Source organism: Corynebacterium sp. H128, assembly GCF_037482625.1.
Classification (GTDB): Bacteria; Actinomycetota; Actinomycetes; order Mycobacteriales; family Mycobacteriaceae; genus Corynebacterium.
In genome coordinates, this window is record NZ_JBBHKW010000001.1 from 171,866 (window position 1) to 229,051 (window position 57,186).

56 protein-coding genes (2 of these 56 only partly in view) are annotated in these 57,186 nt (G+C 59.7%); 45 read left to right on the top strand and 11 right to left on the bottom strand.

Annotated features, from left to right (window positions below; translation table 11 throughout):
* From WG915_RS00795 to WG915_RS00805, 3 genes are all read left to right on the top strand, one after another.
* Positions 1 to 100, top strand: partial view of an ABC transporter substrate-binding protein gene (locus WG915_RS00795; RefSeq protein ID WP_339563455.1) — the 3' end only. Its footprint begins 1,553 nt before the window's first position; the window shows 100 of its 1,653 coding nt (coding positions 1,554-1,653); the start codon falls outside the window, past its left edge; it ends in the stop codon at positions 98 to 100.
* Positions 97 to 639 (top strand): adenine phosphoribosyltransferase, encoded by a 543-nt coding sequence (locus WG915_RS00800; protein WP_339563456.1) that lies wholly within the window; start codon positions 97 to 99, stop codon positions 637 to 639. The genes WG915_RS00795 and WG915_RS00800 overlap by 4 nt, the downstream gene beginning before the upstream one ends.
* A gap of 65 nt (positions 640 to 704) precedes the next feature.
* The gene (locus WG915_RS00805; protein WP_339563457.1) at positions 705 to 2,996 is read left to right on the top strand and encodes a RelA/SpoT family protein; all 2,292 of its coding nucleotides are present in this window, start codon (positions 705 to 707) and stop codon (positions 2,994 to 2,996) included.
* Positions 2,997 to 3,073: 77 nt separating this feature from the next.
* Here the strand turns inward: WG915_RS00805 and WG915_RS00810 are convergent, their stop codons facing one another.
* Positions 3,074 to 3,412, bottom strand: coding sequence for a hypothetical protein (locus WG915_RS00810; RefSeq protein WP_339563458.1), 339 nt, complete (start codon positions 3,410 to 3,412; stop codon positions 3,074 to 3,076).
* 262 nt (positions 3,413 to 3,674) lie between these two features.
* Positions 3,675 to 4,511, bottom strand: coding sequence for a peptidylprolyl isomerase (locus WG915_RS00815; RefSeq protein WP_339563459.1), 837 nt, complete (start codon positions 4,509 to 4,511; stop codon positions 3,675 to 3,677).
* 140 nt (positions 4,512 to 4,651) lie between these two features.
* On the opposite strand from WG915_RS00815, the gene WG915_RS00820 reads away from it, so the two are divergent.
* Positions 4,652 to 5,296 (top strand): MBL fold metallo-hydrolase, encoded by a 645-nt coding sequence (locus WG915_RS00820; RefSeq protein WP_339563460.1) that lies wholly within the window; start codon positions 4,652 to 4,654, stop codon positions 5,294 to 5,296.
* 21 nt (positions 5,297 to 5,317) lie between these two features.
* The gene (gene hisS / locus WG915_RS00825; protein WP_339563461.1) at positions 5,318 to 6,595 is read left to right on the top strand and encodes a histidine--tRNA ligase; all 1,278 of its coding nucleotides are present in this window, start codon (positions 5,318 to 5,320) and stop codon (positions 6,593 to 6,595) included.
* On the opposite strand, the gene WG915_RS00830 is transcribed toward hisS, so the two are convergent.
* From WG915_RS00830 to WG915_RS00850, 5 genes are read right to left on the bottom strand one after another with little or no spacing between them, the layout of a single operon-like run.
* A complete protein-coding gene (locus WG915_RS00830) occupies positions 6,596 to 7,972 on the bottom strand; it encodes an L-serine ammonia-lyase (protein ID WP_339563462.1) in 1,377 nt (458 codons plus the stop codon).
* 10 nt (positions 7,973 to 7,982) lie between these two features.
* Complete coding sequence (locus WG915_RS00835; RefSeq protein WP_339563463.1) at positions 7,983 to 8,618, bottom strand: CE1759 family FMN reductase; 636 nt, start codon at positions 8,616 to 8,618, stop codon at positions 7,983 to 7,985.
* Positions 8,618 to 9,730, bottom strand: a complete 1,113-nt coding sequence (locus WG915_RS00840) for an LLM class flavin-dependent oxidoreductase (RefSeq protein ID WP_339563464.1) — start codon at positions 9,728 to 9,730, stop codon at positions 8,618 to 8,620. Before WG915_RS00840 ends, WG915_RS00835 begins: the two co-directional genes overlap by 1 nt.
* 42 nt (positions 9,731 to 9,772) lie before the next feature.
* Entirely contained in the window at positions 9,773 to 10,504 is a 732-nt protein-coding gene (locus tag WG915_RS00845) for a CBS domain-containing protein (RefSeq protein WP_339563465.1), read from the bottom strand.
* Positions 10,501 to 11,079, bottom strand: a complete 579-nt coding sequence (locus WG915_RS00850; protein ID WP_339563466.1) for a TetR/AcrR family transcriptional regulator — start codon at positions 11,077 to 11,079, stop codon at positions 10,501 to 10,503. Before WG915_RS00850 ends, WG915_RS00845 begins: the two co-directional genes overlap by 4 nt.
* Positions 11,080 to 11,180: 101 nt before the next feature.
* Here WG915_RS00850 and WG915_RS00855 point away from each other — a divergent pair, with 101 nt between their 5' ends.
* Both WG915_RS00855 and WG915_RS00860 read left to right on the top strand, forming a co-directional pair.
* Positions 11,181 to 11,849, top strand: a complete 669-nt coding sequence (locus WG915_RS00855) for a hypothetical protein (protein ID WP_339563467.1) — start codon at positions 11,181 to 11,183, stop codon at positions 11,847 to 11,849.
* 3 nt (positions 11,850 to 11,852) lie between these two features.
* Positions 11,853 to 13,874: a YhgE/Pip domain-containing protein gene (locus tag WG915_RS00860; protein WP_339563468.1), complete on the top strand. Its 2,022-nt coding sequence runs from the start codon at positions 11,853 to 11,855 to the stop codon at positions 13,872 to 13,874.
* An 86-nt stretch (positions 13,875 to 13,960) separates the two neighbouring features.
* Here the strand turns inward: WG915_RS00860 and ypfJ are convergent, their stop codons facing one another.
* A complete protein-coding gene (gene ypfJ, locus WG915_RS00865) occupies positions 13,961 to 14,845 on the bottom strand; it encodes a KPN_02809 family neutral zinc metallopeptidase (RefSeq protein WP_339563469.1) in 885 nt (294 codons plus the stop codon).
* A 146-nt stretch (positions 14,846 to 14,991) separates the two neighbouring features.
* On the opposite strand from ypfJ, the gene aspS reads away from it, so the two are divergent.
* The 16 genes from aspS (at position 14,992) to WG915_RS00945 (ending at position 31,472) form a co-directional block, all read left to right on the top strand.
* The gene (gene aspS, locus WG915_RS00870; RefSeq protein ID WP_339563470.1) at positions 14,992 to 16,791 is read left to right on the top strand and encodes an aspartate--tRNA ligase; all 1,800 of its coding nucleotides are present in this window, start codon (positions 14,992 to 14,994) and stop codon (positions 16,789 to 16,791) included.
* Between the two features lie 180 nt (positions 16,792 to 16,971).
* Positions 16,972 to 18,222 carry a phosphotransferase gene (locus WG915_RS00875; RefSeq protein WP_339563471.1) on the top strand — a complete coding sequence of 417 codons (1,251 nt, stop codon included), beginning with the start codon at positions 16,972 to 16,974 and terminating at the stop codon, positions 18,220 to 18,222.
* Positions 18,223 to 18,241: 19 nt separating this feature from the next.
* Positions 18,242 to 19,567: a replication-associated recombination protein A gene (locus WG915_RS00880; RefSeq protein WP_339563661.1), complete on the top strand. Its 1,326-nt coding sequence runs from the start codon at positions 18,242 to 18,244 to the stop codon at positions 19,565 to 19,567.
* 81 nt (positions 19,568 to 19,648) lie between these two features.
* A complete protein-coding gene (gene alaS, locus WG915_RS00885) occupies positions 19,649 to 22,312 on the top strand; it encodes an alanine--tRNA ligase (protein WP_339563472.1) in 2,664 nt (887 codons plus the stop codon).
* Positions 22,313 to 22,350: 38 nt separating this feature from the next.
* Entirely contained in the window at positions 22,351 to 22,842 is a 492-nt protein-coding gene (gene ruvX, locus WG915_RS00890; protein WP_339563473.1) for a Holliday junction resolvase RuvX, read from the top strand.
* Entirely contained in the window at positions 22,839 to 23,987 is a 1,149-nt protein-coding gene (gene mltG, locus WG915_RS00895; protein ID WP_339563474.1) for an endolytic transglycosylase MltG, read from the top strand. The genes ruvX and mltG overlap by 4 nt, the downstream gene beginning before the upstream one ends.
* Positions 23,987 to 24,730, top strand: coding sequence for a shikimate dehydrogenase (locus tag WG915_RS00900; RefSeq protein ID WP_339563475.1), 744 nt, complete (start codon positions 23,987 to 23,989; stop codon positions 24,728 to 24,730). The genes mltG and WG915_RS00900 overlap by 1 nt, the downstream gene beginning before the upstream one ends.
* Before the next feature lie 4 nt (positions 24,731 to 24,734).
* A complete protein-coding gene (locus WG915_RS00905; protein ID WP_339563476.1) occupies positions 24,735 to 25,094 on the top strand; it encodes a prepilin peptidase in 360 nt (119 codons plus the stop codon).
* Between the two features lie 32 nt (positions 25,095 to 25,126).
* Positions 25,127 to 26,347, top strand: a complete 1,221-nt coding sequence (aroC, locus tag WG915_RS00910) for a chorismate synthase (protein WP_339563477.1) — start codon at positions 25,127 to 25,129, stop codon at positions 26,345 to 26,347.
* Positions 26,340 to 26,843, top strand: a complete 504-nt coding sequence (locus WG915_RS00915; protein WP_339563478.1) for a shikimate kinase — start codon at positions 26,340 to 26,342, stop codon at positions 26,841 to 26,843. Before aroC ends, WG915_RS00915 begins: the two co-directional genes overlap by 8 nt.
* Positions 26,840 to 27,868 (top strand): 3-dehydroquinate synthase, encoded by a 1,029-nt coding sequence (gene aroB, locus WG915_RS00920; protein WP_339563479.1) that lies wholly within the window; start codon positions 26,840 to 26,842, stop codon positions 27,866 to 27,868. Before WG915_RS00915 ends, aroB begins: the two co-directional genes overlap by 4 nt.
* Positions 27,865 to 28,287: a type II 3-dehydroquinate dehydratase gene (aroQ, locus tag WG915_RS00925; RefSeq protein ID WP_339563480.1), complete on the top strand. Its 423-nt coding sequence runs from the start codon at positions 27,865 to 27,867 to the stop codon at positions 28,285 to 28,287. The genes aroB and aroQ overlap by 4 nt, the downstream gene beginning before the upstream one ends.
* A gap of 8 nt (positions 28,288 to 28,295) precedes the next feature.
* Complete coding sequence (locus tag WG915_RS00930) at positions 28,296 to 29,381, top strand: aminopeptidase P family protein (protein ID WP_339563662.1); 1,086 nt, start codon at positions 28,296 to 28,298, stop codon at positions 29,379 to 29,381.
* A gap of 35 nt (positions 29,382 to 29,416) precedes the next feature.
* Positions 29,417 to 29,980 (top strand): elongation factor P, encoded by a 564-nt coding sequence (gene efp / locus WG915_RS00935; RefSeq protein WP_339563481.1) that lies wholly within the window; start codon positions 29,417 to 29,419, stop codon positions 29,978 to 29,980.
* Positions 29,980 to 30,471 carry a transcription antitermination factor NusB gene (gene nusB, locus WG915_RS00940; protein ID WP_339563482.1) on the top strand — a complete coding sequence of 164 codons (492 nt, stop codon included), beginning with the start codon at positions 29,980 to 29,982 and terminating at the stop codon, positions 30,469 to 30,471. Before efp ends, nusB begins: the two co-directional genes overlap by 1 nt.
* Positions 30,472 to 30,635: 164 nt before the next feature.
* Positions 30,636 to 31,472: a PPK2 family polyphosphate kinase gene (locus tag WG915_RS00945; protein WP_339563483.1), complete on the top strand. Its 837-nt coding sequence runs from the start codon at positions 30,636 to 30,638 to the stop codon at positions 31,470 to 31,472.
* Here WG915_RS00945 and WG915_RS00950 read toward each other — a convergent pair.
* From WG915_RS00950 to WG915_RS00960, 3 genes are read right to left on the bottom strand one after another with little or no spacing between them, the layout of a single operon-like run.
* Positions 31,453 to 31,809: a YbjN domain-containing protein gene (locus WG915_RS00950; protein ID WP_339563484.1), complete on the bottom strand. Its 357-nt coding sequence runs from the start codon at positions 31,807 to 31,809 to the stop codon at positions 31,453 to 31,455. The genes WG915_RS00945 and WG915_RS00950 overlap by 20 nt on opposite strands.
* Positions 31,802 to 32,221: a YbjN domain-containing protein gene (locus WG915_RS00955; protein ID WP_339563485.1), complete on the bottom strand. Its 420-nt coding sequence runs from the start codon at positions 32,219 to 32,221 to the stop codon at positions 31,802 to 31,804. The genes WG915_RS00950 and WG915_RS00955 overlap by 8 nt, the downstream gene beginning before the upstream one ends.
* Entirely contained in the window at positions 32,211 to 33,536 is a 1,326-nt protein-coding gene (locus tag WG915_RS00960; RefSeq protein ID WP_339563486.1) for a TIGR01777 family oxidoreductase, read from the bottom strand. Before WG915_RS00960 ends, WG915_RS00955 begins: the two co-directional genes overlap by 11 nt.
* Before the next feature lie 122 nt (positions 33,537 to 33,658).
* Between WG915_RS00960 and pyrR the strand changes: the two genes are divergently transcribed.
* The 22 genes from pyrR to uvrC form a co-directional block, all read left to right on the top strand.
* Complete coding sequence (gene pyrR, locus WG915_RS00965; protein WP_339563487.1) at positions 33,659 to 34,216, top strand: bifunctional pyr operon transcriptional regulator/uracil phosphoribosyltransferase PyrR; 558 nt, start codon at positions 33,659 to 33,661, stop codon at positions 34,214 to 34,216.
* A gap of 3 nt (positions 34,217 to 34,219) precedes the next feature.
* Positions 34,220 to 35,155, top strand: a complete 936-nt coding sequence (locus WG915_RS00970; protein ID WP_339563488.1) for an aspartate carbamoyltransferase catalytic subunit — start codon at positions 34,220 to 34,222, stop codon at positions 35,153 to 35,155.
* Positions 35,156 to 35,161: 6 nt separating this feature from the next.
* The gene (locus tag WG915_RS00975; RefSeq protein WP_339563489.1) at positions 35,162 to 36,517 is read left to right on the top strand and encodes a dihydroorotase; all 1,356 of its coding nucleotides are present in this window, start codon (positions 35,162 to 35,164) and stop codon (positions 36,515 to 36,517) included.
* Between the two features lie 65 nt (positions 36,518 to 36,582).
* Complete coding sequence (gene carA, locus WG915_RS00980) at positions 36,583 to 37,722, top strand: glutamine-hydrolyzing carbamoyl-phosphate synthase small subunit (RefSeq protein WP_339563490.1); 1,140 nt, start codon at positions 36,583 to 36,585, stop codon at positions 37,720 to 37,722.
* 25 nt (positions 37,723 to 37,747) lie between these two features.
* Positions 37,748 to 41,092, top strand: coding sequence for a carbamoyl-phosphate synthase large subunit (carB, locus tag WG915_RS00985; protein WP_339563491.1), 3,345 nt, complete (start codon positions 37,748 to 37,750; stop codon positions 41,090 to 41,092).
* Between the two features lies 1 nt (position 41,093).
* Positions 41,094 to 41,933, top strand: coding sequence for an orotidine-5'-phosphate decarboxylase (gene pyrF, locus WG915_RS00990; protein ID WP_339563492.1), 840 nt, complete (start codon positions 41,094 to 41,096; stop codon positions 41,931 to 41,933).
* A gap of 229 nt (positions 41,934 to 42,162) precedes the next feature.
* Complete coding sequence (gene mihF, locus WG915_RS00995; RefSeq protein WP_339563493.1) at positions 42,163 to 42,489, top strand: integration host factor, actinobacterial type; 327 nt, start codon at positions 42,163 to 42,165, stop codon at positions 42,487 to 42,489.
* A gap of 5 nt (positions 42,490 to 42,494) precedes the next feature.
* Entirely contained in the window at positions 42,495 to 43,073 is a 579-nt protein-coding gene (gene gmk, locus WG915_RS01000; RefSeq protein ID WP_339563494.1) for a guanylate kinase, read from the top strand.
* A 90-nt stretch (positions 43,074 to 43,163) separates the two neighbouring features.
* On the top strand, positions 43,164 to 43,451 hold the full coding sequence (rpoZ, locus tag WG915_RS01005; protein ID WP_339563495.1) for a DNA-directed RNA polymerase subunit omega: 288 nt from the start codon (positions 43,164 to 43,166) through the stop codon (positions 43,449 to 43,451).
* A gap of 60 nt (positions 43,452 to 43,511) precedes the next feature.
* Positions 43,512 to 44,747 carry a bifunctional phosphopantothenoylcysteine decarboxylase/phosphopantothenate--cysteine ligase CoaBC gene (gene coaBC / locus WG915_RS01010; protein WP_445227751.1) on the top strand — a complete coding sequence of 412 codons (1,236 nt, stop codon included), beginning with the start codon at positions 43,512 to 43,514 and terminating at the stop codon, positions 44,745 to 44,747.
* A gap of 55 nt (positions 44,748 to 44,802) precedes the next feature.
* Positions 44,803 to 46,029: a methionine adenosyltransferase gene (metK, locus tag WG915_RS01015; RefSeq protein WP_339563497.1), complete on the top strand. Its 1,227-nt coding sequence runs from the start codon at positions 44,803 to 44,805 to the stop codon at positions 46,027 to 46,029.
* Positions 46,030 to 46,045: 16 nt separating this feature from the next.
* Positions 46,046 to 48,067 carry a primosomal protein N' gene (locus tag WG915_RS01020; protein WP_339563498.1) on the top strand — a complete coding sequence of 674 codons (2,022 nt, stop codon included), beginning with the start codon at positions 46,046 to 46,048 and terminating at the stop codon, positions 48,065 to 48,067.
* Between the two features lie 74 nt (positions 48,068 to 48,141).
* Positions 48,142 to 48,648 (top strand): peptide deformylase, encoded by a 507-nt coding sequence (gene def / locus WG915_RS01025; RefSeq protein ID WP_339563499.1) that lies wholly within the window; start codon positions 48,142 to 48,144, stop codon positions 48,646 to 48,648.
* A 6-nt stretch (positions 48,649 to 48,654) separates the two neighbouring features.
* Positions 48,655 to 49,599, top strand: coding sequence for a methionyl-tRNA formyltransferase (gene fmt / locus WG915_RS01030; protein ID WP_339563500.1), 945 nt, complete (start codon positions 48,655 to 48,657; stop codon positions 49,597 to 49,599).
* Positions 49,589 to 51,097, top strand: coding sequence for an RsmB/NOP family class I SAM-dependent RNA methyltransferase (locus WG915_RS01035; protein WP_339563501.1), 1,509 nt, complete (start codon positions 49,589 to 49,591; stop codon positions 51,095 to 51,097). The genes fmt and WG915_RS01035 overlap by 11 nt, the downstream gene beginning before the upstream one ends.
* A gap of 14 nt (positions 51,098 to 51,111) precedes the next feature.
* Complete coding sequence (rpe, locus tag WG915_RS01040) at positions 51,112 to 51,780, top strand: ribulose-phosphate 3-epimerase (RefSeq protein WP_339563502.1); 669 nt, start codon at positions 51,112 to 51,114, stop codon at positions 51,778 to 51,780.
* A 1-nt stretch (position 51,781) separates the two neighbouring features.
* Positions 51,782 to 52,795, top strand: coding sequence for a bifunctional diaminohydroxyphosphoribosylaminopyrimidine deaminase/5-amino-6-(5-phosphoribosylamino)uracil reductase RibD (ribD, locus tag WG915_RS01045; RefSeq protein ID WP_339563503.1), 1,014 nt, complete (start codon positions 51,782 to 51,784; stop codon positions 52,793 to 52,795).
* 12 nt (positions 52,796 to 52,807) lie between these two features.
* Positions 52,808 to 53,404, top strand: coding sequence for a riboflavin synthase (locus WG915_RS01050; RefSeq protein ID WP_339563504.1), 597 nt, complete (start codon positions 52,808 to 52,810; stop codon positions 53,402 to 53,404).
* Between the two features lie 50 nt (positions 53,405 to 53,454).
* Positions 53,455 to 54,729, top strand: coding sequence for a bifunctional 3,4-dihydroxy-2-butanone-4-phosphate synthase/GTP cyclohydrolase II (locus WG915_RS01055; protein ID WP_339563505.1), 1,275 nt, complete (start codon positions 53,455 to 53,457; stop codon positions 54,727 to 54,729).
* Positions 54,726 to 55,205 (top strand): 6,7-dimethyl-8-ribityllumazine synthase, encoded by a 480-nt coding sequence (gene ribH / locus WG915_RS01060; RefSeq protein ID WP_339563506.1) that lies wholly within the window; start codon positions 54,726 to 54,728, stop codon positions 55,203 to 55,205. The genes WG915_RS01055 and ribH overlap by 4 nt, the downstream gene beginning before the upstream one ends.
* Before the next feature lie 30 nt (positions 55,206 to 55,235).
* Entirely contained in the window at positions 55,236 to 55,748 is a 513-nt protein-coding gene (locus WG915_RS01065; protein WP_339563507.1) for a PH domain-containing protein, read from the top strand.
* A gap of 4 nt (positions 55,749 to 55,752) precedes the next feature.
* Positions 55,753 to 57,186, top strand: partial view of an excinuclease ABC subunit UvrC gene (uvrC, locus tag WG915_RS01070; protein ID WP_339563508.1) — the 5' portion only. 558 nt of this gene lie beyond the right edge of the window; the window shows 1,434 of its 1,992 coding nt (coding positions 1-1,434); the start codon lies at positions 55,753 to 55,755; its stop codon lies beyond the right edge, outside the window.

A 57,186-nucleotide genomic window follows, 5' to 3' on the forward strand; every position in this document is an offset into this window, starting at 1 on the left:
TATTGTTTATGACAATCGCATCGCGAATGTGGTGCCGAATACCTCTTCCTCCGGCATCGGCTGGAATATGGAGCGTTGGGTAGAAGGGAAATCGAAATGACCACCAAATATAACTCCGCCCGCGAGGCCTTAGCAGACCTAGTGCGGTTGGTACCGGATTTCCCTGCCGAAGGGGTGCTCTTTGAGGACCTGACGCCCGTATTGGCTAGTGCAGCGGGCTTCAGCGTGATTGTCGACGAGCTAGCTGCGGCAGCGGAAGACATGGGCGCTGAGTTGATTGGTGGTTTGGATGCTCGCGGTTTTCTGCTCGGCTCGGCTGTTGCCTATAAGCTCAAGCAGGGCATTCTTGCGATCCGCAAACAAGGCAAGCTGCCGCCACCGGTACACCGCCGTGAGTACAGCTTGGAATATGGCACCGCAGCGCTGGAGATCCCTGCCAGCGGCATCGAAATTGCAGGCAAGAAGGTGGTGCTTGTCGACGACGTCCTCGCCACCGGCGGTACCTTGGTGGCCGCGCGCGATCTGCTGGAAGAATGTGGCGCGGAAGTCATCGGATACGTTGTCGTGCTGGAAGTACCTGGTTTGGGCGGAAGGGAACGCCTTGGTGATACCCCCGTCGTGGTGCTGGGTGAAGAATAGCCCTTTTGGCAAAGCCCACCGGTTGTGATGGGTAGCATAGAAGGACAAGCACGAAGGGGCAGGACATGGCTGAGCGTAAGCAACAAAAGCAGCAAGTGAACATGCGGAGCATGTCAGCCCGATTGGCGCGCAGTCTCACGGGTGGTCGCGCAAAAGTGGATCCGATTTTGGAGCCGCTGCTGAGCATTCACCGGCAGTTCCATCCCAAAGCTGATGCGGCGCTATTGCAGCGGGCCTATAACACCGCTGAGCTTCTCCACGAGGGGGTGTTCCGTAAATCTGGCGACCCTTATGTGACGCACCCGCTGGCTGTGGCGACAATCGCCGCTGAGATCGGCATGGACACCACGACGCTGGTGGCGGCATTGTTGCACGATACTGTCGAGGACACCGACTACTCCATTGCAGACCTCACCGCTGAGTACGGCGAAGAGGTCGCGCGGCTTGTCGACGGCGTGACCAAACTCGACCGGGTCGCCCTCGGGGCCTCCGCGGAAGCGGAGACGATCCGGAAGATGATCGTGGCCATGAGCCAGGATCCCCGTGTCTTGGTGATCAAGGTTGCTGACCGGCTACACAATATGCGCACAATGCGCTTTCTGCCTCCGGAGAAGCAGGCGAAGAAGGCCCGACAAACGCTGGAGGTAATTGCGCCGCTAGCACACCGTTTGGGTATGGCCTCAGTGAAGTGGGAGCTAGAAGACCTCTCCTTTGCGATCCTCTATCCGAAGAAGTACGACGAGATTGTCCGCTTGGTCGCAGATCGAGCGCCCTCACGTGACCGCTACCTCTCCGAGATTATCGATTCTGTCTCCGGCACTTTGAAAGACAACCACATCGACTCGGAGGTGGCCGGACGGCCGAAGCACTACTGGTCGATCTACCAGAAGATGATCGTGCGGGGTCGTGATTTTGATGAAATCTTCGATCTCGTGGGCATTCGTATCCTGGTGGACAATATCCATGATTGTTACGCTGCTATCGGCGCCGTTCATGCGCTTTACTCGGCAATGCCGGGCCGTTTTAAGGACTATATTTCTGCACCGCGTTTCGGGGTCTACCAGTCCTTGCACACCACCGTGATCGGCCCCGGGGGTAAACCGCTCGAGGTGCAGGTGCGCACCCATGAGATGCACTACAACGCCGAGTTCGGTATTGCGGCCCACTGGCGCTACAAGGAAACTAAGGGCAGCCACAGCGGGGAACAAAACGAGGTCGAACAGATCGCCTGGATGCGCCAGTTACTGGATTGGCAGAAGGAAGCCGCCGACCCTAACGAGTTCCTCGATTCTCTGCGTTATGACCTGAGTACCAAGCAGATTTTTGCCTTTACCCCTAAGGGCGACGTGGTGAACCTGCCGGTCAATTCCACCCCCGTGGATTTCGCCTACGCCGTACACACCGAGGTCGGGCACCGCTGTATCGGTGCCAAGGTAAACGGGAAGCTGGTGGCGCTGGAATCCACCCTCAAATCTGGGGACAGGGTGGAAATTTTCACTTCCAAAGATCCTGCGGCCGGTCCGAGCCTGGATTGGCAGAAGTTCGTGGTGTCACCGCGCGCCAAGGCTAAGATCCGGCAGTGGTTTGCCAAAGAGCGTCGTGAAGTCTCTCTGGAGGCTGGTAGGGATGCTCTGGCGGTGGAAATCCAGCGGGGCGGAATGCCACGGCATCGCTTGTTTAATGCGCACTCTATGAAGGAAGTCGCCGCTGTCCTGAATTATCAGGATGTAGACGAGCTTTACACAGCGATTGGCGATGGTCGCGTTTCGGCCAAGAGCGTCATTGACCAGCTCACCGCTTACTTCGGTGATGATGAAGACGCTGAGGATGTCCTTGTTTCTCGGACTCCCTTTAATGAGTTGGTGGGCGCAAAGAACGCGGCGCGTGATAACGCCGGTGCAGTTGGTTCCGGCATCCTCGTTGAAGGTAGCCCGGACGTGGCCGCCAAGCTCGCAAAGTGTTGTATGCCGGTGCCGGGTGATGAGATCTTCGGCTTCATCACCCGCGGCGGCGGAGTGTCGGTGCACCGTACTGATTGCACCAACGCCACCAACCTATTCGAGGAAAAGGAGCGCGTAGTCAGCGTTTCCTGGAGCACGGAAAACAAGAGCGTATTCTCCGCAAACTTGCAGCTAGAAGCCCTCGATAGGAGCGGACTGCTCGTAGATATTACCCGTGTGATTAACGAAGAACGCCTCACCACCACGGCAATGAATATTCACACTTCCGATGACCGCGTCGCCGTCGCACGCTTCACTTTTGAGGTCTCCGACACCAAACAGCTCGGCTCGGTGATGGGAAGAATGCGCAACCTGGAGGGCGTGTTCGATGTCTACCGCCTTACCTCCGGCGGCTAGCTGCGCAAGATACAGCAGGCACACAGCACAACGGCCCGCGGAGAATGTTCTTCTCTGCGGGCCGAATAGCGGAAAACTTACATCTGGAAGCTCTTCATCAGGCGACCGATGTTGTTGTTGATGGTAACGAGGGCACCGAAGAGGGCGCCAACACCGGTGACGATGGTGATGATTTCCTTGAACTTCTCAGCGCCGGTCATCTCCTGTGGCTTGCCATCTTCGTCCTTCTTGATGAAGAAATCAGAAGAAAGGCCTGCAAAGTCGGTGTCGGAAGAACCGGAGTTGGTGCTGGAATCCGCGGTAGGAGCGGCTGGAGCTGGGGTCTCTTCTGCCATTGCTGGGGCAGTGAGGGAAGCGGTGGAGATTGCAGCTGCGGCGATCGTCGCAGTGATGGCCTTGCGGGAGATAAGCTTCATGAGTTTTCCTTTACGTCTAAAGAAGCGGTGAACCTTTAAACAGCGTAATCTGGCCTGCGGTTTCGCGCAACAGGTTGCCTGTAGTTTTTCAGCCCCATCAGCTCTCAAGTTGAGCGCGGCTAGGGGAGTGCTGTAACAGGCGGAGACCAGCTCACCTGTGAGAATATTGCTGAGCCTAGCCGGGTGGCCGGAAAGATGGATCCTCCCAGCCAGGCTATCGTTACCAAGTCGTTAATAGGCCTTGGTAAGCATGTGACTAATGTTATCCGAGTGCTGCCTTGGTGATGCGTACTTCCGCTGCCGGAGCGCCATCCGTAGCACCATCTGCAGTGCCCTTGGCCCCAATCTGATCCAGGGTGCTCAGGCCCGCATCCGAGATCTGTCCAAAGTAGGTGTAGTTGGCAGGCAACGGGGAATCTTGGTAGTTGAGGAAGAACTGGGAGCCATTGGTGTCAACGCCAGAGTTTGCCATCGCAATGGAGCCGCGTGGGTAGAGCACCTGTGGTGCCTCGGGCATTTCGTCAGTCGGGTATTCATTGGCGAATTGGAAGCCAGGACCACCGGCACCAGTTCCGGAAGGATCACCACACTGCAGAACGAACAAGCCGCTAGTAGTGATGCGGTGGCAAATGGTGTCATCGTAGAAGCCATTATATGCAAGATGTTCGATAGCGTTCACGGTACAAGGAGAAGCAGCGCGATCGAGTTCCATGCCGATCGGGCCGGCGGAGGTCTCCAGGGTGAGGTTCACCTTGCCGGTGGTTTTGACCCCAGTGGTATTCGTCGGCAGGGCAACTTCTTTAGCAGGCGTGCCCTGTGGCGTGTAAGTGCAATCAACCGTCTCTGGCAGCGCAGTGGCACGCTGCATCGCCAGTGGCTTAACCTCCGGTGTCTGCGAGGTGGACTCCTGCGCACTGGTTTCTTTCTGCTCCGTGCCACGCGTAGCGGCAAACCAAATACCGCCGACCAGTGCCAGGATCACTGCCGCAGCCATCACAATCACTCCCAGTGGTTTGGTCTTTTCGGCGCGCTCTCGGCGCTTCAGCTCGCGGTCGAGGTTCTGCATCGCTTCGACGCGACGCTCCTTGTTAGAAGTCACTTGTGCCTTTGCTTTCCGTTGGTTACTCGGTCAAATGCGTATTGATTCTACTGCACTGGATACCCGTGCTTGCGGGTAGGCGCGCTGCCAATTGACGTCGAAAAGCATGCGGAGCGGTGAAGTTGGTTAGGGTAGGGGGCATGGAAATCATGGGATTTGCCGCTGGTCCGTTCCAGACGAACTGTTATATCTGGTCGAACGAAGGTCGATGCGTGATCGTTGATCCAGGTATGCACGCGCATGAGCGCGTAGTAGAAACGATCGACGAAGGCGGGTGGGATGTCGAAGCCATCCTCCTCACACATGGCCATATCGATCACACTCGTGATGCCGGATCACTGGCTGCTAGGTACAACGTGCCCGTCTATATTCATCCGGACGATGAATTCATGTTGGACAAGGGGGCCGGAGTCAGCGCGGAAACACGCCAGCTTTTCGACGCCGAGAACATGACCCCTATCGCCGACCTGCGGTCGCTCAATCACGCAGACACCGTTTCGATGGCAGGGGTGGACTTTGAGGTCCGCCATGCACCAGGGCATTCCCCAGGCTGCGTGTTGCTGGTGAACACTCATTCGCATGTGTGTTTTGCCGGAGATGTGCTATTTAAGGGCTCAATCGGAAGAACTGATCTGGAATTTTCAAAGCATAGTGACATGCTCACCAGCCTGCGGGAGCAAGTGCTCACCCTCGATGACCAGTTGCATGTACTGCCTGGCCATGGCCCAGCCACCACAATTCGTGCTGAGCGCACTAACAACCCCTTCCTGCTACAACTGCGGTAGCACAGGGTAAAGTTTTCACTCGTGAGTGATGCAAAGAAATTCCAGCCATTTTCTGCGCCGAAGGGCGTGCCGGACTACGTGCCACCGGTATCCCCGGAGTTCCTAGCCGTTCGGAATGGTTTCGCCCATCAGGCGCAGTTGGCTGGTTACGAGCACATTGAACTCCCGATCTTTGAGGAGACGGGTCTGTTTGCGCGCGGCGTCGGTGAATCTACCGACGTAGTGTCCAAAGAGATGTACACCTTTGCCGATCGTGGCGACCGCTCGGTAACGCTGCGTCCCGAGGGCACCGCGGGCGTGATGCGCGCAGTGATCGAACACGGCCTGGATCGTGGCGCGCTGCCGGTCAAGTTGACTTATGCCGGGCCGTTCTTCCGCTATGAGCGCCCGCAGGCCGGACGCTATCGCCAGCTGCAGCAGGTTGGTGTGGAAGCCATTGGCGTGGATGATCCCGCCCTGGACGCCGAAGTAATCGCCTTGGCTGATCGCTGTTTCCGTTCCATCGGTCTCAGTGGCTTCCGCCTGGAGCTCACCAGTCTGGGCGACGATACCTGCCGTCCCGCATATCGTGAGAAGCTCCAGGAATTCCTGTTCCGGCTCCCGCTGGATGAGGAAACTCGTCGTCGCGCTGACATTAATCCTTTGCGCGTGCTGGATGATAAACGCCCAGAGATGAAGGAAATGCTGGCCGAGGCACCGCTGATGCTGGATCACCTCTCGGCCGATGCGCGGGCACACTTCGAAACCGTGCTGGGCATGCTGGATGACATGGCGGTGCCGTATCAGATCAATCCACGCATGGTGCGCGGTTTGGACTACTACAACAAGACCACCTTCGAGTTCGTCCACGATGGCCTCGGCGCCCAGTCCGGCATCGGCGGCGGCGGGCGTTACGACGGCCTGATGGCCCAGCTTGGTGGCCAAGAACTCTCTGGCGTCGGTTTCGGACTCGGCGTCGACCGGGCGCTGCTTGCTCTAAAGGCAGAGGAAAAGCAGGCTGCTTCGGGTTCCCGGGTATCGGTTTATGGTGTCGCCATGGGTGCCGATGCCAAGCGACGCATGGTGCAGCTCATCAATGAACTCCGCGTCGCGGGTATTTCTGCGGACATGTCCTACGGCGATCGTGGACTGAAGGGCGCTATGAAGGGCGCGGATCGGGCTGGCGCAGCTTATGCGCTCGTGCTCGGTGACCGCGAACTGGCGGCCGGCACTATCGCCCTGAAGGATTTGGCCGAGCACAGCCAAGAGGATATCGCTGTGGACGGTGTCGTCGATAAGCTGCGCGCCCTGCTTGGCTAGTTAGCAGGATGTCAGGTTCACCGGCATCCCGATCTGGATTGCGAGGCCTCCCAGGGAGGTCTCCTTGTACTTGCTCATCATGTCTCGACCTGTGTCTGCCATGACTCGGATGCAGTCGTCCAAGGAGACGTGATGCACGCCGGTGCCCAAGTTGGCCAGTCGTGCTGCGTTAATCGCTTGGACCGCGGCGATGGCGTTGCGTTCAATGCATGGAATTTGCACCAGTCCACCGACGGGATCGCATGTCAGTCCTAGGTTGTGTTCGAGGGCGATTTCAGCAGCGTTGATGGCTTGTTCCGGGGTGCCACCCAAGAGCTCTGTGAGGGCCGCTGCGGCCATTGCCGCGGCGGAGCCGACCTCGCCTTGGCAGCCAACCTCCGCGCCGGAAATAGAGGCGTTTTCTTTAATAATGACGCCGATAGCGCCGGCGGTGAGCAGGAATTCTCGGGCCCGGGACCTGGTAAATTCTGGCAGGAAATCCCGCGCATAATGCATCACTGCCGGGATGATGCCGGCTGCGCCGTTGGTAGGCGCGGTGACGACGCGTCCCCCGGCAGCATTTTCCTCATTAACGGCAAGCGCATAGAGATTGACCCACTCCATTGCCCCGAATGCATCCGGGGTGGTATTGGAGTTGGTGCGCAACAAATGCTGGTAGATGCCAGGTGCACGGCGCTCTACTTCAAGGCCACCCGGCAAAATACCGGTGGTAGAGATGCCAGCGCTGACACAGGCGCGCATGGTGTCCCACACGCGGTCGAGGTGCTCCGCGACTTTCTCGGCGCCGTGGAGTTCTGCCTCGTTAGCGGCCATGATCTCGGCGATGCTTTTGCCGGAGCGATGACACAGTTGGAGCAAGCGCGCCCCAGAAGTGAAGTAGTAGGGAATCGTGGAGGCGCGATTGGTAGTAGCAACACCGGCTCCGAGACCGGCCGGTCCGTGTTGGGCGCGGTACTCCTTACTGGACAGGATAAAACCACCCCCAACGGAGAAGTAGGTCTCGCTGCTGTTGCCGCAGTGGAAGACAAGCGCATTGGGGTGTTCTGCCAGTGGTTCGATCTCAAAGCTGATTTCGTAGCTGGCCCCGTTGGGTAAAGTACCGGTCGTGGGGATGATGTCGCCATAGGCAGGAGAGGCATCGACAGGAATTGATTCTGGGCTGTAGCCCATCAGCCCCATCAAGACGGCGCGATCGGTGCCATGGCCCTTGCCAGTTGCGGCAAGAGAGCCACGCAGCTCGACGACAATGTGCGTGGCAGGTTCCCCAGCATCCTCCAAGAGCTGTATAAACCTGGCTGCTGCCCGCATAGGTCCAACAGTGTGCGAGGAGGACGGCCCGATGCCGACGCTGAACAAATCAATCGCGCTGATAGTCATAGCCGGAATTCTAGTTGTAGCGGCTGAGGAAATCAGCAAAAGACCCAGCTGGGATGTCGCTGGCATTACCAGCCACGGACGAAGGTCCGCCGAGCCCGCCAACGGACCCACTAGTTAACACCACGGTGTCTGCCAGTTCCCGGGCTCCTTGAGCGATACGACTGCCAAGGTCTTCACTACCGCCGAAATCCTCCGTCGCTGCAAAAATTGCCGTCGGCATGGTGCGGGCGCGAAGGTAACTAAACAGTGGTCGCATGGCGTGCTCGAGCGCTAGCGAATGGCGTGGGGTGCCAGCTGTTGCGGCGAGGAGTACGGGTTTGTGCTGCAGAGCATCCTTGTCTAGGAGGTCAAAGAACGTCTTGAATAGCCCGGAATAGCTGGCGCTGAAGATTGGGGTGACTGCTATCAGCGCATCGGAATCCGCGACGCTTTCCTGGGCGGCAAGGAGCTGAGCGGGGGTAAAACCGGGGGAAGTCAGTGACTGCGCCAGCTCTACTGCGAGGTCGCGGAGCTCGATGTGTTGGAGTGCTGCGCTTTCGCCGCGGGCGGATACTGCCGTGGTGACCGCACCGGATATTTGCTCGGCAAGGTTTCGGGTCGCGGAAGGAGAAGACAGACCCGCGCTCAAGACGACCAATTTGTGCATTAGTTTTCCTTTCCAGGCATCACACTAAAGTGCGGGGAATCTGGATGCGCGCGGAGTGTGGCGTGGGTTGGCGGATCTGATGGTACGTGCTCGGGCCGTCGAGCTTCCATGCGGCGGCGGAGTTCCGGAACGATGTCGCGGCCTAGGATTTCGATCTGCTCCAGGACCGTCTCTAGTGGCAGGCCCGCGTGGTCGATCAAGAAAAGTTGCCGCTGATAGTCCCCAACCCAATCAGCGAACTGTATGGTGCGTTTGATGACCTGCTCTACCGTGCCAACGGTCAGCGGAGTGACCTCGGTGAATTCCTCTAGTGATGGGCCGTGGCCGTACACGGGGGCATTATCAAAGTAGGGGCGGAAGGTCTGCTTTGCGGCAGCTTCGGACTCGCCGACAAAGATCTGCCCGCCGAGTCCAACGATTGCCTGGTCGGCGCGGCCGTGCCCGTACTTTTCAAAGCGACGTCGGTAGGAGTGCACCATCTTGGCCGTGTGTTCCTTATTCCAGAAGATGTTGTTGTGGAAGAAGCCGTCGCCGTAGAAGGCCGCCTGCTCCGCGATTTCAAGAGATCGAATGGAGCCGTGCCAGACAAAAGGTGGAACGCCGTCGAGCGGGGCGGGCGTGCTGGTATAGCCCTGTAGCGGGGTGCGAAACTCGCCCTGCCAGTTGACTACTTCTTCGCGCCACAGTCGGCGCAGTAGGTGGTAGTTCTCAATGGCTAGGGGGATGCCCTTGCGGATGTCCTTCCCGAACCAGGGATAGACCGGACCAGTATTGCCACGCCCCATTATCAGGTCAACTCTGCCACCAGCGAGGTGCTGCAGGAATGCAAAGTCTTCTGCAATTTTCAGCGGATCATTCGTAGTGATCAGCGTGGTTGCAGTGGAAAGGATCAGATTTTCGGTCTTCGCTGCTATAAACCCGAGGTGTGTGGTGGGGGAAGAAGGAACGAAAGGCGGATTATGGTGTTCACCGGTGGCGAATACATCAAGCCCAACTTCTTCTGCTTTCAGTGCGATAGCCGTCATTGCTTGAATGCGCTCGGCTTCGGTGGGGGTTTCCCCGGTGGTGGGATCGGTGGTGACGTCACCGATGCTAAAAATTCCGAACTGCATGCTTCCTCATTTCACTTATTGTTGTAGCGTCAACAATAAGTGTTAGTGGGAATCTTGTCCACCAGGTTGTTCGTTGTACAGCGCCGCGTGGAGGAGTGATAAATCTGATCGGCCGATGGCGCGCAGCGGAGTTTCATGCGGACGCCCGGTTTCGGTGATGAGTCCAAATTGTGCGCTATCCGGGTGCATGAGCTTGGCTACCGCACTGGTCGCGGATGTATCCCTGCTGAAGAACTCCACGTGTTCGCTGTGTTCCGCATATTTCAGTGCATCGGCAACAGTTTTTGCATCCAGGCGATTGTCGTCGTCAAGGTCATTTGCCACCCAGCGCGCGATCGTATTGGTGGTGAGCAGCCCTGCGAATTTTCCGTCGTGGTAAAGCGGAAACTGGGAAATGTTGCTCTGCTGAATCAAGCGCAAGGCTTCCAGGATGCTGTCAGTGGGAGAGAGATGTTGCACTGGCTTGGGGCCGAGGATTTGGAGCGCGGTAACTGGTGCGACGAGTGCATCTCTAATGGCGCTCAGGGTGCTGATCGCATCCTCGCGGGGATCTGCGATCGGCTCACCGTCGACGAAACTGCCGTGCACAATGGCGTTGCGGAGCTCGGCACACTCTTGCAGGATGTTGGATTGTTGCTCTGTAACGAGCTGTTTGCGTGCGGCAAGGCGAACCATCCACGCAAACCCGTCTGAGTTTTTAGCTTTGAGGGTGGTGCGTAAGTGGGCTTCAATGTCATTGAAGAAAGCCAGGAATGTGGTTGCACGAGACGTCATTCCTCAATGCTATGGCAAGTCCCAGGGTGTAGCCCGGCCAAGAAAGTGTCGATCAGCTGTCGCTCGAGGTTTTCAACAGGAAACAGGAGCGATTGCGCGGGTGGGCGCGCCGCCTGAATGAGGCCCGCAATGAAGAATCGGGAGGAAATCTCAGGCCGGATGAGCTGCTTGTCACGGGCTAGGCCCACGATGGCGCGGTTGTTTTTGATCAGCTTGGCGCGAGTGTCTGCGAAGTGTGGGAGCAGTTCGTGTACAGATTCCTCGGATACATTCACGATCAGTGGCGCTAGGCCTAAGTTGTAAAGGTCATGTGCGTAGCGTCGCAGCGCGGTGTCGGGGTGCTGTTGGAAAGACGCGAGGGTAGCAGTTTGGACATCGATAATGCGACCCAGCAGCTCGCCGAGCGAGGCGATGAGCAGGGAATCTTTGTCCTTGAAGTTTCGATAGACCGTTGCGATGCCGACCTTTGCTACTTTCGCGACATCCTCGAGAGTTCCGGAGTTTGCCCCGTGAGCGAATACCGTCTGGGCGGCGGCAACGATGGCTTCTCTACGTCGCAGAGCATCAGAGCGCATGGTGATCCTTTCGCGGCTTGCTTTTGCAGCCTGGGTAGGTGCAAGATGGTTCGAGCATAACTGATAGTCCACCCTCCACTTAAATTGCTGGAAAGCTGTATATGACCAGTTCCGAACAGAGCGAATTCCTCCGAGTTTCCGGGCTGACCGTTTCCACGGGAATGGCAGTACCTGACTTTGACCTCGCTACACCCCTCAACCTGCTCTACACGGGTAGGGAAGCCTCCGCGACCACGACGATGCTGACCATTGCTGGCCGCATGAAACCCAAAGCGGGAACGGTGAGTTTGGTTGCCGATGGCGAGGAATACTCTCGCCCGCGTGATATCGCGCGTCGTACCGCTTTGGCCGGTGTGACCGATATCGATGGCCTTGATCGCAACGTCAGCGTGGCTTCCTACGTGCGTGAAGTTTCCGCATGGACTAAACCCTGGTACCGCAGCACGCCGCGCGACATAGCCAATATTCCTGAATGGGCCCACATCTGTGAACTCTTCGACCTAGACCTCGACCCGGCGCAGCACGTAGGCAAGCTAAACCCGACCCACCGCTTCGTCCTGCGAGTTGCATTGGCAGTGCTAGCTCGTCCGGCACCCGCGCTAGTTGTAATCGACGATATCGACCAGGTTCGCAGTCTGGAGATTCGCAGTGAACTCATCGAGCAACTCCGCGCCTTGGCGCAGGTGGCTCCAGTCCTGGTGGCATCCACCAACCAGGATAACCAAGCGCAATTCGACACTGTCATTTCGTTGATGGGGACGGAGGCCTAAGACATGAACCTCTTCCATTTTGGATCGGAAATTCGGCGCTTTGCCACCGGTAAGCTGCCCCGGGCGGCGTTCGTCGTACTCACCCTCTTACCCTTGATTTTTGGTGGGCTCTTTCCTTGGGCGTATTGGGACCCGATCACCGGACTCAAAGATCTCCCGGTCGCCGTAGTGAACTCCGACGAGGGCGCCGAGGCGCGCGGTCAGCGAATCAACGCAGGTGAACAAGTACAACAGAAGCTGATCGAAAATGACAGAGTTGGTTTCACCGCCGCTACGGCGGAAGAAGCTGCGCAGGGCGTTGCTGACGGTACCTATTACTTTGCGCTGGAGCTGCCGAAAGACTTTTCTGCCTCAGTAGTTAGCGTGGATACCGACCAACCGCATGCGGCGCAAATCGCTACTGTGTACAACAATGCGAACGGCTTCATCGCCACCATGCTCGGCAATCAGGTCACCAATCAGGTCATCGCTACCATTGACGCCGAATTAGGCAAGAAGGCCACCGACCAGCTGCTGGTTGGCTTCAATACCATCGGTGCCGGCATGAACCAGGCTGCCGATGGCTCCGCCCAGCTGGCAGAAGGAGTCGGATCGGCGCGCGAAGGCTCGGACAAGTTGGCCGATGGCACTAGCGAACTGACCTCCAAATCCGCGCAGCTCGACGAGGGCGCCAAAAAACTCGTCGATGGTGCCGGTCAACTCGACGGCGGGATCAAGCAGGCCGCAGCAGGTGCAACCACGCTATCGACTGGCATGGACACCTTGTCTGGCGCGACGACTCAGCTTGGCGACGGCGCCAGCCAAATCTCCGCGGGCGTAGACCAAATCGTTGCCAAGGCAGACACAGCGACTGCGACCCAAGAGCAGATTGTGGCCCCGTTGATCAACGCTTCCGCGCAATTGCGCGCGTTGGGTATCCCGGCCGCGATGGACTTGGCAAATCAATTCGATGCCACCGTCAACACGATCAACGCTCAAGGTGTGGGACCCGCATCACCGATCTCCTCGGACCTGCACCGACTGCAAAGTGGCGCGCAGACGCTGGCCTATCAGCTGGGCGATCCAAACTCGGACTACCGCTCTGGCATGACGCGCGCGCAATCCGGATCGCAGGAGTTGGCCTCCGGGTTGGCGAAGCTCTCGGACGGATCTGGGGCACTGCTCGTCGGCACGCAAACACTATCCGACGGCACTAGCCGGCTTGTCGACGGCACCACCCAGCTTTCCGTGGGCGCCTCAGCGCTAAGAGACGGGCTGGTCCAACTAGATGAGGGTTCTGACTCCCTCAGTCTGAAGCTGCGCGAGGGCGCAGACCAGGTTCCGCAATTCGGGGAAGAAAAGCGCGACGCGGCCTCAACGACTCTCGGACAAATGGTGCAAACCCATAATGCTGGACAAGAATTCACCAAGTTCGGCCCCGGTCTGGTCCCGTTCTTCGCCTCCTTGGCGATGTTCCTCGGTGGCACGATGATGTTCATGGTGCTGCGTCCGCTGAAGCGGCGTGCGATCGATTCTGGGATGCATCCGTTCCGAGTGGCGCTGTCCTCTTGGCTGCCGGGAATGGTCGTCGGCACGCTGCAGGCCAGCGCAGTCTGGTTTGTCCTCGACGTGTTGCTGGGGATCAACGCTGTTCACCCCCTCGGATTCTGGCTCGCGCTTGTTGGCGTATCGATGACCTTCGTGGCCGTGACGCAGGCGATCAATGCGATCCTCGGCACCTCGGCGGGCCGCTTGCTCTGCATCATGCTGATGGCCCTGCAACTGGTTTCCTCTGGCGGTCTCTACCCACCTGAGACCCAGCCGGCATTCCTGCGCTGGTTCCACACTTATGATCCGATTACCTACTCGGTGAACCTATTCCGGCAAATGATCGTCGGTGGACATTCACACTGGGATGGTCGCTTCGAGCAGTCGCTCATGATCCTGCTGTGCGTCTTTGCCGTTTCGCTCGCCTTGACGAGCCTGTCGGCGTGGCGTGATCGGATGATCAGTCAAGAAAAGCTGCACCCAGAGCTCAACATCTAACCTTCCAAGCTCCTGGTGTTTCCAGAGTAAAAGGGGCGCAACCACGTGCGGTTGCGCCCCTTTTTAGCTGTTGAACGGCTGGAGTATTACTTGTAAACGCCACGCCCCAAGGTGTCACAGGACTTCATCGAGCCCGTCCGGTATCCGGTAAGGAAGGCGTTGGCACGCTCCTCGGAAGAACCGTGCGTCCACTGGTCGGGACGGACTTGGCCACCAGACCGCTTTTGGATGTTGTCGTCGCCAACAGCGGCGGCGGTGCGAACTGCATCTTCAACTTGGGCGTCGGTGATGGTCTCGAGTCCGAACTCAGGATCGTCGTCAGCGTAGTGCGCCCAGATTCCTGCGTAGCAGTCTGCCTGTGTTTCGATCTTGACAGCGTTAGAGTCTGCACCTGGATCGTTGTAGTTTGACAGGCCGAGGGTCTCTTCCAAATTTTGGATGTGATGGCCGAACTCATGGGCCATAATGTACTCCTGAGCCAATGGGGCGTTCTCGCCGCCAAACTGGGTCATCGTGTCAAAGAAAGAGATATCGAAGTATGCGGTTTGATCTCCGGGGCAGTAAAACGGGCCGGTGTTGGCGCTAGCTTGACCACAGCCAGTCATCGTCGTGTTCCTGAAATTCACGAGTCCCGGCTTAGTATACTGGATGTTGGCCTGTTCTGGCAAGACCCGCTCCCAAACCTTGTCGATAGATTGGCCGGTTAATTCGACGCGGCAATCCACGTTCTCATTCGCGTCCTTGCCAGTCTGGCAGTTATCAAAACCATCGGACTGCTCTTGTCCAGCAGGCAACTGTTGCTGGTCTTGGCCTAGGACCTGGCCGATGTCTGTTGGGTTGCCACCGAGGAGTAGAAACAGGCCCACCATCAGCAAAGTGCCGATGCCACCGCCGGCTGCGAGTCGTCCGCCTCCGCTACCGCCGCGTCGGGCGCGGTTACCGTCCTTTTGGAAGTCTTCACGGAAAGTCATAATGCAATCTTTCCATATCGAGTGTGCAGTCGGCGCAACAATTCTTCAAAACCCAAGGCCGATCACTCAATTGTTACACTGACGCGGGTAGACTAACCCGAGTAAAACTAACGACTGAAGCTTTCGCTGGAAGGACACGATCTTAAGTGCTGCGTACGCACCTCGCGGGGGATCTCCGTAAAGATACTGTTGGGCAAACCGTCACCCTGACCGGTTGGGTAGCCCGCCGTCGAGATCATGGAGGCGTGATCTTCATTGACCTGCGCGATCGCTCGGGCCTAGCCCAGGTCGTGTTCCGTGAGAGTGAGGTCGCTGAGCGCGCTCACCACCTGCGCTCTGAGTTCTGTCTCCGCGTCACCGGCGTTGTTGAAGCTCGCCCAGCAGGATCCGAGAATCCAAATCTCGCTTCCGGCGATATTGAAATCAATGTCACCGAGCTGGAGATCCTCAACGAGGCTGCAGCGCTGCCATTCCAGATCGATGACCAGTCCAATTCCGGCGAGGTCGGCGAAGAAACCCGACTGAAGTACCGCTACCTGGATCTCCGCCGCGAATCCCAGGGGAGTGCGCTGCGCCTGCGTTCTGAGGTTAATAAGGCTGCTCGTCGCGTGCTCGACGCAAATGAATTTACTGAGATTGAAACCCCAACGCTTACCCGTTCCACCCCAGAAGGTGCGCGTGACTTCCTCGTTCCTGCACGCCTGAAGCCGGGCTCTTGGTACGCCCTGCCACAGTCCCCACAGCTGTTCAAGCAGCTGCTCATGGTTGCCGGCATGGAGCGCTACTACCAGATCGCTCGTTGCTACCGCGACGAAGACTTCCGTGCGGACCGCCAGCCGGAGTTCACCCAGTTGGATGTTGAGATGTCCTTCGTCGACCAGGACGATGTCATTGCGTTGGCAGAACAGGTCATCACCGAAGTCTGGAAGACCATCGGCTACGAGGTCACCACACCGATCCCACGTATGACCTACGCAGATGCCATGAAGTACTACGGCTCAGATAAGCCTGATCTGCGCTTTGACATCAAAATCGTGGAGTGCACCGAGTTCTTCGAGAACACCAGCTTCCGCGTGTTCAAGAATGACTATGTTGGTGCCGTCGTTATGCAAGGCGGCGCTTCGCAGCCACGTCGTCAGCTCGACGCTTGGCAGGAGTGGGCCAAGCAGCGTGGCGCTAAGGGCCTGGCCTACATCCTGGTCGGCGAAGATGGCGAGTTGGGCGGCCCAGTTGCCAAGAACATCACCGACGAAGAGCGCGCAGGCATCGCAGCTCACGTTGGCGCACAGCCCGGCGACTGCATCTTCTTCGCGGCGGGCGACGCCAAGAGCTCCCGCGCACTGCTCGGCGCAGCCCGCGGTGAGATCGCCAAGAAGCTGGATCTGATCAAGGACGGCGACTGGGCCTTCACCTGGGTCGTTGATGCGCCGCTCTTCGAACCATCTGCAGACGCTACCGCTTCCGGCGACGTGGCACTCGGACACTCGAAGTGGACCGCGGTTCACCACGCTTTCACCTCTCCGAAGCCAGAGTGGCTGGATAACTTTGATGAGAACCCAGGCGAAGCGACCGCCTACGCCTATGACATCGTTTGCAACGGTAATGAAATCGGCGGCGGCTCGATCCGTATTCACCGCAAGGATGTCCAAGAGCGTGTCTTCGCCGTCATGGGAATTACTGAGGAAGAAGCCAGTGAGAAGTTCGGCTTCCTGCTGGAGGCCTTCTCCTACGGCGCTCCACCACACGGCGGCATCGCTTTCGGTTGGGACCGTATCGTCTCGCTGCTCGGTGGCTATGACTCGATTCGCGACGTCATCGCCTTCCCGAAGTCGGGTGGCGGTGTGGACCCACTGACCGATGCTCCGGCCCCAATCACCCCGCAACAGCGCAAAGAAGCGGGAATTGACGCCAAGCCGAAGAAGGCTGCAGAGCCTGCCGAAGGCTAAAAGTCACGGCACCAACGAGGCGGGTAATGCGGGTATCCCAGCCTGGTAATCACAGTTCCCGCAAGGGAAAGTGGTGTTCGCCATGAGCGATACCACTTTCTTTCTGCCTAAAGACTAGGGCACAATCAATCAGGGAGAATAACAGCTATTCTCTTATAGGCCTTCAAGGAGGACGTGGCGATGCCAACGGATTCGCAGATTATCGAGCTTGCAGCCGAGCTGCTTTCGCGTCGATTCGGCGGCACCCAGGTCTTGACGGACCCGGAGGTGCTGAGTGGTTCCGGTTCCGCGCGCGTCATTCGGGTACGCGTAGGTACCTCGCCATTCCTCGAAGAGCGCACCGTAGTGGTCAAGTTCGTGCCAGCGTCGGAAGACGCCATTGATGATGCCGCCTTGGTTCGGGAAATTGTTGCCTACCAGTTCACCAATTCCCTCAGTGCGGATGTGCGACCCGGGCCACTGTTGCTTGCACACGACGTAGACCACCGCATCCTGGTGATCACCGATATCGGCGACGGTGAAACCTACGCAGACTTGCTCTCTAGCGGCGATGCGTCGGTCCGGAAGCAATCCTTGCGCAACCTAGGGCGTGCCCTGGGCAAACTGCAGGTGGGCACCGCGCTGCGGGAAGCAGATTTTGAGGTCTTGTTGGGCCGAATGCTCAAAGCACATCCGGACACGTCCTACCTGCAGAACCTGCGCGAGATGTCGCTGCTTGCCTCTATAGACAACGGCTTAGAACTGATCGCACAGTCCGGCGTTGAGGTGACCCCCGAGGTACACAACGCTGCTCGTGAGGCGAAACGACGCTTGATGTCCGGTCAGCACCGCGCTTTCACTCCCTTTGATCTTTCCCCGGATAACATCATCGAATCCGGACACACCTACTTTCTGGACTATGAGTGGGCCGGCTTCCGGGACTTCACTTTCGACGTTGCTTGCGTGATCGCAGGCTTCCCACAGTTCGTATCCGCGCGGATCATCACAGATGAGGAAGTAGACGCCTTTGTTGAAGCCTGGGCTCGGGAGACCAGGGAATTGTGGCCGAGCGCTGCTGACGTCGATAGGCGTGGTGCCCGGATCGTGACGGCCATGGTGGGTTGGGCGCTCGCCAGCGTGGCCTACCTCTACCACGGCTCCATGAACCAGGCGGTGTCTTTGGTGGGCACTGCCCAGCCCAGCGAACTAGGTGCTGAGGTATCGCCGGAGCTTGAGGCGATGATCTCCGCGGACATTGACGCTGAGTTCAACTTGTTCACCGCGGACTTCATTTCCGAAGGCACTGACCATGGTCGCATGGCCCGCAAGGACCTTTTTGAGACCTTTGAGGCGTTGAGCAGGTTCGCTGCTAGGTGGGAAGACGGTCGATTCGCCGCTATTCAGCATTTCGCCGCCACCATCGCTGAGCGCCTGAGCGATTCCGACGGGTAGCCCCGTGAGCCAATCCTCATTGTTTCCGGACGAGCCGAACCGCGCGGCGGAGCAATACTTCCATCCTGATCACGATGCGCCGCTTGCGGTCCGGATGCGACCGCGCAGCCTGGATGAAGTGATGGGGCAGGAGCACGTACTTGGCCCCGGTCGCCCACTGCGAAGAATCATCGAAGGCTCTGGGGAAGCCTCCGTGATTCTCTACGGTCCGCCCGGGACGGGAAAGACCACCATTGCTTCTCTTATCAGCGAGGCCACCGGAGATAATTTCGTTGGACTGTCTGCGCTGAACTCGGGGGTAAAGGAAGTGCGCGCAGTGATCGACCAGGCGCGCCGCGATCTCATCCACGGCCAGCGCACCGTCCTGTTCATTGACGAGGTCCACCGCTTCTCCAAGACCCAACAGGACGCGCTGCTCGCTGCCGTGGAAAACCGCACCGTGCTGCTTGTTGCCGCCACCACGGAAAACCCGTCTTTTTCTATTGTGGCTCCGTTGCTATCTCGCTCGTTGCTGATCCAGTTGCACTCGCTGGCACCGGAAGCAGTTGAGCAGGTGTTGCGTCGCGCGCTGAGCGACGCTCGTGGCCTAGCTGGTCGCATCACCGCCTCTGACACAGCGATCGAGATGCTCGTACAGCTGGCCGGCGGCGATGCCCGCAGGTCACTGACCTATTTGGAAGCAGCAGCGGAAGCTGTCCCAGACGGCGGGGAATTGACCCCTGAGATTGTCGGCGAGAACATCAACCGGGCTGTGGCTCGTTATGATCGTGACGGCGACCAGCACTATGACATCACCTCCGCCTTCATCAAGTCCATCAGAGGTTCAGATGTTGATGCGGCGCTGCACTACCTGGCCCGCATGATCGATGCTGGGGAGGACCCACGCTTTATCGCCCGGCGCCTGGTGATTCATGCCAGCGAGGACATCGGTATGGCCGATCCGACGGCGTTGCAAACCGCCATCGCCGCATACCAGGCCGTGTCCTTCATCGGGATGCCGGAGGCGCGGATCGCCCTTGCCCACGCCACGGTTCATCTGGCGACGGCGCCGAAGTCCAACGCGGTATATGTGGCCATTGACCGCGCGCTTGGCGACGTCCGCAGGGGCGTAGTCGGAGTGGTGCCACCGCATTTGCGGGATGGACACTACGCGGGCGCGGAAAAGCTCGGCAATGCGGTCGGGTATCAGTACCCGCACGATGATCCACGGGGAATCGTCACCCAGCAGTACCTGCCGGAGGAACTGCGCGCTGCGGTGTACTACGAGCCCACCACGCATGGAGCAGAAAAGCGCCTCTCGGAGTTTATCGGCCGATTGCGGCGGATTGTGCGCGGCGGGAACTAAAGGGTGTTGCAGGGCGTAGCGCAACAGCGGGTAATGTAGTAACCCGTAACTTTATCGACCCACAAAGCGAGGAAATACGTCGTGCAGACCCACGAAATCCGGGAACGATTCACCCAGCATTTTGTCAACGCCGGACACACCGCGGTGCCCAGCGCGTCCCTGATTCTGGACGACCCTAACCTCCTCTTCGTCAACGCTGGCATGGTGCCCTTCAAGCCTTATTTCTTGGGCCAGCAGACCCCGCCGTTTGAAACCGCCACCAGCATCCAGAAGTGCGTGCGCACGCTGGACATTGAAGAAGTGGGCATCACCACGCGTCACAACACCTTCTTCCAGATGGCCGGCAACTTTTCCTTCGGAAACTACTTCAAAGAAGGCGCCATCAAGCATGCGTGGGCGCTGCTGACGAATCCCGTCTCTGAGGGTGGGTACGGCTTCGACCCAGAGAAACTCTGGGTCACGGTGTACCTGGATGATGACGAAGCCGCAGATATTTGGCACAAGCAGGTAGGTATCCCTACCGAGCGCATCCAGCGCCTAGGAATGGCCGATAACTACTGGTCCATGGGCGTACCGGGGCCCTGTGGCCCGTGTTCGGAGATCTACTATGACCGTGGCCCGGAGTACGGCAAGGATGGCGGCCCAGAAGCGGATGACTCCCGCTACCTGGAGATCTGGAACCTCGTTTTCATGCAAAACGAGCGGGGCGAGGGCATCGGCAAGGATAACTTTGAGATCCTTGGTCCGCTGCCAAAGAAAAACATCGATACCGGCATGGGTGTAGAACGCATCGCCTGCCTGCTACAGGGCGTCGACAATGTCTACGAGACTGACCTGCTGCGCCCGGTCATCGACGCCGCCGAGAAGCTCACCGGAGCGGCCTACGGCAAGGACAACCAGGACAACATCCGCTTCCGAGTCATCGCGGACCACTCCCGCACGGGCATGATGCTCATCCTCGATGGTGTCACCCCAGGTAACGAGGGACGCGGCTATATCCTGCGTCGCCTGTTGCGCCGCATCATCCGTTCCGCGCGACTCCTCGGTGCTACCGGCCCAACAATGGCAGAGTTCATGAACACGATCATGGACACTATGACCCCGTCCTACCCGGAGATCGAGGGCTCCCGCGAGCGTATCCTCGCGGTAGCTGTGAACGAGGAAAAGGCCTTCCTCAACACGCTGGAATCCGGCACCAAGCTCTTTGAAGAGGCGGCAGCCGAGGTCAAGGCTTCCGGTCACAACACCATCGCCGGTGCCGAAGCGTTCACCCTCCACGACACCTATGGGTTCCCAATCGACCTCACCTTGGAGATGGCTTCCGAGGCTGGCCTCACCGTCGACGAGGCAGGCTTCCATGGCCTAATGGCTGAGCAGAAGGCCCGCGCGAAGGCAGATTCCCAGGCTAAAAAGCATGGTCACGTGGATCTTTCTGTTTACCGCGAGTGGGTTGATCAGCACCCAACGGAATTCGTGGGCTTTGAGAATCTCGAAGCCGAGGCCCAGGTGCTCGGCCTGATATCTGGCGGCAAGAAGATAAGTGCGGCCGGCGCTGGGCAAGAAGTTGAAGTCATCCTTGACGTCACCCCGATGTACGCCGAAGCAGGTGGCCAGCTGGGAGACCGCGGCCTGATCAAGGCCGGTAGCGCTGTGCTGCGGGTTGGCGACGTACAGAAGATCGGCAAGAAGCTGTGGGTACACCGCGCAGTGGTTGAGGAAGGCGAATTGGGGCTGGAGCGGGTTACCGCCGCCGTCGATAAGCAGTGGCGTCATGCCGCGCGCCAGGCGCACACCGCAACCCACCTGATTCACGCCGCATTGCGCCAGGTGCTTGGCCCAACCGCCGTCCAGGCAGGTTCTATGAACAAGCCGGGTTACCTGCGCTTCGACTTCAACTACACTGATGCGCTCACCCCAGAGCAGTTGCACCAGATCGAACAGATCACTAACCAGGCCGTGGACACTGACTGGCAGGTCAACACCATTGAGACCTCCCTCGACGAGGCTAAGGCCATGGGCGCTATGGCGCTGTTCGGCGAGAACTATGGCAGCGAAGTACGCCTGGTAGAAATCGGTGGGCCATTCTCGATGGAGCTGTGCGGTGGCACCCATGTCACGCACTCTTCGCAGGTTGGTCCGGTAGCGGTACTGGGTGAAAGCTCCGTCGGCTCTGGTGTTCGCCGTATCGAGGCCTACTCCGGTTTGGACAGCTTCAACTACCTTTCCAAGGAGCGGGCGCTGGCAGTCGGACTGGCAAGTTCACTCAAGGCGCCTTCCGAGGAGCTTCCAGAGCGTATCGCCCAGCTCACGGAGAAGCTGAAAGCGGCCGAAAAGGAAGTCGACCGGATGCGTCGCGCCCAGCTGATGGCTAAGACTGCCGAATATGCCAACCAGGCGCAGGATATCAACGGCTTCGCGCTGGTCGCAGCTCAGCTACCTGCCGGTGTCGAGGCTGGCGACCTGCGGGGTATCGCGACGGACCTGAAGAACCGGGTTGCTGATCGTGACGCCGTGATCGTGCTCAGCGTCGCAGCAGGGGAGAAGCTGCCTTACATCGTTGCAGCAACTAAGTCCGCCATCGCCCGCGGAATCAAGAGCGGAGACCTGGTGAAACTCATCGGACAGTATGTTGATGGTCGCGGTGGCGGCAAGCCAGACATGGCCCAAGGCGCCGGTAACAAGGCGGCTGGCTTCCAGAGCGCCGTCGCTGCGGTGCAGAAGGAGTTGGAAGACACGCCTCGTTAGCGCCCACACGAGCGCCCGAACACGATAAGTTGAGTTTCATGTCAACAGTGCAGCCGGATATTCCTGGGGAAAACGACCCCGGGGCAGGACGTCGATTAGGTATCGACGTCGGTACCGTCCGGATCGGGGTCGCCTACTCCAATCGTGAGGCGACCCTTGCCATGCCGCTGGAGACAGTCCCGCGTGAAACTGGGCTCAAGGATCGCGACGCCGGTGACATTGATCGTTTGCTCGACATAATCGCTGAGCACGATATCGTCGAGGTTGTCGTGGGGTTGCCTCGCAACCTCAGTGGGCAAGGTTCGAAGAGTGTCCGGCACGCCAAGGACATCGCCTTCCGCATCAAGCGGCGCAAGGACATTCCCGTCAAACTCGGGGACGAAAGGCTCACCACCGTTGCCGCGCTTAACGCCATCCACGCCGCAGGTCGTAGTGAGAAGGAAACCCGAGCTGTGATCGATCAGGTCGCAGCGGTGGAGATCTTGCAGTCCTGGTTGGATGCCCGACATCGATATTTGGAGAGATTATGAGAATGGAACCGAAGTATCGAAAGCGCCGCGAGCGGGGCTTGGCAGTACTCGTCGCCTGTTTGCTGCTACTCATCGGCACCATCGTGTACGTCGGCTACCTGCGTACCAACCCGCCGAGCACCCGCGATTTTGCGGGCAGCGGAAATGGAGAAACCGTGCTGGTAGAAATCGGAGAAGGCAAGAGCATCTCGGAACTCGGTCCGGAGCTCGTCAATCTCGGCGTGGTGAAGTCCAATGGTGCTTTCCAGGGCGCCGCAAGCAAAAACTCCGACGCTGCGAACGTCACTCCCGGTTTCTACCGGGTGCAAAAGCAAATGTCCGCCGAAGACGCGGTGGCAGCTCTCGTCGACCCACAGAACAAAGTAGAGCTGTTGCAGATCCCTGGTGGCCAAACCCTGAGCGACGTGCAGGTAGTAGGCGGCCAGAAACGCCAGGGCATCTATTCCAGTATTGAATCTGTCACGTGTGCGCACGAAAAATGCGTCAAGGTTGCGGATCTGGAGCAGGTTGCCGCCAATACTGCGCCGGAACAACTCGGCGTGCCACAGTGGGCGTTGGAGCCGGTGAAGAAGCGTGGCGCGGACCCCAAGCGTCTGGAAGGCCTGATCATTCCTGGCCAGTACGTAATCAATCCTGAGCATGATGCCACTGCGATCCTTACCGACCTGATTACCCGCTCCGCCAAGCAGTACGAGGATTCCGGAATCGTGAGCCGCTCCCAGGCGATTGGCCTATCCCCATACGAGTTGCTCACTGCCGCTTCCTTGGTAGAACGCGAGGCGCCAAAGGGCGATTTTGACAAGGTAGCGCGAGTTATTTTGAACCGCCTCAAGGAGCCTATGCGCCTAGAGTTCGACTCGACGGTCAATTATGGCCTGAAGGACGTCGAAGTGGCTACCAGGGACGAGGATCGTAAGCGGGAGACCCCGTGGAACACCTACGCCAAGGAAGGGCTACCGGAAACCCCGATTTCCGCCGCCTCCATGGAAGCCATCGAAGCGATGGAGCACCCGGCTGAGGGAGACTGGCTCTTCTTCGTCACGATCAACCGCGACGGTACCACCGTTTTCAACCGCTCCTTCGAAGACCATCAACGCGATACCCAAAAATCCATTGACAACGGCGTGTTGGATAGCCACCGCTAATGGAACTCGCTGCGGTCCTCGGAAGCCCGATTGAGCATTCGCTTTCTCCGGTGTTGCACAACGCCGGCTACGCCGCGCTGGGCATGCACTGGCACTACGTGAAGAAGGAATGCACTGCTGAGCAATTGCCCGCTGTGCTCGACCGTGATTTTAGGGGCTATTCGGTCACTATGCCCTGCAAGTTTGCGGCCCTTGAAGTGGCGGACACCGCCACTGATCGTGCCCGCGAGATCGGATCCGCCAATACCTTGGTGCGGACTCGACACGGGTGGCACGCGGACAACACGGATGTTGACGGCGTGCTCGGTGCCATCGCGGAGCTCGGTGTTAGCCCCAAAACGGCGGTGCTCATCGGCGGTGGTGGTACCGCTCGTGCGGTGCTTTGGGCGCTACGGAGCTTAGGTTGTGACGACATCACGCTGATGAACCGGAGCGACCGCGGTGCGGAACTCGGCGTGCCTTGGGTCCCGCTAGGCGAGGTGCCTGCTAGCGACATCGTGATCTCCACCCTGCCAGGAAGCGCGGCGGCTGCGCTCGACGTTTCGGCCCCGCTTTTCGACGTCTCCTACAGTCCTTGGCCACCGCCACTTATCAAAAAGGCCAGGGAGAAGAAGCTCCCAGCAGTCGCCGGGCATGTCATGTTGGCTTATCAAGCCTATGCACAGTTCGAGCTGTTCACTGGGGAACCAGCACCGCAAGAACGTATGCGTGCTGCGCTGGAGGGGCACCTCGGCCTAAGCTAAACCCATGGGGTTGGGGGTATTCCTGTGGGCCACCGCATTGTGTGGCTGGGACATCTGTTTCCGTAGGCTGCCTAATCTGCTGACGCTTCCGGCGGCCATGGTGGCGCTCGTGGTCTTTCCTGGTAGTTGGTGGGGAGCCAGCTGGGCGTTGTTATATCTCGGGCGTGGCATTGGCGGCGGTGACGCCAAGCTGGCCATTAGCCTCGGCGTGGTTGCAGCCCGGGAAGGGGTAGTGCAATTGCTACTAGTGATCCTGCTCGCTTCAGTGCTGAGTCTGATGGCATGTGTGGTTTTCAGAACTCGATCGGTACCGCATGGCCCGTCTATGCTGGCAGCCACCTTTTTGTTAGTGGCGGATATTTGAAAGGTATGCACAAGCGTGAAAGAATGATGGGCATGCTTCGATGGACTACTGCAGGGGAATCGCACGGCCAGGCCCTCATCGCGATGCTCGAGGGAATGCCGGCTGGCGTTCCACTGAGCTCAGAAGAGGTCTCCCAGCAACTGGCGCGGCGTCGCCTTGGATATGGTCGCGGCGCGCGAATGAAGTTCGAAGCCGATGAGGTCACGCTACTGACCGGCGTTCGCCTGGGGCAGACCCTAGGCAGCCCGCTGGCCATCATGATCGGCAATACGGAGTGGCCAAAGTGGACCACCATCATGTCCGCCGATCCTGTGGACCTGGACAGCGCAGAAGTTCAGGAAGCCTTTGCTTCCGGTAGAGGCGCGCAGCTTACCCGCCCGCGTCCTGGACACGCGGACTTCTCCGGGATGCTCAAGTACAACTTCGCGGATGCCCGAAACGTGCTGGAACGCGCATCGGCGCGTGAAACCGCGGCCCGCGTGGCAGCCGCCACCGTGGCCCGCAACTTTCTGCGGGAAGCACTGGGCGTGGAGGTAATCTCCCATGTCGTCGGCATCGGCGGATTCCGCTACAGCGGCGCACTGCCGGACGTCGAGCAACAAGGCCTGATAGACGAATCCCCGGTGCGTGCGCTAGATAAAGACGCTGAGTCCGAGATGATCGCGGAGATCGAGGCAGCTAAGAAAGCCGGGGACACGCTAGGCGGTGTTGTTGAGGTGGTGGTCAAGGGACTGCCTATCGGACTTGGGTCGCACACTTCGGGCGAATCGCGTCTCGACGCGCAGCTTGCGGCTGCCCTCATGAGCATTCAGGCGATCAAGGGCGTGGAGATCGGCGACGGTTTTGAGCAAGCCCGCAGCCGCGGGAGCCAAGCCCACGACCAAATTGTGCGTTCCGAAGACGGAGTGCAGCGGGAGAGCAACCGCGCGGGCGGTCTCGAGGGCGGCATGACCAACGGGGAAACCCTGGTAGTACGTGCAGCGATGAAACCGATCTCCACGGTGCCCCGCGCGCTGAAGACGGTGGATATGAGTAGTGGTGACGCCGCCAGTGCGATCCATCAACGCTCCGATGTCTGCGCTGTCCCGGCAGCCGGCGTGGTGGCCGAGGCCATGGTGGCCTTGGTACTAGCACGGGCGGTGATTGAGAAGTTCGGTGGAGACAGCCTGGTGGAGACCAAACGCAATATTGATTCCTACCGGGATTACCTCGCGCAGCGTTTGGCTTTCGGTACAGGAGCAGCACATGACTAGTTTGGTGCTTGTAGGCCCGCCGGGGGCGGGGAAGTCCACCATTGGGCGTCGATTAGCGCGCGCCCTCAATGTGGAGCTCGTTGACACGGACGCGCTCATTGAGCAGCAACTGGGCAAGTCTTGTGGCGAGATCTTCACCGAGCTCGGCGAAGCGGAATTTCGGCGCGTGGAGGAAAGCGTCGTCGCGGCGGCGCTGCAGCATAACGCCGTGATTAGCCTCGGCGGTGGCGCGGTGCTGAGCCAACAGACGCGGGACCTGCTGGCCGAATGCGAGGTGATTTGGCTGGATGTCTCAGTAGCCGAAGGCCTCAAACGCACGAGCGGGGAAGCTACCCGGCCGGTGCTCCACGCCGCAGACCGGGAGGCGCGTTATCGCGAGATCCTGGATTCCCGCCGCCCGCTTTATCAAGAGGTTGCAACCTTCAAGGCGCGCACCAGCGATTCCACCCCACAGAAGATAGTCACTGAAATTCTGTCCTACCTGGAGAATCAATGAGCATCATCGAGGTCAACGGCGCCGCGCCTTATCGCGTCACCATCGGACGTGGCGTACTCGAACAGGTCGCGCAGGTGCCGGCGGCCAAGGTGCTCATCGTGCATCAACCGGTCATGCGTGCGCAGGCCACACAGCTCGCCCAGTCATGGAATGCCGAGGCCCATCTATTTGAAATCCCGGACGCTGAGGACGGTAAAACTCTCGCCGTGTGCGAGCGTGCTTGGGATTTTCTCGGTGACAAAGGCTTTGGAAGAAGCGATCTAGTTCTCGGGCTTGGCGGCGGTGCTACCACTGATGTCGCAGGATTCATCGCTGCGGCCTGGATGCGAGGCATTCGCGTTGTCCAGGTGCCCACCACGCTCCTGGCGATGGTGGACGCAGCCGTAGGTGGCAAGACCGGCATCAACACGGCGGCAGGGAAGAACCTCGTGGGCGCATTCCACGAGCCAAGCGCGGTGTTCGTGGACCTCAATTTCCTGGACACGCTGCCGCAGGAAGAGCTCGTTTCGGGTTCCGCCGAGATCATCAAGACTGGCTTCATTGCGGACGAGGAGATCGTGCGGATCTACGAAGCCGGAGCGAGCAACCAGCTGCAGGAACTCATCGAGCGCGCCATCGCAGTGAAGGCCCGCGTGGTCTCGGCCGACCTGAAGGAGAGCTCGCTGCGCGAAATCCTCAACTACGGGCACACCTTCGGCCATGCCGTGGAACTGCAGGAAAACTACCGCTGGCGGCACGGGAACGCGGTCGCCGTGGGTATGAGCTTTATCGCGCACTTATCGCAGCAACGGGGACTGTTTGGTCCAGAGCTGCTACAGCGCCACCTGGATATCATTTCTGCGGCCGGGCTACCGGTGCGCTACGACGGCGACTTCGAGGAACTGTATACAGCGATGATGCGGGATAAGAAGAACCGTGATGGCAACATTCGTTTCGTCGCGATCACCGAGGTTGGCAAAACCACCCGTCTCAGCGACGTGAGCAAGGAAGAACTCCGCAACGCATTTAAGGCGATGAACGCATGATCCTAGTTTTGAATGGGCCGAACCTGGACCGCTTGGGCAAGCGGCAGCCGGAGATCTACGGCGCGACCACGCTTATCGACGTCGAAAAGCGCATCAGCGCAGTAGCAGCCGAGCTGGCGCTGGAGGTAGAGTGCCGACAATCCAATCACGAAGGCGTGTTGATCGACTGGGTGCATGAGGCAGCCGAAAAGGGCTGGCAGGTGATCATCAACCCCGGCGGTTACACCCATACCTCAGTGGCGCTGCGCGACGCGCTGGTGGAAGTCGAGTTCATCGAGGTTCATATTTCCAACGTGCACGCTCGGGAACCCTTCCGGCAGCACAGCTTCCTTTCCCCAATCGCAAAGGGGGTTATCGCGGGACTGGGCACAAAAGGCTATGAATTAGCCCTACGTGGCATGGCGGAAGAAGTACGATAAACCACATGCTGAGTTTCGCCGATACCCGTTTTTCCAACCGTCGTCGCGCCCTCGCCGCCAAACTTGCAGGCCAACGCATCGACTCCATGTTGGTAACCCACCTGACCCATGTACGCTTCCTGTCCAATTTCTCAGGTTCTAACGCGGCGCTGCTCGTCAACAAGGATTTGTCCGCACGCATCTGCACCGACGGCCGTTATACCCTGCAGATCGCCGCGGAGGTTCCGGACCTTGAGGCGCTCATCGAGCGTAATAGTGCGAAGGCGCTGTTGTCTGAGGTACAGGGGCCACGTCGCGTAGGTTTCGAAGCGGACTATGTGTCCGTCGCCGAGCTAGAGCGGCTCAAAGAAGCAGCAGGCGAGGATGTTGTGCTCGTTCCTGTCACCGGGGTGATCGAAGAACTGCGCTTGGTCAAGGACGAACTTTCCTTGGACCGGCTGCGGGAAGTTGCTGCCCTAGCCACCGCGAGCTTGGAAAAGCTGCTGGAAGGTGAGCTGCGTGGTCGTAGCGAGCGGGACATTGCCGCAGAGTTGGAGTATCTGATGCGCGCCGCCGGGGCCGAGCGTCCCAGCTTTGACACCATCGTGGCCTCCGGTAGCAATAGCGCAAAGCCGCATCACGGTGCTGAGGACCGCGTCATCCAGGACGGTGACTTTCTCACCATTGACTTCGGCGCGCACGACCGCGGATTCAATTCCGACATGACCCGTACCTTCGTAGTGGGCGAGCCGGACGCTGAAATGCGCAAGATCTATCAGACGGTGCTCGCCGCACAGGAGGCAGGAATTGCGGCCGCGACGCCGGGTACGGAATTGGTGGACGTCGATAAAGCCTGCCGAGAGGTGATCGCTGCGGCCGGCTACGGCGCGTACTTTGTGCATTCGACGGGCCATGGGGTGGGCCTTGATGTCCATGAGGCGCCTTATGCCGCGCAGAGTGGAGAAGGAGTGCTGGAGGCGGGGATGACGCTGACCATCGAACCGGGAATTTATGTACCGGGGCTGGGTGGTGTCCGCATCGAAGACACGCTCATCATTAGCTCCGGCGCGCCAGAGATTATCACCGTGATGTCTAAAGAACTCACTGTGTTGTAGAATGTTCGGGTTAATACCTATAGAGGGAGAAATTCGTGGCGACTACCGCTGACTTTAAGAACGGCCTTGTGCTCAAGATGGAAGGCAAGCTGAACCAGATCATCGAGTTCCAGCACGTCAAGCCAGGCAAGGGCCCAGCCTTCGTGCGCACTAAGCTCAAGGACGTGGTCTCCGGCAAGATCATCGACAAGACCTTCAACGCCGGCGTTAAAGTAGAGACCGCAAACGTTGACCGCCGTGACATGACCTACCTGTACTTCGACGGCTCTTCCTACGTCCTGATGGACTCCAAGACCTACGATCAGATTGAGCTTGCTCCACACCTCATGGGTGAAGGCGCAAAGTTCTTGCTCGAGAACATGATCGTCCAGGTGTCCTTCCACGAGGGCGAAGCACTGTTCGCTGAGCTTCCGATTTCCGTGGACCTGAAGATCGAACACACCGATCCAGGCCTGCAGGGCGACCGCTCCACTGGTGGCACCAAGCCGGCTACCCTCGAAACCGGCGCTGAGATCCAGGTACCGCTGTTCCTCGAGACCGGCAACGTGGTCAAGGTTGACACTCGTGACGGTTCTTACCTCTCCCGCGTCAACAACTAATGAGCGATTACAAGCGTCACGGCGCGCGCTACAAGGCGCGTCGCCGCGCAGTTGACATCCTGTTCGAGGCGGAAGCCCGCGACGTGGATCCCGTGGCCATTGTCGACGATCGCGTCGAGCTAGCCCGTTTGCCGGAACCACCGGTTGCGCCAGTTGCTAGCTACACGCGTCAGATCGTTGTTGGCGTAGCGGAAGAACTCGACCGGATCGATTCCGCCATCGCCCGCTTCCTCGCCGAGGATTGGACGCTCGAACGCATCCCCGCCGTCGACCGCGCGATTCTGCGCATGTCCACCTGGGAATTGCTCTTTAACCCGGACGTGCCCCGCAAGACCGCCGTGGTGGAAGGCATTGAGCTTGCCGCCGAGTACTCCACTGATGTCGCGCCACCGTACATCAACGCTGTGCTTGACGACGTCCTCAGTCACGCCACGGAGTTGACTGCCGAAGCCACAGCTCCGGTAGCAGACTCTGGGCAACCAGAAGACTAAGTTAGTCTGCTTTCCATGATGACCCCGCTACGGCGGGGTTTTCGCGTTCTGGGGGAACCCCTTTTGCCGAACTTTCCTGGTAATAGCTTTCCGAATCTTTCGATATCCAGGGAACCTCGGCAAAAGGGGTTCGGGGGTTGCGATGATTCCGGTAACCTCGTGACATGAGTAAGTTCACGGTAGAAGAAGCCCGCGCCCTCCGCGCCACCGACATCAGCATTGAACCAGGGAGTACCCCGGGGTTCAAGGGGGACAAAAAGGACGTCGAGAAGCAGACTGCGGCGATCGAGTCAGAACTGCGCGAACTGCAGGAGAAGCTATACGCGAACGCTCGGGCGGGGAACAACCCCGGTAGTGTTCTGATCGTTCTGCAGGGAATGGATACCTCCGGCAAGGGCGGCGTGGTCAAGCATGTGCTCGATCCGCTCGATCCACAGGGCGTCCACATTGCCGGCTTTGGCAAGCCCACCGCGGAGGAGCTGGCGCATGACTTCCTGTGGCGCATCGAAAAGGAGCTGCCAGCCCAGGGAAAGGTGGGAATTTTCGATCGTTCACACTACGAGGATGTCCTCGTGCATCGCGTGCACGAACTCTCGAGCCCCGAGGAAATCGAACGCCGCTACGGCGCGATCAACGACTTCGAAGAAGCACTGATCAAGCAGGGCACTCGCATCATCAAAGTGTTCCTTCACATCTCCCCAGAGTTCCAAAAAGAGAACCTGATTGAGCGCCTGGAAAACCCAGCGAAGTACTGGAAGTACAACCCGAGTGACGTTGATGAGCGTGGCCACTGGCAGGAATACCAGGAGGCATATCGCATCGCTTTTGAGCGCACCAGCACTGAGCTTGCCCCGTGGTACGTGGTGCCGAGCGACAATAAACCATATGCCCGTATGGTGGTGCGCTTCTTGCTATTGGGTGCGCTGCGAGACATGAACCTCGAATGGCCTGCCGCGAACTTCGATATTGCGGCAGAAAAGGCTAGGGTTGCAGCGTCCTAATCGCCGCAAATACGTGATCGATGGCCTGGCTGAGCAAGGTCTTCAGCTGGGCGTCGGCTAGCCCGGCCGCGGTGGGGAAGGTGTGCTCGATTCGGACCATGTCCGCTACTACCGCCGCAGAGACGAGCAAACCACTAGCGTTGATCTCATTGCAGCGCAAGAGACTCACGGCACCGGGCAGATCTGCGCGAACGATCGCTTGGGACGGCATGAGCGCAAACTGGAATAGTTGGCCGTTAAGGTTAGCTGCCCACAACCCCGGTGTTTTTGTGGGAGCGAGCTGGACATTGAGGCTGGTCATTGTCTCGAGCAAGCGGGGCAGTGTCACGTCATTCATGGCTCTCCCAAGTAACTAGTGCGGGGAATTTCTGGGCGAACCACTGGCAGGCGGCAGCAATTGCGCTGATGGAGCTGGCAAGAAAATAGCCCAGCTGCTCCTCATCTAAGTCGAGGAGAGAAATCCCGCGTTTGAACTGGACGCGTACCCCGTCCTCCTCAGCCAGGAACACGATCGGGGCGGGATGCCCGGCGTTCCACTCATTTGCCGCCTCCAGCAGTACGCTAGCCTCCGCCGGTGTGGCCTGTGCGCGCCATTGCGCACTGACTAAGAGTATCTCCCGGACATACACAGCGATTGCGACGTCATCGAAGCCGCTTAGTACTGCGTCCTGTTCCGGATCCGGAATGTATCCCAGGCCTTCAGCGGCGAAGAATGCCGCGACGCGCTCGAGGGTAACGCTAGTGCTCATCAGCGAGCCTTTCTCCGCCTAGCTCGTGGCGCAGGCAGTGTTCCAGTGTCGGATAGGAGAGGTGTTCCAACGAGGATGCCACCTGTTGGTCAGCGAGTGCCAGTTCCATGGCGCCTTCGTTGCCCAGGAGTAGTTTCGGGCCGATGCTCGGCATGCTCAGCAGCTTCGGGCGCTTTAAGGCCGTCGCCAGCTGCGTTGTGAACTCAGCATTAGTTACTAGCTGGGGAGATACCGCATTGATTGCGCCTGTGCAGGTGGGATCCAATACTGCGGCGGCGTAGGCGTAAACCAAGTCCTCAATACTGATCCAGGACATCCACTGGTTGCCGTCGCCGAGTCGACCCCCAAGTCCCGCGGAAAACAGTGCTTTGAACACAGGTAACAGGCCGCCGCGACCCGAAAGTACGAGTCCGGTGCGCATGAGCACAGTTCTCTTTGTGCAGCTTGCTGCGGCGGCCTCCCAGTCGGTGCATAGCTGCGCAAGAAAGCCTTCCCCGGGCGGGTCCGTGATGTCAACCGGGCCGTCTGCGCCACAGCTGGGACCGTAAACGCCGATGGCTGAAGCGGAAACGAAGGTATTCACGCTGGGAGTAGCTGAGGCAAGCTGGGCTAGTTTTTCAGTCGGTTCAATACGGGACGTGCGCAGGTTCTGCTTATGAGAGTCGCTAAACCGGCCTCCGATCGCTTCGCCGGCAAGATGGACCACTGCGGTAGCACCCGTCAAGAGATCCGGCGCAGGGGAGGGCGGATCCCACAGGCGTTGGCCCTCCTTTGCCCCGGAGCGAACCAATTGGATTACCTCGATCCCCATGGTGGTCAAGAAGGCGGTGAGGGCTCGGCCCACGAGGCCACGGGATCCCGTCATCGCTACGCGGACGGGGGCGTCGCCGAGAGAGCGCAGGCGCGCGCCCGCAGTGAGGTCGGCGAGGAGCTGGTGCTGGCGATAGGCGAAGGCAGCGCGCAGCGTAGCGGCAGGCACTCGTGTTTCGACACGGTCGCACAGCGTCATTCCGCCGTCCGCATCAGCAAAAATATGTTCGTGCCGCCAATGAGCGAACTTGCGGATTGGGGCTGAAACGCACTCATCAACAAATTGCCGTTCGCGGCGGTAGGAACTTACCTCGTGGCGGGCGACCCATTTCAAGCCAGCCGGGAAGGCGAAAACTGTGGTGCCATCGGCCAAACTAGCGGCCTGGCGGATCGGCGTCATGGGTAAAAACGGGGGAGTCAAACGGGCAATGGCACCCGATCGGGTGTGCCACTGCCACACCTCACTGCGGTCAAAGGGCACGAACTGCGTGGTGGTGAAGCTCATCTTTCATGCCTTTCGAAGGAATGGTAGTGGAGCTCGGATAGTGGTGCTACCATGAGCCTTGTCCTTTAAGCATAGAGACATCCTTTAATGGTCCGCACAGAGAGGCGGGGAAGGAGGTCACGATGAGCGACAACGATGGAACTGAACTGCTGTCTGCAGCAGATGTCAGCCGAACCGTCGCGCGAATCGCGCACCAGATTATTGAGAAAACAGCCCTGGACGCGCCAGGGAGCCCACGAGTGATCCTGCTCGGAATTCCTTCAGGCGGAGTGCCGCTAGCACAGCGCCTGGCCACAAAGATCGAAGAGTTTTCCGGCGTCCGCGTTGCCACCGGATCCTTAGACATCACCTTGTATCGTGATGACTTGCGATCGACACCGCATCGCGCATTACTACCCACGTTCATGCCGGAAGACGGCATCGACGAAGCCACCGTCATCTTGGTCGACGATGTATTGTTTTCCGGCCGTACCATTCGCGCGGCGTTGGACGCGCTGCGCGATGAAGGCCGCCCGGCCATGATCCAACTCGCGGTCCTGGTGGATCGCGGACACCGGCAGCTACCAATCCGCGCCGACTATGTGGGCAAGAACTTGCCCACGGCGAAGGGCGAGGACGTCACTGTGTGGCTGCAGGAAATCGACGGCCGCGACGCGGTCACCATTACGCGAGAAAGCTAAGGCATGAAGCACCTCCTGAGCATTTCCGATCTCAGCAACGAGGAGATCATTGGCCTGCTGGATGAGGCCGACAAATTCCGGGAAGCACTCGAAGGGCGTGAGGTGAAGAAGCTGCCGACGCTCCGCGGGCGCACCATCTTCACCATGTTCTACGAAAATTCCACCCGCACCCGCTCCTCTTTCGAGACTGCTGGCAAGTGGATGAGCGCCGACGTTATCAACGTCTCCGCCGCCAGTTCCTCCGTGAAGAAGGGGGAATCCCTCAAAGACACCGCGTCCACCCTTGCGGCGATAGGCGCGGATGCCATCATCATGCGTCATCCTGCCTCTGGCGCAGCGCAGCAGGTTGCGCAGTGGCTCTGCCCGGAGGGGACGCAAGGGCCGTCGATAATCAATGCCGGTGACGGCGCGCACCAGCACCCGACGCAGGCGCTACTCGACGCCGTGACAATGCGGCAGCGACTGGGGCGTATTACCGGCCTCAAAGTGGTCATCGTGGGTGACTGCCTGCATTCGCGAGTAGTCCGCTCCAACGTGGATCTGCACGCCGCCCTCGGAAACGAAGTGGTCCTGATCGCCCCGCCAACGCTGCTCCCAACCGGGGTAGAGACCTGGCCGGTGCGCTTCGGCTATGACATGGACGAGGAAATCAAAGACGCGGACGTTGTGATGATGCTGCGTGTGCAACAGGAACGCATGCACGGCGGCTTCTTCCCCTCCCACCGCGAGTACGCGACGCTCTACGGCATGTCCAAGGCGCGCGCAGCAAGCATGCCGAAGCACGCAATCGTGATGCACCCTGGGCCGATGCTGCGTGGCATGGAAATGAACTACCACGTCGCAGATGCCCCGCAAACCGCGGTGCTCCAACAGGTATCCAACGGTGTCCACGTGCGGATGGCCGTACTGTTCACCACCCTCATCGGTACGGAAGGCTAACCCGCAATGACGAATACAAATTTTCCAGCCACCGGCCAACTTGCCCCCATTACCGATAAGACACTCCTGCTGCGCAACGTGCGCCCTTACGGTGAGGGCGAGCCAGTAGACGTGTTCATCGAGGGTGGCGATATTGCCGAGATCGGTGCCCACCTGGACTGCGCGGCTGACCGCACTATCGACGGCCACGGCCAGGTGCTCCTGCCCGGGCTGGTGGATATCCATGTGCACCTGCGGGAACCAGGCCGCGAAGACACCGAAACTTTAGCGTCCGGCTCCGCGGCTGCAGCGAAGGGCGGTTTTACCGCAGTATTCACCATGGCCAACACCATGCCGGTAATGGATCAACCAACCATCGCTGAGTCCGTCTGGCTGAAATCCCAGGCCATCGGGCTGTGCGACGTGCATCCCATCGGATCCATCACCAAGGGGCTCGAAGGTAAGGAACTCACCGAATACGGCATGATGGCTCGTAGCGTGGCTAAAGTGCGCATGTTCTCGGACGACGGCAAGTGCGTGGATAACCCCTTGATCATGCGTCGTGCGATTGAGTACGCCAAGGGCCAGGACGTTCTGCTGGCACAACACTGCGAGGACATTCGCCTCACGGACGGCGCGCCAGCCCACGAGGGCGAAGTTGCGGCCCGCCTGGGGTTGCGCGGCTGGCCCCGCGCCGCCGAAGAATCCGTGGTCGCCCGGGATGCGCTGCTTACCCGCGACTACGGCACGCGGATGCACATTTGTCACCTCTCCACCACGGGCTCTGTGGAGCTAGTCAAATGGGCAAAAGCGCAGGGGATCCCCATCACCGCCGAAGTGACCCCGCACCACCTGACGTTGACCGATGCGCGCCTGGAGACCTATGACGGTGTCAACCGAGTGAACCCGCCGCTGCGCGAGCAACACGACACCGAGGCACTGCAAGCAGCGCTGCTCGACGGCACCATCGATTGCGTTGCCACGGACCACGCTCCGCATGGCTCGGAAGAAAAGTGTGTTGAGTTCGAGCACGCTCGCCCCGGAATGCTGGGGCTGGAAACCTCGCTTGCTATTATTGCGGACACCTTCGTCCGTACCGGACAAGCCGACTGGCGCTGGGTAGCCAAGGTCATGTCAGAGCGTCCGGCAGAGATCGTTCGGCTGCCCGGGCATGGCCGCCCAATCGCCGTCGGAGAGCCGGCCAACCTTACCCTCGTTGATCCGGATACCTCCTGGATTGCTCGTGGTGCGGACATGGATTCCAAATGCGAGAACACTCCTTATGAGGGTATGGAGTTTCATACCAGGGTCACCACGACGATACTTCGAGGTCACGTCACCTGTGACGAGGGTGCCACCACGCTACCGCGCGCACTCGGCTAACTAGCAGACTTACACTTAGCAACACACTCACACTTTGGTTTCCCCAAACCACGAAAGGCGAAAAAGTGCACAACGCATCCGCAACGGACGTTCCTGCAATCTTGGTGCTTGCCGACGGCCGTACTTTCCGCGGCACCGGCTTCGGTGCAACCGGCACCACTCTCGGCGAGGCAGTGTTTACCACGGCGATGACCGGTTACCAGGAATCCATGACGGATCCATCGTTTCATCGTCAGATTGTGGTCGCCGCCGCCCCACAGATCGGCAACACCGGCTGGAACGATGAAGACAACGAGTCTCATGACAACCAGATCTGGGTCGCCGGCCTGGTAATTCGCGACTTGGCCCATCAGGTGTCCAATTGGCGCGCGAAGCGATCCCTGCCGGAGGAGATGCTGAAGCAGGGCACGATCGGCATTGCTGGCGTAGACACGCGCGCACTGGTGCGGCACCTACGAAACCATGGCTCCCTCCCGGCCGGCATCTTCAGCGGTGATGACGCGTTGCGGCCGGAGACTGAACTGCTGGCGATCGTGCAGTCCCAACCCTCGATGGCTGGTGCTGATTTAGCAGCTGAGGTGTCCACCAAAGAGCCATATGTACTAGAACCCGACGGGGAGACCGCGTTTACCGTCGTCGCGTATGACATGGGTATTAAGTCCCAGACTCCGCGTAACTTTGCTGCGCGCGGCATTCGCACCGTCGTTGTCCCGGCGAACACCCCATTCGAGGACATCAAGCAATACAACCCGGATGGCGTGTTCATCTCCAATGGCCCGGGCGACCCGGCTACTGCGGACAGCATGGTTGCTATCGTCTCCGAGATCATCAAAGCAGACCTGCCGCTGTTCGGTATCTGCTTCGGCAATCAGATCTTGGGTCGTGCGCTCGGATTGCGCACCTTCAAGATGAAGTTTGGCCACCGGGGTGTGAATATTCCGGTGCTTGATCACCTGACTAACAAGATCTATATCACCTCCCAAAACCACGGTTTCGCGCTGGAGGGGGAGGCAGGTCAGGAGTTTGAGTCGCCTTTCGGCCCGGCCCACGTCACGCACACCTGCCTGAACGACGGCACCGTTGAAGGCGTCGCGCTCAAGAGCGGCCGCGCATTCTCCGTCCAGTACCACCCAGAATCAGCCGCTGGCCCGCACGATGCCAACCCGCTGTTTGACCAGTTCCTTGAGCTCCTGGGCTCTAAGTAAACCGATAGACCACGAAAGGTAAACCATGCCAAAGCGCACTGATATTAAGCACGTCCTGGTCATCGGTTCCGGCCCGATCGTCATCGGCCAGGCCTGTGAATTCGACTACTCCGGTACCCAAGCTTGCCGCGTCCTGAAGGCGGAGGGCCTGCGGGTAACACTGATCAACTCCAACCCGGCCACCATCATGACGGACCCGGAATTCGCCGACCACACCTACGTCGAGCCAATTCAGCCGGAGTACATCGAGAAGATCTTTGAGAAGGAAATCGAGCAGGGCCATCCCATCGATGCCGTGTTGGCGACCCTGGGTGGTCAAACTGCGTTGAACGCCGCGATCCAACTGGACCGCCGCGGATCGCTGGAGAAGTACAACGCAGAACTCATCGGCGCCGACATCCCGGCAATTCAACGTGGTGAGGACCGCCAGATGTTCAAGGACATCGTGGCCAAAATCGGCGGCGAGTCCGCGCGCTCCCGCGTCTGCCACAACATGGATGAAGTACACGAGGCCGTCGCAGAGCTCGGACTGCCAGTGGTGGTACGTCCATCCTTCACCATGGGCGGGCTGGGTTCCGGTCTTGCGTACAACGACGAAGACTTGGAGCGAATCGCCGGTGGCGGGCTGGCAGCCTCCCCGGAAGCAAACGTCCTCATCGAGGAATCTATCCTCGGTTGGAAGGAATTTGAGCTCGAGCTGATGCGCGATGGCAGCGACAACGTGGTTGTGGTCTGTTCCATCGAGAACGTCGATGCGCTTGGTGTTCACACCGGCGACTCGGTCACCGTAGCACCGTCGATGACGCTGACCGACCGCGAATTCCAGCTGATGCGTGACCAGGGCATTGCCATCATCCGGGAAGTCGGTGTGGACACTGGCGGCTGCAACATCCAGTTCGCCATCAACCCGAAAGACGGCCGAATCATCACCATCGAGATGAATCCGCGCGTGTCTCGTTCCTCCGCGCTGGCGTCAAAGGCCACTGGCTTCCCAATCGCAAAGATCGCAGCGAAGCTGGCCATCGGCTACACACTGGACGAGATCACCAATGACATCACCGGCGTCACGCCAGCAGCTTTTGAGCCGACCCTCGACTATGTCGTCGTTAAGGCACCACGCTTTGCCTTCGAGAAGTTCGTCGGCGCCGATGACACCCTCACCACCACGATGAAGTCCGTGGGCGAGGCCATGTCGCTGGGGCGCAACTACATCGCTGCCCTGGGCAAGGTCATGCGTTCCCTAGAGAACAAGCAGGCCGGCTTCTGGACCGTTTCCGACGAAAGCTTCGCCGGTGAGCGCGCCACTGACGTTGCTGCCATCCTGGAGGACCTCAAGCGTCCAACCGAAGGCCGACTTTACGATGCTGAACTGGCACTCCGTCTTGGCGCCAGCATCGACGAGGTACACCAGGCCTCTGGGATCGACCCATGGTTCCTCGGCGAGCTGAAGGCATTAGTTGACTTCCGTCAGCAGCTTATCGACGCCCCCGTGCTCGACGAGCAGCTGATGCGGCGGGCCAAGTTCCTTGGCCTGTCCGACCGTCAAATTGCGGCGCTACGCCCCGAGTTCGCCGGTGAGGACGGCATTCGCCGCTTGCGCTGGTCGTTGGGAATTCGGCCGGTGTACAAGACAGTGGACACCTGCGCCGCTGAGTTCGAGGCGAAGACCCCGTACCACTACTCGGCCTATGAGATGGACCCGGAAGCTGAGTCTGAGGTTGTGCCACAGACTGAGAAAGAAAAGGTCATCATCTTGGGTTCCGGCCCGAACCGCATTGGCCAGGGCATCGAGTTCGATTACTCCTGTGTGCACGCAGCGCTGGAGCTCTCCCGCGTCGGATACGAGACCGTCATGGTCAACTGCAACCCAGAGACCGTCTCCACCGACTACGACACCGCGGACCGACTCTACTTCGAGCCACTGACTTTTGAAGACGTCATGGAGGTCTACCACGCAGAATGCCAGTCCGGCACTGTGGCGGGCGTCATTGTGCAGCTGGGCGGACAGACCCCGCTCGGGTTGGCTGAAAAGCTCCGTGACGCTGGGGTTCCGGTCGTCGGCACTAGCCCCGAGTCCATCAACCTAGCCGAGGATCGTGGCGAGTTCGGCGAAGTACTGCGCAAGGCCTGCTTGCCTGCTCCTGCGTTTGGCACCGCTACTTCCTTCGAACAAGCTCGTGACGTGGCTGACGAGATTGGCTACCCAGTGCTCGTCCGTCCTTCCTACGTGTTGGGTGGCCGCGGTATGGAGATCGTCTACGACGAAGCCTCGCTGCAGGACTACATTCTGCGTGCCACCGAGATCACCTCGGACCACCCGGTCCTCGTGGACCGCTTCCTGGATAATGCGATCGAGATTGACGTTGACGCACTGTGCGATGGGGAAGAGGTCTACCTTGCTGGCGTGATGGAGCACATCGAGGAAGCCGGTATTCACTCCGGTGACTCGGCCTGCGCCTTGCCTCCGATGACGCTTGGTATCGAGGACATCAACAAGGTGCGGGAATCCACTAAGGCGCTCGCGCACGGCATCGGTGTGAAGGGCCTAATGAACGTGCAGTTCGCGCTCAAGGACGACATCCTCTACGTCATCGAGGCGAATCCGCGCGCCTCGCGCACCGTACCGTTCGTGTCCAAAGCGACCGGCGTGCCACTAGCTAAGGCAGCCTCCCGGATCTCTCTGGGGGCAACGCTTGCCGAACTACGCGCCGAAGGCATGATTCCAAGCGATCATGACGGTGGCTCTTTGCCACTGGACGCACCCATCGCTGTCAAGGAAGCTGTGCTGCCATTCAATCGTTTCCGCCGCCCAGACGGTACGATGCTTGACTCCCTGCTCAGCCCTGAGATGAAATCCACCGGCGAAGTCATGGGCCTGGCTGATAACTTCGGTGCGGCCTACAACAAGGCCGAGGCTGCAGCTTTCGGCGAGCTGCCCACCGAGGGCACTGTCTTCGTTTCGGTAGCTAACCGCGATAAGCGCACCTTGATCTTCCCGATTCAGCGCCTGGCGTCTTTAGGCTTCCAGATCCTAGCTACCTCCGGTACCGCCGGGATGCTGCGTCGCAATGGCGTGCCATGTGAGACCGTCCTGAAGCAGGGTGAGGCGCGGGAGAACCCGGGTGCTAAGTCCATCGTGGACAAGATCAACTCGGGTGAGATCAATCTCATCCTGAACACCCCGGCAGGCTCCGCTGGTGCCCGTCACGATGGCTATGACATTCGTGCGGCCGCGGTCAACGCGGGCGTGCCACTGGTCACCACCGTTCAGGGTGTCACTGCCGCAGTGCAGGGAATTGAGGCGCTGCGCGCTGGTGAACTTGGTGTGCGCGCCTTGCAAGAACTCGATCATTCGGTAGGCGGAAAATAGTATGCAACGAACCTTCGGTAGCAGACTATTGGAGGTAGCTGCCCAGCGTGGCCGCCTCTGCGTGGGAATTGATCCGCACCCTTCACTCTTGGGTTCCTGGCAACTTCCGGTATCCGCCGAAGGGGTGGCCCGGTTTTCCCGGATCTGTGTAGAGGCCTTCGGAGACACCGTGACCATGGTGAAGCCACAGATCGCGTTCTACGAGGCCTACGGCGCCAAGGGGTATGAGATCCTTGAGGACACCATCGCTGGGCTGCGCGAAAAGGGCACGCTGGTGCTTGCCGACGCCAAACGTGGCGATATCGGGTCCACGATGGCCGCCTATGCGATGGCCTGGCTGCACCCGGAATCTGCCTTGGTCTGCGACGCAGTGACCGTATCGCCTTACCTGGGCGTGGGCGCGCTGCAACCCGCTTTCGAGCTGGCAAACTCGCATGGAAAGGGCGTGTATGTCCTTGCAGCGACTTCGAACCCGGAGGGTAAGCAGGTTCAGGACAACCGGAATGCAGCTGGATTAACGCTGTCGCAACAGATCGTCGATGAAGTAGGCGCGATCAATGCGCTGCACTGTGGCCGCAGCAACCCGGGAAATGTAGGCGTCGTTGTCGGTGCAACGCTGGCGAAGGCCCCCGACCTGTCTCGTCTAGGTGGCTCTGTGCTCATGCCGGGCGTAGGCGTGCAGGGTGGTGGCCCAGAGGACGTGGCGCGCCTGGCGCGCGGCGTGGAGGCCATGGCGATCCCAAATATCTCGCGTGCGGTACTCAAAGCTGGGCCGGATGTGGAGAAGTTGCGTGCGGCTGCGCTGCGCGCCGCCAGGGATTTTCCTGCCATAACGAACTAACAAACCGATAGTTGACCTGGGAAAATCCCGGGTCAATTTTCTTATGTTGGCGCTTAACGACATGCAGTTATTCCCGTGTCACCACGGGTTTTGCCCAAGTAGTGCTAGACTGATCGAAGCTAATCTGAAAACTGGCAATAACACTATCTTTGTCGTGATTTTCAGTGGCAAGAAAACCGCACCATCCTGGTGCCCAGAAACTGTAAATTTATTTGAATCGGAGGAACCCGTGGCCCTTCCAAAGTTGACTGACGAGCAGCGTAAAGAAGCCCTCGCCAAGGCCGCTGAGGCCCGCAAGGCACGTGCTGAGCTGAAAGAAAAGCTCAAGCGCGGTGGTACCAACCTGAAGGAAGTTCTTGACCAGGCTCAGGACAACGAGATCATTGGCAAGACCAAGGTTTCCGCACTGCTCGAGGCTATGCCAAAGGTAGGCAAGGTCAAGGCTAAGGAGATCATGGAAGAGCTCGAGATCGCTCAGACCCGCCGTCTGCGTGGCCTGGGTGACCGTCAGCGCCGTGCACTGCTTGAGCGTTTCGGCTTCTCCGAGGACGATTAATCCACATGACCGGCGATAACACCCGGGGCAACCTGGTAGTACTTGCAGGTCCCTCCGCCGTCGGAAAGTCGACGGTTGTTCATCGCCTTCGTGACGAAGTTCCCGGTCTGTACTTTTCCGTATCCATGACGACTCGTGCGCCACGGCCCGGAGAAGTACATGGGGTGGACTACTTTTATGTCTCCCCAGCAGAGTTTCAGACACACATCGACCGTGGTGAAATGCTCGAATGGGCAGATATCCACGGCGGTTTGCAGCGCTCCGGTACCCCAGCGGGTCCCGTGCTCGAGGCTCTCGAGGCGGGGCGTCCCGTGCTCGTAGAGGTAGACCTTGCAGGTGCGCGCAACGTGGTGCAGGCACTGCCCGAGACTCAGACTGTGTTCCTTGCGCCTCCTTCTTGGGAAGTGCTGGTGGAACGCTTGACGGGTCGGGGAACTGAAGCTGAAGACGTTATCGCTCGTCGCCTTGAAACGGCCCGGCTTGAGCTCGCATCTCAAGAAGAATTCGATCACGTTGTGGTTAATGACAACGTGGACGAGGCCGTGGCAGCGATAAGCAACATTTTGCTAGGAAGTCCCAGCTAACAGCAGGATTAGCGAAATGAGATGCGGGCTGACTAAGATAGAAGCCCGCATTATTTATACCCATATCTTTCAACCTTTGAAAAGGTGTTTGTGACCCAAGTGAGCAACGAAAACGCCACCACTGCTGCAGTATTTGACCAGCCAGTGGGTATTACGGATCCACCGATCGACGAGCTGCTGGATAAGGTTTCTTCCAAGTACGCTCTGGTGATTTTCGCCGCCAAGCGCGCTCGCCAGATCAATAGCTACTACCAGCAGGCAGACGAAGGAGTCTTTGAATTCGTCGGCCCACTGGTTACTCCAGAACCGCAGGAGAAGCCGCTGTCCATCGCGCTGCGAGAAATTAACCGTGGCATGTTGGACCACGAAGAAGGCTAAAGCCTAAGAGGCGCCCGAAAGGGCGCCTTTCGTGTTTCTAGAGCCGGTAGGCTAGTGGTCGTGTCTAAACAGAAGAAGATCGTTGTTGGAGTAGCCGGCGGTATCGCCGCGTACAAGGCCTGTGTGCTCGTGCGCCTTTTTAAGGAAGCGGGCCACGATGTTACCGTGGTGCCCACCCCTGCAGCGCTGAATTTTGTCGGCGCGGCCACGTTCGAGGCACTGTCGGGCAACCGCGTCTCGACAACCGTCTTCGATGCCGTCTCGGAAGTGCAGCATGTCCGAGTAGGCCAGGAAGCGGACCTTGTAGTCATTGCTCCGGCGACCGCAGACCTAATGGCACGTTTGGCTGCTGGTCGTGCCGACGATCTGCTCACCGCCACCTGCTTAGTGGCTACCTGTCCGGTGGTGATCGCCCCAGCAATGCACACCGAGATGTGGTGCAATCCCGCCACTGTTCACAACGTCGAAGTGCTGCGCTCTCGTGGCATTACTGTCTTAGACCCAGCGCACGGGCGACTGACAGGTAAGGACTCCGGTCCGGGGCGGCTGCCAGAGCCAGAGCAAATAGCCAACCTCGCACTGACAGTGTCCGCACGGGGTCCGCTGCAGCGCGACCTAACCGGGCGCTCGGTGCTAATCACTGCCGGTGGTACCCAGGAGAACCTGGATCCGGTGCGCTTTTTGGGCAATCGATCTTCTGGTCGCCAAGGGTTCGCTTTGGCCGAGATCGCGGCGCAACGCGGGGCAGCTGTCACGGTGATTGCGGGGCATACGGAACAGTTGCATACTCCGCTTGGGGTGGACGTAGTGCGGGTGGTGTCGGCGCGGGAGATGGCTGCTGCCGTCGAGAAGCGTGCTGCTACGTCGGACATCATGATCATGGCGGCGGCGGTGGCGGACTTCCGGCCGGCCGCGGAGGCGGATGCGAAGATGAAGAAGGGGCAGGATGATGATGCCCTTATGCGACTTGAACTCGTGGAAAACCCAGATATTTTGGCGAGCACTGTGCGTCGGCGCACGGCCGGGGAGCTGGGGGAGAGCGTGATCGTCGGTTTCGCCGCGGAGACGGGCTCGGCTGATCATGAGCCACTGGAGTTGGCCCAGGCAAAGCTGCTTCGCAAGGGCTGCGACTTGCTGATGTGCAATCAGGTCGGACTCGGCAAAGTGTTCGGTCAGCTGGACAATGCAGGATGGTTGTTGGCACCCGCGAAGGACCCGGTCGAAGTGCCGAATGGGACGAAGTTCGAGGTCGCTGACGCAATCATCGATGAGATAGTGAAAATTTTGCCTTCTTAGACAGCTTGGTCTACTGTGGGGTGCAGTTGATTACACTACTCTTGAAAGAAGCACCTTGACTAACGCACATTCGGCAGTCCGGCTGTTCACCAGTGAATCTGTCACCGAAGGCCACCCGGACAAGATCTGCGATGCCATCTCGGATACGATCCTGGACGCACTCCTCAGCGTCGACCCACAAGCTCGCGTTGCAGTGGAAACCGTTGTCACCACGGGCCTGGTTCACATTGTGGGCGAGGTACGCACCTCCGGCTATGTAGAGATCCCGACGCTAGTGCGCACCAAACTTCGCGAAATCGGTTTCACTAGCTCGGAAGTCGGCTTCGACGGCACCACCTGCGGTGTCACCGTAGCCATTGGTGAGCAGTCCCAAGAAATTGGCGCTGGCGTAGATAACTCTCAGGAGGCCCGCAATGGCGGCGACGACATCGAAGACGATGACCGTGCCGGTGCCGGCGACCAAGGCTTGATGTTCGGCTACGCCACTGATGAGACCCCGGAATACATGCCGCTGCCGATCGCGCTGGCTCACCGCCTAGCGCGTCGATTGACGCAGGTTCGTAAAACGGGCATCGTGCCAAAGCTGCGTCCGGACGGAAAGACTCAGGTCACCTTCGCTTATGACCAAGATGACCAGCCGAGGCATTTAGATACCGTCGTCATTTCCACGCAGCATGACCCAGATTGCACCCAAGAGTGGTTGCGGGAGCAGCTCCAGGAACACGTGGTGGACTGGGTCATTGCGGATGCAGGCCTAGCAGACTATGTTTCCGATGACCTGAACTTGCTGGTCAACCCTTCGGGCTCTTTCATTACCGGTGGTCCGATGGGCGATGCGGGATTGACAGGCCGCAAGATCATCGTGGATACCTACGGCGGCATGGCGCGCCATGGTGGCGGTGCCTTTTCCGGCAAGGACCCGAGCAAGGTGGATCGTTCGGCAGCCTACGCGATGCGTTGGGTGGCTAAGAACATCGTTGCAGCAGGGCTCGCCAAGCGCGCAGAAGTCCAGGTGGCCTATGCTATCGGCCGTGCCAAGCCAGTCGGACTGTATGTGGAGACCTTCGGCACCGCATGTGCAGGCCTTAGTGATGAGAACATACAGGCAGCCGTCACCGAGGTATTCGACCTGCGCCCGGCCGCCATCATCCGTGAGCTAGATCTGTTGCGTCCGATCTATGCGCAGACCGCCGCCTATGGACACTTTGGTCGCACCGACCTCGACCTACCGTGGGAGCAGACGAACCGCGTCGAGCAACTCCGCACCGCCGCTGGCATCTAATGTAAAATCCATGGCTATGCCCAAGACCCGCACCGCAGCCGCTCACTTGCCTGTGGCGCGGGTTTTGCCGTTATTGGGGCTTGCCCATCTAGATCGCACCTTCGACTACCGGGTGGACACCGAGCTGGATGAAGTTGCGCGCCCCGGTGTCCGACTGCGGATCCGCTTCGCGGGCAGGCTTGTCGACGCCATCTTGCTCGAAAGACTCGCAGAGTCCGATCACGAGGGACAACTGGCTTGGTTGGAGCGCGTCATCTCCCCGGACATTGTCTACCCGCCACAGACGGCAGCACTCGTAGAGGCTTTGTGTGCGCGCTATGCCGGCACGCGTTCCGATGTCATCCGCTCGGCGATACCTGCCCGCCACACGGGCGCAGAAAGCGCAGATACGACCGCGCCCTGGCCGGAACTTGGTGCGACGCAGGAACCTGACATGTCCGATTGGGCCAGCTACGTCCATGGGCCTTCCTTTGTCGATGCAGTGCTCGCCGGAGCGACGGCACGCGCAGCCTGGCAGGTGTGCCCGGGGATACCGTGGGAGCGCTCCTTAGCCGCACTGGCGGCAAAGACTGCTATCGACGGCGGTGGGGTACTCATTGTTCTTCCTGATCAACGTGATGTCGACAGGCTTGAGCAGGCCCTCCGTGAGCATGTTAGTGCCAAGCAGATTACGGTATTGACTGCGGCGCTGGGCCCGCAGGCCCGCTATCGCAGATTTTTAGCAATTCTGCATGGTCAGGCCCGCATCGTCATTGGCACCCGGAGTGCTGCCTTTGCCCCGGTGCAGAATCTACGGCTGGCGGCGCTGATGTTCGATCACGATGAGAACTTGGTTGATCCCCGTGCTCCCTATCCGCACGCCCGAGAGGTGTTGACTACGCAGAGTCAGCTATCGGCCTGCGCGCTGTTGTTGGGCGGATATTCCCGCAGTGCCGAAACCCAACTGCTGGTGGAAACCGGGTGGGCACACGACGTAGTCGCAGCGCGGGATACGGCACGCAGGCATATGCCGCGCATCCGTGCGGTGGGAGATAGCGATGCGGAACTCGAGCGCGACCCTAGAGCTAGGTCTTCCCGTATCCCGCGGATCGGCTACGAGGCGGTACGTGCCGCCCTGGAGCGCGGGTTGCCGGCGCTCGTGCAAACTCCGCGGAAGGGGTATATGCCCACGCTGAGCTGCGGCACTTGTCGAGCCCCAGCGCGCTGCCGGCACTGCAACGGCCCGATCGGCGTACCAACAGCAACGGGCGATTCGCCAGGGGTGATCACCTGCCGCTGGTGCGGCCGCCCCGAACTGAGATTTCGCTGCGGCAACTGCGGTTCTGGGAAAATTCGTGCAGTAGTGCTTGGCAATGAGCGGACTGCGGAAGAGCTAGGTCGCGCATTCTCCGGAGTCAAAGTGTTGGCCTCCGGGGGCTCCCGAATTCTGGAAGAAGTACCCGCGGGGCCTGCCATTGTCGTCGCTACGCCCGGCGCGGAGCCGCCCGTCCCAGGTGGCTACGGGGCGGCTTTGTTGCTGGATCCCTGGGCGCTCTTGGGGCGGGAAGATTTGCGTGCCAATGAAGATGCCTTGGCAAAGTGGCTGGGTGCTGCGGCACTGGTGCAGTCACACACCAAGGGCGGGGAAGTCGTCGTGGTTGCCGATAGCGCTTTACAGGTTGTTCAGGCCTTGGTGCGTTGGGACCCGGTGTGGGCTGCCCGTGGCGAGCTCTATCAGCGCAAGGAGGTTTCGCTGCCGCCGACGGTCCATATGGCAGTGGTGGACGGCCCTACTCGTTCGGTGGAGGCCTATCTTGAACTGCTGGAGTTGCCGGACGCGGCGGAGGTCCTCGGACCGGTCGATCTTCCGGTAGGAGTCACGCTGCCGGGTACCTACGATGAGGACACTTTTGGCCCGCCACAGCGTTATCTCGTGCGGGTACCGCTCGGGCCCCGCAACGAGTTAGGTGAGGCCTTGCGGGCCGGGCTGGTGGCGCGTGCAGCGCTGAAGGATCAGACTCCGTTGCGGGTGCAGGTTGACCCGATCAATATCGGTTAGCCGGGGTGGCTGCCTGCGCGGGTTAAGATGAATCGGACAACCAAAGGCTCATGACAAGGAGATGGCTACCCCCAATGACAATCCGTGACATCCGCATGTTCGGTGACCCGGTGCTGCGCACGCAGGCCGATGAGGTCACCGTGTTCGACGATTCTCTCGCTACGCTCATCGAGGACATGCTCGAGACCATGGATCATTACCAGGGCGTCGGCTTGGCCGCGAACCAAATCGGGGTTACTCGACGAGTGTTTGTCTACGACTGTTCCCACGAGACGCCAGGGGCGCGGGGACATGTGGTCAATCCAGTATGGGAGCCGATTGGCGAGGAGATGCAGCTTGGGATTGAGGGCTGCCTGTCCATCCCGGACATCTCTAAGGATACGGAGCGCTATGAACGCGTTGCAGTTAGTGGCGTGGATAAGCATGGGGAAGCGGTGAGCTTTGAGGCCGAGGGCCTGCTGGCCCGATGCGTGCAGCACGAAACGGATCACCTGGATGGGGTGCTGTTTCTCAAGCGACTGACCCCAGAGCTGCGTAAAGAAGCAATGGCTGAAATCCGAAACTCCGAGTGGTTTAAGTAGGAACATATGCGTCTGATTTTTGCTGGCACACCAGAACCCGCGGTCGTGGCCCTGCGGAAGCTGCTTGCTTCCGAGCATGAGGTAGTGGCGGTTCTGACCCGACCGGATGCGAAGAAGGGGCGGGGACGCACGCTTCATCCCTCTCCAGTGGCAGAACTTGCTGCTGAGCACGGCATCGAGGTGCTCAAACCGACCTCGTTGAAGGCTGATACTGCGGATGGACAAGCAATCCGTACCCGTTTGCATGAGTTGCAACCCGATTGCATTCCCGTGGTGGCCTACGGCAACTTGGTGACCAAGGATCTGCTTGATATCGCCCCGCACGGCTGGGTGAACTTGCACTTCTCCCTGCTGCCGGCCTGGCGTGGCGCAGCTCCGGTCCAGGCAGCCATTCATGCCGGTGACGATGTCACCGGTGCCTCGACCTTCCGTATCGAGGAAGGCCTGGATACCGGGCCAGTCTTCGGCACAGTCACTGAGGCCATTAAACCGAGCGATACTTCTGAGGACCTGCTCACCCGGCTTTCCGACGTCGGTGGTGACCTGCTCGTAGCGACCATGGATGGGTTAGCGGCCGGCCAGCTCTCCGCCGTCCCACAGGCCGGTGAAGCGAGCTACGCCGCAAAGATCACCAAGGATGATGCCCAGATCGATTGGCACACCCCAGATTTTGCTATCGATCGAATGATCCGCGCATTTACGCCCGCACCCGGCCCGTGGACCGCCCTGGAAGGGCAGCGCTACAAGGTGGGGACAGTCCTGCGCACCGAGGAAGACACGCTCCGGCCAGGGCAGCTACAGGTGTCCAAGACTGAGGTACGCGTAGGTACCGGAACGAATGACCTGGTTATTGAGTCAATCCAGCCGCCAGGAAAGAAGATGATGCGCGCGGCCGATTGGGCACGCGGTGCACAGCTAGGTGAGGATACGGTGTTTACGCATGAGTCTTAATAATCCCGGGGGTTTCCGAGCCCGCACAAAGCAAGGTGGCCAGCCTCAGCCTGCAAGTGCAAAATCCACGCAGTCGAAGTCGAACAAGTCTCAGCAGCGCCCTAAGTCCCGGGCTACGGGAACCACACGGCAGCGTAACAAGGACGATTTGGTGTCGCGGCTTGTTGCTGCCGGCGTCGATAAGCCCCGCGCTGTGGCCTTCCAGGTGCTCCGGGCGGTGCGTGCCGACGAAGCCTACGCCAACCTGTTGTTGCCTAAGGCCTTGCGGGGGCAGCAGCTTTCGGGGCGCGATGCTGCTTTTGCCACCGAACTTACCTACGGCAGCCTGCGCGTTCAAGGGGTGCTTGACACGGTAATCGACGCCGCCAGCTCCCGGCCACTCCGCGAAATCGAGCCAGAGATTGCGGATGCGCTGCGTCTCGGCGCATACCAGGTGTTGTACACCAGGGTTGAGCCGCATGCTGCGGTAGATACGACCGTCCGCATGGTCGAAGGTACCGGCCATGAGCGCGCCAAGGGCTTTGCCAACGCGATCCTGCGTGGCATCACCCGCAAAACTCCGGAGCAGTGGCTGGCGGATCTCACTCCCAGTGATCCGACCGCGGCACTTGCGTTTCGTACCGCGCACCCGCAGTGGATTGTGGAGAGCTTTGCCAAGATGCTTAGCGAAGGAGAGCTCGAAGCAGCCTTGGTCGGAGACTCCGAGCGTCCCGTCGTGCACTTGGTGGCGCGCCCGGGCGAGATTTCCGCAGAGGAGCTTGCCCTGATGTCGGGCGGTACCGAGGGAAAATACTCTCCCTATGCCGTGTATTTGGACGGCGGGGACCCGAGCCAGGTAGAAGCGGTGCGCCAAGGGCTGGCGGGCGTCCAAGACGAGGGCAGTCAGATCATTGCGCGCGCACTCGCGGAGGCGCCCGTGATCGGCCCAGATCAGGGCCGCTGGCTCGACCTCTGTGCCGGGCCGGGCGGTAAGGCCGCGCTGATTGGGGCGCTGGCCCGCATTGACGGTGCCCAGGTGGACGCTGTGGAAGTCGCACCGCATCGCGCCCGCCTGATAGAGAACATCGTCCGGGAACTACCGGTCAAGGTTCACGTCGCGGACGGCCGTGACCCGGGTTTGAGCCCGGGCTATGACCGCGTGCTTGTCGACGCCCCCTGCTCCGGTCTTGGCGCTTTGCGCCGACGCCCGGAAGCGCGCTGGCGGAAGAAGCCAGGCGATATCGCTGAGTTGAGCACCCTCCAGTTCGAATTGCTCAGCTCGGCCATTAACCTCGTTCGGCCAGGCGGCGTGGTCGTGTACTCCACATGCTCGCCGGACATTCGGGAGACGCGTGAGGTGGTGGAGCGGGCAACTGCTGAACTAGGGGTAGCGGAGCTGGATGCTCACGAGCTTGCCTGTGGCATGACGGATGCGGGATTTGAGAAGTCGGTGCAGATGTGGCCCCACCGTCATGGGACGGATGCGATGTTTTTCGCCATCTTGCAGCGCCCAAGCTAGATATGATGGAGAACATGCCTGTAGATAACTTCGTTCGCCCCATCATCGCTCCTTCCATCCTGGCGGCGGATTTCTCCGCCCTTGGTGAGCAGCTCCGCGCCACCGACAACGCGGATTGGATTCACGTGGATGTGATGGATGGGCATTTCGTGCCGAATCTCTCCTTCGGCGCGGACGTCACCAAGGCAGTACACCGCTGCACCGATAAGCCACTTGATGTGCACCTGATGATTGAGAATCCAGAGCAGTGGGTGGCGGACTACGTCGCAGCGGGAGCCTCCTGTGTGATCTTCCATGTAGAGGCCACTTCGGAGCCGGTTGCACTCGCGCGCCGACTGAAGGAGCTAGGGGTTCGGGCCGGTTTTTCCCTACGTCCGGGAACTCCCATCGAGGACTACTTCGACATCATCGCCGAGTTCGATCTTGTGCTGGTCATGAGCGTTGAACCCGGTTTTGGTGGCCAGAGCTTCATGCCGGAGCAACTGGATAAAGTCCGAGCGCTGCGGGAACTAATCGACGGCCAGGGCCTGAGCACCCTGATTGAAATCGACGGCGGCATCAACAAGGACACCATCGGCCAAGCTGCAGCAGCGGGCTGCGACGCTTTCGTCGCGGGATCTGCAGTATATGGCGCTGCCGATCCGGCTGTGGCCATCGAAGAACTGCGCGCACTGGCGTCATAGCGTGGACGCAACAGCAGTTGATTTAGCCCTCAGCGCGGCGCTGGCGGCGGGGGATCATGTGCGGGGCACAACCTCGCCAAACCCGCCGGTGGGCTGCGCGATCATCAGCCCCGAGGGTGAGCTGCTGGGCACTGGAGCGACGCAACCACCAGGGCAGGGCAGGGGAGAACACGCTGAGGTTGTAGCACTCCGGAACGCGGGTGCGCGTGCGCGTGGCGCCAGTGCCGTGGTCACGCTGGAGCCCTGCAACCATACCGGGCGGACAGGGCCCTGCTCGCATGCGTTGGTGGCCGCCGGTGTCTCCGAGGTGTACTACGCCACCGCAGATCCGAACCCGCTGGCAGCCGGCGGTGCGGAATACCTGCGTAACTGCGGCGTTGCGACGACCTTCCTCGACATCGAGGTAGCTGCGCTCCAGCCGTGGTTGCATTCGGTCCGAACCGGACGCCCACACGTGACGGTGAAGACTGCGAGCACCCTAGACGGCTATTCGGCCGCGCAGGACGGCAGTTCCCAATGGATCACGGGCGAGCAGGCTCGTGCTCACGCCCACCGAGACCGCTCGCTCAGAGACGCGATCATCGTTGGGACAGGTACCGTACTCGCCGACAATCCGCGACTGAGCGCGCGGGAGGAAACCGGGAATCTCTATCCGAAGCAGCCCCGGCGGGTGGTCGTCGGCAAGCGGGCGTTGCCTGCCGATGCGCACTTGGTGGCCGCTGACGTAGCGCGCTTTGACACTTTGGCGCAGGCGCTGAATGCGCTCTGGGAAGCCGGTGCGCGTGACATCTTGATCGAGGGGGGACCGACGCTAGTTGGTGGCGCGCTCCAACAGGGGCTCGTGAACCAGCTACACGCTTACATCAGCCCAGCACTTTTGGGGGCGGGACTCGCGCCGATGGTGCTGAGCCTGACGGGCGAGACAAGCATTTCGGACCTGATTCGGCTTAAATTGGCTAAGGTTGAACAATTAGGAAACGACGTGCTCATTGTGGCCGACGTCGCAGCGAAGTAGAGGGCAATAGACATGTTCACGGGCATCATTGAAGAACTGGGCACCGTAGCCGAGATCAACGATTTGGGTGATTCTATTCGCTTAACCCTCAGCGCACGCACGGTACTTAGTGATGCGCAGTTGGGTGCCTCGATCGCCGTGAACGGCGTGTGTCTGACCATCGCAGAGCTCAGTGACACCCAGTTTTCCGCGGACTGCATGCTGGAGACGCTCAACCGTTCCAGCCTGGGCACCCTGCGGGTGGGAGATCGCGTCAACCTCGAGCGTGCAGCGTCAGTGAACGCGCGTCTCGACGGCCACATTGTGCAAGGCCATGTCGATGCCACTACCACGCTACTGAGTCGCAAGCATTCGGAGCATTGGGATGTACTACGCTTTGCCCTCCCGGAGCAGCTCAGCCGCTACGTTGTGGAAAAAGGCTCCATCGCCATCAACGGAACGTCACTGACTATTTCAACCCTTGGCGCCGACTTTTTTGAAGTGTCCCTCATCCCGGTGACGCTTGCAGAGACTGTATTCGGGAAGCTGGAAATTGGGGCGGTGGTCAATCTGGAGGTAGACGTCATCGCTAAATACGTGGAAAGAATGCTCGGCACCAAGCAGAGCTAAGTAAGGGCAACTGACCGTTAAGGTTTCACTTGAGATTAGGCTAGGACAGCGTGGCTACGTTAAGTACCGAAGAAACTAACAAGCAGGTCCAGTTGGACTCCGTAGAAGATGCAATCGCCGCCATCGCCGCCGGCAAAGCCGTCGTGGTGGTTGATGATGAGGACCGCGAGAACGAGGGGGACCTCATCTTCGCTGCCGAAAAGGCAACGCCCGAGCTAGTGGCGTTTATGGTGCGCTACTCCTCCGGGTATATTTGCTCCTCCCTCACGGAAGAGGACGCGGATCGTTTGCAGCTTCCCCCGATGATCGCTCACAACCAGGACGCGCGTGGTACGGCCTACACCGTCACTGTGGATGCCAATACTGGTAGCACCGGCATTTCCGCTACCGCGCGGGCCGAGACGCTGCGTCGGCTGGCCGACCCGGCCTTCGGCCCTAGCGACTTCACGCGGCCCGGACACGTGGTGCCACTCCGCGCCCGCGAAGGTGGCGTGCTGATCCGAGCCGGACACACTGAAGCCGCAGTGGACCTGGCGCGGATGGCGGGCCTGCGCCCAGCCGGCGTGCTGTGCGAGGTAGTCAGCGAGGATGACCCGACGGACATGGCGCGTGGGCCAGAACTGCGAAAGTTCTGTGACAAGCACGGCCTGAAGATGATCTCCATCGAGCAGCTGATTGCGTGGCGACGACTCAACGAGGTCCAGATTCGGCGCGTGGTGGAAACCCGCCTGCCCACTGATTTCGGCGAATTCCGCGCCATCGGGTACCAGAGCACCATTAACCAGATGGAGCATGTCGCGCTGGTGGTAGGCAATCCAGAAAGCGATGGGGGACAGGACGTCCTCGTTCGTGTCCACTCCGAGTGCCTGACGGGTGACGTGTTTGGCTCGCGGCGCTGCGACTGCGGCCAGCAACTCCACGCCTCCATGAAGATGATCCAAGATGCCGGGCGCGGCGTGATCCTTTACATGCGTGGGCATGAAGGCCGCGGTATTGGACTGCTGGCTAAACTGCAGGCGTATCACTTGCAAGATTCCGGGGCCGACACCATCGACGCGAACCTCCAACTGGGGCTCCCGGCAGACGCACGGGAATTTGGTACCGGCGCCCAGATCCTGCACGATTTGGGTATCAAGACGATGAACCTGATCTCGAACAACCCAGACAAGCGTGCTGGGCTAACCGGCCACGACATCAGCATTAGTGGTCGGACCGAGATCCCGGTGGATATTCACCAGGACAACATCACGTACTTAAAGACAAAGCGAGACCGCATGGGGCACGCCATTCCGGGACTGGAAGACGCGTTGCAGGAGCAGCCATGAGTGGAGAGGGACGCCCAGAACTGCAGCTTGTCGACGCCACCGGCCTGCGCGTCGCAGTGGTAACTGCCTCCTGGAATGCCGAGATCTGCGATCAGCTACATGCCCGCGCGGTGGCCGTCGGCATGCAATGCGGCGCGGAGGTAAGCGAGTACCGCGTTGTAGGCGCACTGGAGCTCGGCGTAGTAGTGCAAGAGCTGGCCCAGCGTTATGACGCTGTGGTCGCGCTTGGTTGCGTGATCAAGGGTGGCACCCCGCACTTTGAGTACGTGTGCGAATCCGTCACTGCGGCACTCACCCAGATTGCATTGGACACTGCGACGCCGATCGGAAACGGTGTGCTGACTACGCTGACGCATGAACAGGCGGTGGATCGGAGCGGCGTGGCCGGTGCGATGGAGGATAAAGGCGGCGAATCTATGGTGGCTGCGCTGCATACCGCACTGGTGCTTTCCCAGATTCGCAAGGCCAACGGCTAAGCTTGACTGATACACAACTGGGCTAGAAGGATGGAACCTGTGTCGGAACTGGAAAAGGAGCGCGAGCGGCTGGCAGCGCTCGACTCGGTCACAACAACACTGAAGCCGTGGGAATTTGAGCTGCGCTCACAGTACTTGGCTCGGATGTCGTGGATCGTCATCGCCATCATCATGGCGGTGCACATTTTCATGGCTGTGGTGGTTGGAATGGATTACACCGGCGCTGCCGTCACCTTCGTGGACAAGTTCGCCTTCGTCGGTATCGGCCTGGTCATTTCCTTCTTCGCCTATCATCTGCGTCGTCCGCGGGTACGGGCCAACGCCGATGGGGTGGAAGTCCGTAACTTCATTGGCACCCGGTTTTACCCATGGTCCGTGGTGTACGGGCTGGCGTTCCCGAAGGGCGACCGTATGGCCCGCCTGGAATTGCCCGAATTTGAATACGTCCCGATGTGGGCTTTTCAGGCTGGGGATAATGCGCGCGTGGTGAAGGCCGTAGCAGCTTTCCGCGGCCTCGAAGATAAGTACATGCCGGAAGACTAAGCCTATGGCAGACCCGCTCGACTACCGCCCGGCCGCTGGATCAATCCCCACGCAGCCGGGTGTTTATCGCTTCCGGGATGGCGCTGGCCGTGTGGTGTACGTGGGTAAGGCCAAGAATCTACGTGCTCGGCTATCCAACTATTTCCAAGACCTCACTCAGCTGCATCCGCGCACCCGCCAAATGGTGCAGACCGCCACTGGTGTGGAATGGACGGTAGTTGGCAGTGAAGTCGAGGCGCTGCAGCTGGAATACACCTGGATCAAGAAGTACGATCCCCGCTTCAACGTTAAGTACCGCGACGATAAGTCCTATCCCATGTTGGCGATCACGCTGAATGAGCCCTTCCCGCGGGCTTATGTCTATCGCGGTCCCATGCGCAAAGGGGTGCGCTACTTCGGGCCCTACTCACACGCTTGGGCAATCCGAGAAACTCTCGATCTGCTGACCCGGGTTTTCCCGATGCGCACCTGTTCTAAAGGCGTGTTTAATCGGCATGCTCAGCTCGGGCGGCCGTGTTTGCTCGGTTACATCGATAAGTGCGCGGGGCCATGCGTTGATAAGGTCACCGCTCCGGAGCACATGGAGATCGTGCGGGGTCTCATCTCTTTCCTCTCCGGCCATACTGCGGGCGTGACTAAGCAGTTGGAACAGCAGATGACGGCTGCCGCAGAGCAGCTCGACTTTGAACGTGCAGCGCGACTGCGGGATGACCTGGGGGCGATCGCCAAGGTGATGGAGCGCCAGTCCATAGTGTTGAGCGACGGCACCGACGCTGACGTGATCGCCGCTGTGTCAGATGAGTTAGAGGCAGCCATCCAGGTGTTCCATATCCGGGGCGGTCGCGTGCGCGGACAGCGTGGCTGGGTCGTCGAGAAGCCAGCGCAGGTGGCAGAGGCGGGCGATAGCCCCGACGCAGAACTCTTGGGCAACTTCTTGCTGCAGTTCTACAACGAGATTGCGGATCGACTGGCGCAGGAGGCTGACAGCGAGCGCCTCGGCGCAGAGATCCCGCGGGAGATCTACACCCACGCTGCCCCCGCTGATAGCGCAGAACTGGAACACTTGTTAGCTGAGCTGCGGGGTGGCCCAGTGCATCTGCGGGTCCCGCAGCGCGGCGATAAGCATGAGCTCATAGAGACGGTGCAAAAGAATGCGGTGGAGGCGCTCAAACAGCACAAACTGAAGCGGCAAGGTGACCTAACTACCCGCTCAGCTGCGCTGCAGCAACTGCAAGAAGCTCTGCTGATGTCAGAAGCCCCGCTGCGTATCGAATGCACCGATATTTCACATATTCAGGGCACCGATGTCGTCGCATCCCTGGTGGTCTTTGAGGACGGTTTGCCCAAGAAGTCCGATTACCGGCGCTACAAGATCAAAGAGGCTGCCGGCGATGGGCACTCCAACGATGTCGCTTCCATCGCGGAGGTGACTAGGCGA

Excerpts from the sequence above, each read along its gene's own strand:
- WG915_RS00800 (WP_339563456.1), top strand. The coding sequence starts at position 97 with ATGACCACCAAATATAACTCCGCCCGCGAGGCCTTAGCAGACCTAGTG.
- WG915_RS00805 (WP_339563457.1), top strand. The coding sequence starts at position 705 with ATGGCTGAGCGTAAGCAACAAAAGCAGCAAGTGAACATGCGGAGCATG.
- WG915_RS00810 (WP_339563458.1), bottom strand. The coding sequence starts at position 3,412 with ATGAAGCTTATCTCCCGCAAGGCCATCACTGCGACGATCGCCGCAGCT.
- WG915_RS00820 (WP_339563460.1), top strand. The coding sequence starts at position 4,652 with ATGGAAATCATGGGATTTGCCGCTGGTCCGTTCCAGACGAACTGTTAT.
- WG915_RS00830 (WP_339563462.1), bottom strand. The coding sequence starts at position 7,972 with ATGACTATCAGCGCGATTGATTTGTTCAGCGTCGGCATCGGGCCGTCC.
- WG915_RS00835 (WP_339563463.1), bottom strand. The coding sequence starts at position 8,618 with ATGCACAAATTGGTCGTCTTGAGCGCGGGTCTGTCTTCTCCTTCCGCG.
- WG915_RS00840 (WP_339563464.1), bottom strand. The coding sequence starts at position 9,730 with ATGCAGTTCGGAATTTTTAGCATCGGTGACGTCACCACCGATCCCACC.
- WG915_RS00845 (WP_339563465.1), bottom strand. The coding sequence starts at position 10,504 with ATGACGTCTCGTGCAACCACATTCCTGGCTTTCTTCAATGACATTGAA.
- WG915_RS00850 (WP_339563466.1), bottom strand. The coding sequence starts at position 11,079 with ATGCGCTCTGATGCTCTGCGACGTAGAGAAGCCATCGTTGCCGCCGCC.
- WG915_RS00855 (WP_339563467.1), top strand. The coding sequence starts at position 11,181 with ATGACCAGTTCCGAACAGAGCGAATTCCTCCGAGTTTCCGGGCTGACC.
- WG915_RS00860 (WP_339563468.1), top strand. The coding sequence starts at position 11,853 with ATGAACCTCTTCCATTTTGGATCGGAAATTCGGCGCTTTGCCACCGGT.
- ypfJ (WP_339563469.1), bottom strand. The coding sequence starts at position 14,845 with ATGACTTTCCGTGAAGACTTCCAAAAGGACGGTAACCGCGCCCGACGC.
- WG915_RS00875 (WP_339563471.1), top strand. The coding sequence starts at position 16,972 with ATGCCAACGGATTCGCAGATTATCGAGCTTGCAGCCGAGCTGCTTTCG.
- ruvX (WP_339563473.1), top strand. The coding sequence starts at position 22,351 with ATGTCAACAGTGCAGCCGGATATTCCTGGGGAAAACGACCCCGGGGCA.
- mltG (WP_339563474.1), top strand. The coding sequence starts at position 22,839 with ATGAGAATGGAACCGAAGTATCGAAAGCGCCGCGAGCGGGGCTTGGCA.
- WG915_RS00900 (WP_339563475.1), top strand. The coding sequence starts at position 23,987 with ATGGAACTCGCTGCGGTCCTCGGAAGCCCGATTGAGCATTCGCTTTCT.
- WG915_RS00905 (WP_339563476.1), top strand. The coding sequence starts at position 24,735 with ATGGGGTTGGGGGTATTCCTGTGGGCCACCGCATTGTGTGGCTGGGAC.
- aroC (WP_339563477.1), top strand. The coding sequence starts at position 25,127 with ATGCTTCGATGGACTACTGCAGGGGAATCGCACGGCCAGGCCCTCATC.
- WG915_RS00915 (WP_339563478.1), top strand. The coding sequence starts at position 26,340 with ATGACTAGTTTGGTGCTTGTAGGCCCGCCGGGGGCGGGGAAGTCCACC.
- aroB (WP_339563479.1), top strand. The coding sequence starts at position 26,840 with ATGAGCATCATCGAGGTCAACGGCGCCGCGCCTTATCGCGTCACCATC.
- aroQ (WP_339563480.1), top strand. The coding sequence starts at position 27,865 with ATGATCCTAGTTTTGAATGGGCCGAACCTGGACCGCTTGGGCAAGCGG.
- nusB (WP_339563482.1), top strand. The coding sequence starts at position 29,980 with ATGAGCGATTACAAGCGTCACGGCGCGCGCTACAAGGCGCGTCGCCGC.
- WG915_RS00945 (WP_339563483.1), top strand. The coding sequence starts at position 30,636 with ATGAGTAAGTTCACGGTAGAAGAAGCCCGCGCCCTCCGCGCCACCGAC.
- WG915_RS00950 (WP_339563484.1), bottom strand. The coding sequence starts at position 31,809 with ATGAATGACGTGACACTGCCCCGCTTGCTCGAGACAATGACCAGCCTC.
- WG915_RS00955 (WP_339563485.1), bottom strand. The coding sequence starts at position 32,221 with ATGAGCACTAGCGTTACCCTCGAGCGCGTCGCGGCATTCTTCGCCGCT.
- WG915_RS00960 (WP_339563486.1), bottom strand. The coding sequence starts at position 33,536 with ATGAGCTTCACCACCACGCAGTTCGTGCCCTTTGACCGCAGTGAGGTG.
- pyrR (WP_339563487.1), top strand. The coding sequence starts at position 33,659 with ATGAGCGACAACGATGGAACTGAACTGCTGTCTGCAGCAGATGTCAGC.
- WG915_RS00970 (WP_339563488.1), top strand. The coding sequence starts at position 34,220 with ATGAAGCACCTCCTGAGCATTTCCGATCTCAGCAACGAGGAGATCATT.
- WG915_RS00975 (WP_339563489.1), top strand. The coding sequence starts at position 35,162 with ATGACGAATACAAATTTTCCAGCCACCGGCCAACTTGCCCCCATTACC.
- carB (WP_339563491.1), top strand. The coding sequence starts at position 37,748 with ATGCCAAAGCGCACTGATATTAAGCACGTCCTGGTCATCGGTTCCGGC.
- pyrF (WP_339563492.1), top strand. The coding sequence starts at position 41,094 with ATGCAACGAACCTTCGGTAGCAGACTATTGGAGGTAGCTGCCCAGCGT.
- gmk (WP_339563494.1), top strand. The coding sequence starts at position 42,495 with ATGACCGGCGATAACACCCGGGGCAACCTGGTAGTACTTGCAGGTCCC.
- WG915_RS01020 (WP_339563498.1), top strand. The coding sequence starts at position 46,046 with ATGCCCAAGACCCGCACCGCAGCCGCTCACTTGCCTGTGGCGCGGGTT.
- def (WP_339563499.1), top strand. The coding sequence starts at position 48,142 with ATGACAATCCGTGACATCCGCATGTTCGGTGACCCGGTGCTGCGCACG.
- fmt (WP_339563500.1), top strand. The coding sequence starts at position 48,655 with ATGCGTCTGATTTTTGCTGGCACACCAGAACCCGCGGTCGTGGCCCTG.
- WG915_RS01035 (WP_339563501.1), top strand. The coding sequence starts at position 49,589 with ATGAGTCTTAATAATCCCGGGGGTTTCCGAGCCCGCACAAAGCAAGGT.
- rpe (WP_339563502.1), top strand. The coding sequence starts at position 51,112 with ATGCCTGTAGATAACTTCGTTCGCCCCATCATCGCTCCTTCCATCCTG.
- WG915_RS01050 (WP_339563504.1), top strand. The coding sequence starts at position 52,808 with ATGTTCACGGGCATCATTGAAGAACTGGGCACCGTAGCCGAGATCAAC.
- ribH (WP_339563506.1), top strand. The coding sequence starts at position 54,726 with ATGAGTGGAGAGGGACGCCCAGAACTGCAGCTTGTCGACGCCACCGGC.
- WG915_RS01065 (WP_339563507.1), top strand. The coding sequence starts at position 55,236 with ATGGAACCTGTGTCGGAACTGGAAAAGGAGCGCGAGCGGCTGGCAGCG.